Genomic DNA, 57671 nt, shown 5'->3' with positions numbered 1-57671 from the left:
TAAACCGCTAAGCGAATTATCCCATGTTAAAACTGAACACGCCAGAAGAGCATTCTTCTCACCCATTAATTAAAAATATTCCATGGTCTATTTTCTCCAGCCCCGATTTTTTTAATTGCCAAATTAGTAAGGAAGAATTGTTTCGCTTGAAAAAACCCCTGGAAGAATCATCCCAAAGGCTACTACTACGAGAGCGGCAATACTGTTCTATTCTATGCGTTCTCTTTGGACACTGGAAGGAAACAGATCAGGTTTTGCTCGATGCAATAAAAAACAATATGAAAGTACTTGATATTATTGCGCTCCACGCCATTGTGATCTCGGGCCGAACCAGCTTGCTTAAATGCTTTATAGAAAATATGTCTTTGGATAATAGGGAAAAACTACGTATTGACACTTATATATTAAATATTCTGTCAGGCAGAATACTAAGTTCTGATGATGTTTGCGTCTTTGAGATTTTTGAGGAATTAATTCCTTCGCTGATCACAAAGCTGATGAACTCTGACACTCGTTTGAGCTTGTGGCGGGTAGCAACATCTCAAGGTTGTTTTGAGATACTGAAGTTATTTGCAAGGCACATGGAGCCTGAAACGATAAAAAAAACCATTTCAATGCAAGAATTCAAATTATATTCATTAGGGCTAATGAACCCCAACCAACTGCAAATTACACATTATTTCGAGTCATTTTTTGAGCAATACTCGCCTGAGGATATGATTTTAGCTGGTGATTTGGATGTTTTAGTCAGAGCACTATTTTCAGGACATCAGACTGTTATTAACTATTTTCTTGCATATCCTCGTATATTTTCTAAAGTCGATAAGATCCGACAAACAGATCTACAAATCAAAGTGGACCAATTCATCCAGTTTCAACTGGATAAGTGGCGCTATGCTGAGGAAATACCTGCCTCATCAAATACTGATGCGTGTTTTTCCTTACAGGAAATTAGTTTAGCCATGCTTTTTGCACGTCGTTTTATTCGGCAGGACACTTTTACAGCACATGAATATCTGCGAAAGCTTTTGCATATCCAATCTCTTGCAGAACACATGCATAGGGATTGGATTCCCGACGAAGGCGACAGTTGTTATAGACAGCCTAATGGCTTGTTACGGTTGGCTCTAAGTGAGAGAAAAATCAGCCTTGCAAAATGCCTGCTGTGCTTGCCTGCTGTGCGTGAACTGGCTAAAGCAGAGAACTATTATAAAGCAGAAATCCCCTCTTGTTTTGCGATAGAAACTTTTTCAAATAAATGTGATGAACAGCGTTGGAACGGTATTAATGATTTGGAGCGCAGCACGGATGAGGATTGTATTTTTCGTTTATATCTAATGACAAAGACTATGGTGCTGTCCAAGCCGGGGCATTTTGCATGCCCGGAGAGTGCTACAAACGATTTTTTTGACCATTATGCCCATTGTGCAAGAGAGGATGAACACTATCATGGCAGAGTCATTACATACTTATTTAGCTCTCATTATGGAGTGATGAAACTGTTTGTACTGTTAAACCAAGGATTATGTATTAGCTATGTCGGAAATAATCATCAAGAATGTCGTAATCAAATCCATGGTGTTGGCTATAGATTTAATCGTGGTATGGTGAGCCAGGAAGAACACCATAATTTTGAATGTTTTTCAAACCATCTTGATTTTCTTATCAATACCGACAGCAGAGTTGAGGTCCTTGACTATTTCCATGCGGCACTAATCAAACATTATATTAATACCTACATTTTTCCCGGTAGCAAGCCTTCATTTATAATGGCAAAGAAACCCAAGGAAGTCTGGTTTGATATGGTGGCTAATGGTAATTTTTTGGTTTTGGAATATCTGTATGTGCTCATGCGAATTGGTGGAGTTCCATTGTACAGTGAAAATTTCAAAAGATTTACTTTTTCTCGTTTTTTTGATCAATCGGTAACTCAGGCACGTAAAGAATGCGATTATCTTTTGGATATATACACGGACAAATTCGATGATATTTGCATCCAATCTTGTGCCTCTAAAATAGCTACCGGCATGGCTAAGGAATTATTGATAGAAGACTTTTCTCTCAATCTCAAAAAAATAAAAACATACCAAATAATACATAAATATGCTCAGAAAAGTTATGGGCGTTGGGACCGTGAACAACTTAATGCACTGTCTATGGCAAAATTTATCAAGCTAGCCGGTTTACTTGCTTTGCGATTTGAACACTATACATTTTTTGATGTTTTGTTGCAGCTGTCAAAAGATCTGGGACCAGTCTATCGTTACTATAATACCCAATATCTGAACCAAGGCCTGATGTCTATACCGGGTATATCCATTTCTCAAGGAGAACTGAGCTTTAGAATTGATAAACTCGGTGAGTTTCAGAATACTTGGACGGATATTGTTACTTTATTTCGCTCACCTGAAATAATGGAACCATTTTGGGTCTTTCTGGAAGGTAAAATTGAACCGAAAATAAAACATGTTCCCGATATACCTAATGAGCTTAAGCACAATAACATCCATTTTTTTGAGATAAGTTATCCGGGACAAACTACTATGGATTGGTATTTATCGCTAAGCACCGAACAAAGAAAACTCAATCAGGCATTGCATCTGACTCTATTGGAGCTGGAGCGGGAAAATGGATTTAACCTGGAGCGGGAATCTACAGGTGATGTTGTACCACGGTTTCATGGATTTGTGGATTCTGAGTATGCTAATAATTTGCTTTTATCCGGCTATCTTTTCAAGGAATGTTCAAAATATTTACCAGGTATTTTGCATGGAGAGAATGGTCATCGATTGCAGTGGGCTGCCATATCCTTTTTTATTCAACAAGGTACTATTCGGTTACCAGAGGGGAAAAACGTACATGATTTTCTGAGCTATGTTATTAAAAACAATCTATGGACTACGCTAGTAGATCATTACGAATGTAATTTTGGAGGCCCCCATTTTATTGCAAGCTGGCTAAGAAATACCAGTCAATACCCCAGTTTACAAAAAGCGATGGTTATTGGTTATTGCAACCGAATGAACAAGTTTCTGCAGAATTTACCCAATGAAAACAACGCATGGAACTATGAACGCTTGATTCTTCTGCAAAGCTGTTTTGAGGAACAATTTGCCACACAATTACCTCGTATCAAAATGGAGGAAATTAGACATCCAATGAAGAAATTTTTTGCTGACAGTAATGGAATATTATTATGGGGTGTTTATGATAAAGCTAAAAGGACGGATTATGGACTTCGAGTAAGTGATGACGAGACTCAACACCACTCTCCTGCGTCATCTTCACGCCTGTTTGTATGATATATTGGATGATTAGAACAATACAAATTTTTTTAAATCAATCAATTACCAATAAAGTCTTGGAAACCTCATCTCGAACAATTAGAGCGATCTCCACAATTCTATGGAGATCATTAACAGATTCAAGACGGAAAAAAATCCGCAGATATGCAGAACAATGACAACTGAATTTATTCGTGATCAGGATGTACAACAAAAATTCCAGGGGCATTACGGAGGTATTCATGATAATCCATACCGTACCCGAAGATATAATGATCTTCTACCTCGAGACCCACAAAATCAGCTTTTTGGAGACCATTAGGCACCCTTTTGCGATATTTATCGACCAGGACAGCACTATATACTTGTTTTGCTCCCATCGCTTTAATTTCATCAATAATAGCAGCTAACGTTACTCCGCCATCCAGTATGTCATCGACTATTAATACCGTTCGACCTTCCAAATTAACAGAAGGTTTGACCTTCCAATGAATTTCACCGCCAGTGATCTCTCCCCGGTAGCGGGTAGCATGCACATAATCCACTTCTAATGGAAAGTCCAGACGGTGCAGCAAGTTGCCTAAGGGGACTAAGCCACCAATCATGACACATAATATGACTGGATTTTGATCCTGTAGTTTTTCATGAATTTTAATAGCCATTCTATCCAGTGCGGCTTCTACTTCATTGGTAGTAAATAAACAGGTTGACTTTTCATAAACTGCCTTTATTTTACTAGGGATGGTCATTTAGTTTCCTTCGATATTGATACTGAATTGTTATAGAACATGACTGGTGTCACTTAAAAATAAATTAATCTTTTATTTTACCTGTTCCTGGAAATGGACTGACTTTATTGCCATAACCCAGATTGTCCTTGACTTTAGCGGTACCTTGTTTCGTTACTTCATCAATTCGAAAGATTGAATGCATGGGGATAAATGTACGCTTGACTCCATTAAATTCCATTTTTAGTTTTTCTTCGGAAGGATCTACGACCAAAGCAGTTTGTTCACCAAATACCAACTCTTCTACTTCAAGAAAGCCAAACATTTCGCTTTCTTTAATAGAACGGGCGTATATTTCATAAATTGCTTCTTGATTAGCGAAAGTGATTTTAAACAATGTTTTTTTCGTCATGAATGTAACCTTTACTTAAAGCAAATTGAAGTATACAGAAAGATGAGTGTATTGTTCAAATAATTATACATTAATAATTAATTCGTTGCCGGCTGTAATGGGGATTTATACTCTTTGACACTGATTTGTTCCAGCGGTTGAACTAATAATGAAGGGCTAATGTATTCATATTTTTGAGCTATATAGCAATAAAAGCCTGATGGGAACGGCCAAATCATCTTACCTACCTCATCAACAAAGGTCAATTTGTTGAGTATGGATTGATTATTAACTGGAGGCATATAGCCAAAATTGTTTAAAGAGCATTGTCTATAGCCTCTTTGTAAAAAAATTCGATTTAGATTAAAGGCAGTACGCATTTTTATTTTTCGGTTATCATAACAATGCAATAACCCCAATTTCATCGCAGCTCCCCATAAACTCCATGGGTTTATGCTAAAGAATACAATAAGGCCCATCGGTTTTAAAACACGATCGAGTTCATCTATCAGGGAGTAACTGTTATCAAAAGGTTCCAGGGCCAGAGGTACGATTACGCAATCCAGGCTGTTTCTATTTAACGGTATTTGGCTAAAGGAGCATTCAAGGCTGAATTTTTTCTGAAGATCGAATGGAGAAGCCAACCATTTGCTGTTAAAGCGTAACGAATCCATCCAGGGATTATCACCACAATTACCCAATTGTAAAAGGGTCTCTCCTGTTAAACAGTCATTGAGCGGAGTTAATTGATTGGCAAACTCATGCACAACAGACAAGCCCAGTGGCGTTTGAAACCACTTATTCAAGGCTTGATAATGGTGTAACTGCTGTGCGATTAACAAAATAGTACCTGTTTTGATAATAATTAATTGATTAATCTACAATACAACGAGATTCCTGATCAAACAATTCATTTTGAATGATTTAAATCGAACTCGATGCATTCTCAATTCAATTTTAAAAGTGAAATCCATTATAAGGTGAATCCATTTGTATTGAATCACTCATTGAATTCCCTCCCTCTCCACTTCACCATCCCAATTACAGCACGAGTTACCCAATAATGAATATAGCAAACACCTGAGCAACCGGTTTCTCTCAGCAATAGGGATGAGGTTGTTCTTTGTCCCGCATCACTTAACTATAGGATTAAAGGCAAATAATAGCTAAAATTCGTGAAATTAAATGAGTTTTTAACTATAGTTAAAAATAATATACACTTTGAATACAAAATATGGTTCTAGTGACTGACGAACAAAGATTGCAGGGAATAGGACAACTTCTTGTTCTCGAAAAGCTATTAGAAAAATCCAAGGCCATTGAGTATTATAAATCTGCTGCTTCTGAAAAAATTTCTCTAATACAATACTTAGTAAAAAATAATATATTGACTGCGGAGCAAATTGCTTTGACTGCAGCGCAAAATTTTGGCGTGCCAATGATCGATTTGAATTGTATTGATCTCGATGCCATACCTGCCAACCTGGTTAACGAAAAATTAATCCGTCGTCATTCAATGATCCCTTTATTTACCAGAGGTAGTAATTTATATCTGGCAACAGATGATCCTAGCAAACAATCCTCTCTAAAAGAAATTCAGTTTCATACAGGCTTAAATACTAATGCGATTGTAGTTGAAACAGACAAACTCTCTTTGTTAATTGAGCGATTATTAACCGCAAAAGAAAGCCAGGGATTATCCGATTATGTCGATGATTCCAATGAATTGGAAGGTCTGGAAATCAGTGCCGATGATGAAGATCACGAAGGTGAGGTATCCGCCTCAGTTACTGATGATGCCCCAATTGTTAAATTTGTTAATAAAATTTTACTGGATGCCATTAAACAAGGAGCTTCAGACATTCATTTTGAACCGTATGAGCGCGAATATCGCATCCGTTACAGACAGGACGGTATTTTACATGAAGTAGCCACACCTCCGGTCAGTCTGGCTTCCCGGATCACGGCACGAATAAAAGTAATGTCCTGTCTGGACATTTCAGAGCGACGAATTCCACAAGATGGTGGCTTTAAGATGAAAATCTCCAAAACCCGTTCGATTGATTTCAGGGTAAGCACCTGCCCTACTTCGGGTGGAGAAAAGGTTGTCATGAGGATATTAGATCCCGGATCAGCCAAGTTAGGAATTGAAGCTCTTGGATTTAGCCCTATTCAACGTTCACACTTTGTAAAAGCCATTGAACGTCCTCAGGGTATGATTCTGGTAACTGGACCTACTGGAAGTGGTAAAACAGTCACGTTATATACCGCTCTGAATATACTCAACACCAGCGAAGTCAATATATCAACGGCAGAAGATCCCGTTGAAATCAAAGTCCCTGGTATTAATCAGGTCAATATAAATCCCAAAGCAGGTTTAACCTTCTCTGGTGCTTTGCGCTCTTTTTTACGTCAGGATCCCGATATCATAATGGTTGGAGAAATTAGGGATTTAGAAACGGCTGAAATCGCAATTAAAGCGGCACAAACCGGACACTTGGTATTATCAACCCTTCATACGAATAGTGCTGCAGAAACCTTAAATCGTTTGGTTAATATGGGCATACCTACTTTTAATATTGCCAGTTCAGTAACTATTATTATCGCTCAACGTCTGGCCAGAAAATTATGCGATCATTGCAAAGTAATCAGAGATGATTTCACTAATCAGGGATTATTGGAATTAGGTTTTAAAGAAAGTGATTTACTGGATATCAAATTATATAAATCAGTGGGGTGTAACCAATGCACCAATGGATATCGTGGGCGTGTTGGACTCTTTGAAGTACTTCCCATGACTAAACCAATTGGCCAACTCATTATGTCCGGAGGAAACTCCCTGGAAATCTTAAAAATCGCCCAATCAGAGGGAATGCTAACCATTTTTGAGTCCGGTTTGGAAAAAGTGAAGGAAGGTATTACCACCATAGAGGAGGTCAATCGGGTAACCGTTGATTAATTTCATGGATAAAAAAGCAAATCCGGTTTTAACTTTTCATTATGAAGGGATAAACAAATCAGGTCAAAAAATGATTGGTGATATTGAAGCCAGAAGTATGGCTATAGCCAAAGCAGACCTTAGAAAACAAGGTATTGTCGCCAATAAAGTAGTAAAAAAGCGAAAACCACTATTCGATAGAAAAAACAAAAAAATAAAACCCGGCGATATTACCGTATTCAGTCGTCAGTTAGCTACCATGATAGAGTCTGGAATCCCTCTGGTACAATCCTTTGATATAGTGGCGAAAGGTCAATCAAACAAGCGGCTTAAAGATTTGATTGAAACGATAAAGCACGATGTTGAAACCGGCCTTACCTTATCTGAAGCTTTAGTGAAACACCCTGCTTTTTTTAACGAATTATTTTGTAACCTTGTTGATGCCGGTGAAAAATCAGGTTCCCTCGATGTCATGCTGGATAAGGTAGCCACTTATAAAGAAAAGATTGAAACCATCAAGAAGAAAATTAAAAAAGCACTGACTTATCCAATAGCCGTCATGGTTGTTGCTTTAATCGTTACCGCTGGTTTATTGATCTTTGTCGTTCCGCAATTTGAATCCTTATTTAAAGGGTTTGGGGCTGATTTACCGGCATTAACTGCAGCGGTCGTTTCCATGTCAAAATTTATGCAAGCCTATTGGTACTATATATTTGGAGCATTGGGCGCAGGTGTTTATGCATTGATTTATGTAAAAAATCATTCCGTCAATTTCGCAGAAAACATGGATAGATTAGTATTAAAATTACCCGTACTTGGACCCATTATTGAAAAGGCAGCCATAGCTCGCTTTTCCAGAACACTATCCATCACTTTTGCTGCAGGGTTGCCACTGGTTGAAGCATTAAAATCTGTTGCTGGAGCAACGGGAAACATCATTTTCGCCAATGCTACTGACAAGATTCGAGAAGAAGTAGCTACTGGGCAACAAATGAATGTTGCCATGGAAAATACTCATCTTTTTCCCAATATGGTCATTCAGATGGTTGCAATAGGTGAAGAGTCAGGAGCGTTGGAAAAGATGCTTGGCAAAGTGGCTGACTTCTATGAAGAAGATGTCGATAACGCAGTTGATGCTTTAAGTAGTTTATTAGAACCTATAATTATGTCAATATTAGGTGTTCTGGTTGGCGGTTTGGTGGTTGCTATGTATCTGCCTATCTTTAAACTGGGATCAGCAGTCTAATCACAAGAATAAATCAGAACCGGATAAGGACTTGAACCATTCATGATAAACGAATTATTAAACTATCATCCCGCCTTGATGTATGTGATCATCATGATGATTTCTCTTGCTGTTGGAAGCTTGCTTAACGTCATCATTTATCGCCTGCCAATCATGTTGCAGTCAGAATGGAGAGAGCAATGCTGTGAGTTGTTAGCTATTCCCGATAAAAAGGAACACCAGACTCTCAATTTATTTTTACCCCGCTCTTTTTGCCCTGAGTGCAAAACGCAGGTAAAAGCATGGCAAAACATCCCTATTCTCAGCTATTTATTATTAAAAGGCCGTTGTTCTGCATGCAATCATCGAATTTCTCTGCGTTATCCTTTTATAGAATTGTTAACGATGCTTCTTTCTTTATATGCAGCCTGGCATTTTGGATTTACCGCACAATTAATTTTTGCGCTCTTGGGGATATGGGCTTTAATTTCATTAATGTTTATTGACCTGGATCATCAATTGTTGCCTGACAGTCTGACCTTAGGGTTTCTCTGGATTGGTCTTATTGCCAACACACAAAACTTGTTTGCCAGCCTTCCAGTCGCTGTTTTGAGTTGTGCTGGAGCCTATATAGGGCTTTGGTTGTTTATCCAGTTATTCTATTTAGTTACAGGAAAAATCGGGATGGGGCATGGTGATTTTAAATTGTTCGCTGCCTTTGGCGCCTGGTTCGGCTGGGTCTATTTACCCTTAATTCTCCTGTTATCGTCAATCAGCGGAGCAATTATTGGCATAATCTATTTACGTGCAAGTAAACAATCAAGAGATACAACCATACCTTTTGGCCCTTTTCTCTGCATTGCTGGCCTCATTTCCATGTTTTGGGGGCAATCAATCATTGCCTGGTATTTGCATTTTTGGTTGTAAGTCTCTCGATCATGTTCAGTTTAATGTGCATCCTTTCTGCGCTGCATGATTGCAGAGAAAAATTCAGGTTTATTTAATCCCATAGAGGCAAAAATCTGTGGGATTTTATCCCAGCTTCCTTCTTGCTCAATGCTTTCAACAATCAGCTCAAAACCCTTATCCTTATCAACATCAAGACCCCAGCCATTAATCAGGCATAGCCCTCTTAATCTTTTAGCACCGATATGTCCTAATTTTTCAGCAGCCAGTAAGTGAGCATGTGCTTCTTCAAAAATTTGCTGGCTTCTTTTCTGGTTTGCAGGACTATTAAATACGCCCTCATCATGCAGATTTTGTCTGTATTTAGCTTCATCAACAAACATTTGGGCTAATTGGTAATGTGCGGCAGAGTCATCGAGCTCAGCAGCTTTTCGATAGCATTCAATTATCATTATTTCAGTATAAGGTGCATTTTTATTACCTTGCAGCTTTTTGAATAATCCGGCCAGCTCGTAATAACACAAAATTTCTCGTTTAATGACTTCATCTCCAGGTTGATTATTAACCCGGTTATTCTGCATGGCTTTAATTTTCTTGGTCAGTCGTTTGATTTTCCAGCGTTTGATATTAAACATGGATACTCCTGTCAGTATTATGCGGTGCTTTGAATAATAAATTGTAATAAAAATACCACAACTACAATTAATACCATCAATAAAATAATTTTAGCAGCTAATCCCAGCGACTCTTTAACTTCTTTCTCATGTTCTAATGTTTCTTCAGGGTCTGGTTTTTTTGCAAGACCCAAAATTTGATCATCAATGTAATTGGATATATAGTATGAAATATAGCCAGCAATCAAACTGGGCATAAAGAAAATCATCCAGGTAACAATTTTACTCACGGTTTCGCCGTAATCATACCTATTTTCAAAAAACATGATCATATCACTTACCAGATCGGGTACGTCATAATATAAATTCCAAATTAAATAAGGCAGGATGTACATGCTGAAGAAAAACAATCCCAAAGCCAGGATCAAACTAATAATTCCCAATATATACAATTTGTTATTTATGGAATATCTGTCTTGCTCCATGATATCCTTCCGTAGTGTTACAATCTAAATAGACCTTGTTTTAAGATAGCAGATGAGGGCAAATAAGTACACTTGCTGCTTATATTTCATAATTCGTTTAACATTCATTACTTTATTTATATTTTAAGGATTTTTTATGAAACGCCAGGTTTTTATGCTTTCTGATGGAACAGGTATTACCGCGGAAACTCTAGGAAACAGTCTCATTACTCAATTTGAAAATATTGAGTTTGAAAAACAAACCATACCCTACATCGATTCACTACACAAAGCGGAGCATGTCATTGCGCGTGTTAATAAATCCTTTGAAGAACAAGGCATTAAACCACTGGTATTTATGACATTAGTCAATCCAGAAATTCGCCAATTGTTTAAGAATGCCAATGCCTGCGTCTTTGATTTGTTCAGTACTTTTATTGATCCCCTGGAAGCCGAATTAAATGAAAAATCATCTTATACCGTTGGTCGAACGCATGGTGTAGCTAACGATAAATCCTACACGCATAGAATTGAAGCTGTTGATTTTGCATTGTCGCATGACGACGGAATTAAAACTCGGGGATATGATAAGGCGGATATCATTTTGATCGGAGTTTCTCGATGCGGAAAGACTCCAAGTTGTTTATATATGGCTTTACAATATGGAATATTAGCAGCGAATTATCCATTTACAGAAGATGATTTGATAGGCTTTCATTTGCCTGAAGTTTTGAGGCCTTATAAACATAAGTTATTCGGACTGACTATTGATTCACACCGATTACAGCAGATTCGTTCAGAACGCAGACCCAATAGCAAATATGCTTCATCAGAGCAATGCCGACTCGAAGTTACTGAAGTAGAGGCGATGTATAAAAAAGAAGGGATTCCGTACATTAATTCTACCAAGTATTCTATTGAAGAAATCGCCACCAAAGTATTGGCGTCAGCTGGTTTGCACAGGAAAATATAAGGTTCATGCTAAAGACTTTTGGGGTGTTGTGCACTATATTGTTATTGAAGATTTAAATTTTAGCATAATAAGAAGGATACTTATTTTGAAAAGTGATGATATTAAAAAAGATTATGAATCAGGCGTTGATCTAGTCAAAAAGCGTTATCTTCCTAAAGGCTTGGATTTGCTGAAGCAAATTGAGGATTTTTCCCCTGAATTAGCCGATGTAATTGTTCGTCAGGGAATACATGAGATATGGCAAAACAAAACTCCATCACTGAGTATGCGTGAAAAAGAATTAATGGTTTTGGCGTCTATCATTACTGACAATACCGTGCAATTTGAAGTTGCTTTACATACTGAAAATTGTTTGTTGCTAGGTGTTACTAAAGCAGAAATCCTGGAAATGCTGGTACTTTTAACGCTATACGTTGGTCAACCCAAAGTACTCAATTGTCTCGATGCAGTGAAGCTGGCTTTTGCCAATTTTGATGAGCATCAAAAAAAATAATACTTCTTTGAGGAAAAATGGGACATGTCAACATTGCTGGTAACTGAGTATGATGCTGATATGGATTGCAATGTGATTCATATTCCCTTTATTATCCATGTTATAAAGGAAGTGGACGCTTTATTTTTCCTGAACACTCAAAGATAACTTCATTCACTCTATTGCCCAGCTAGTAGCACAAGTGGCGCAATTCATCCCCAAACAGACCTCTTTTGTGTTACTATGCGTTTTTTTTAATCCGGGCGATTGAAATTATGATTACCTTAACCGAAGCTAATTTTCCTTTAAAAGCACAAGAAGTAATTGAAAAATATTATTTAAAACCCATGAACGGCAGTAAAAAAAGCAACTTAAAGGATGGTCATATTGAGCGAATAATACATGGTGGCATGCACGCCAGTCGTGCTACTTTATGGTCTTTGGTCATGAATCAGCTTCTGAAAAAATTAGCTCCAGTCTATGTACATTCAGCCCTTGATAAAATAGCTAGCCATCTTAAAACAGATACACAAACAGCATTATTACTTATTTTAATAACAACAACATGCCACGACTCAGCTAGAAAAGGTGAAGGTGCAGATATTTGGGAAGCTGAAAGCGCAGCCAATACATTAGAAATTTTAAAATCTTTAGGGTTGGAGGATGCTCAAGCTCAATTATTTGCAAATGCAGTACACTGGAAAGACCAACCTACAGTGTACAAAAAAGAATTATGCAAATTAGGTATCGACGAACAGGATTGCAATGCCTTTGATTATATTCGTAAACTGGTTAATTTAGGCGATAATCTAGATCTTATGCGTTGTATAGGCTCTTTTGATTCAAGCTATATCTTTAACACTCTAAATACTATCGAGAGGTTTGATCAAGAAGTACATCACAATGAAGTTATCGCACTGATTAAATCAATGCATCAAATGATTTATGATCAACACGATATGTTCTTTGATAGTACTGTATTGGATCTGGATAATAAGCCCATTTTTAGCCATCCAAGTAGTCATACTCCAGCCAAAAAACTACAATTCGAGCACGCGGGCAATGTATTCATAGCTGTTGTCCAAGATGTTATAAAGTATCCTGAAATTCAAGCCTTGGTGCCCGATGAATTTAAAAATTTAAAAAACACTAAAGATACAATACCTGCTGCCCCATTTGATCCTTTTATACATGGTACAACGTCTGCAACACTGGCCTTAATATCAAAAACAAATTTTCAACTTATGCCTGTACTAAAGATGATAGATGACTTTCAAACAGCGCCAATGGTTGGTGAGTTAACTAAAGGCGGTTACAGTGTATTAGGTTTTAAAAGTGTGCAAGAGGAGGACATTGGGGCAACTTCTTATGGAAATGTGTTAACAGGAAATTACAATTTAAAAAAAATCACTGCGAATTATACACTGTTTAAACCGCTAGCTAGCAGTACTGCGTTGCAGGATTTTAAACATTCAATTAAATACGGTTTAGCTAGTGGGTTTTCAAATTTTAATTTATTTCTGATTTATTTTACTCGTGCACGGCAAATGCATCAATCACTTGATCAAGTAATCACTAAAACGGAGATTGATACATTAAATCAACAATTACAAGGAACAGTCCAATTTTATTATTTTATTCAATTGCTGGGTACTTATATTCATCCTGATTTTGAGGCAATAAAAGAGGCCTTGGCTCAATCCAGTTCATTGACAAAAAGAGATATTACAGATGCAGCATATAGCCTTTTGAACATGGAACAAATAGTCAAAAAAATCATGCTGCATAATATCGATATGAAAGATATTGTTTTAAACCCAACAGAGGAAAATCTTGGAAAAGTCCTTAAAGTTCTCAAGTTTCCTAAGAAGGCAGTCATTAAATCTGGGTTTGCAGCTGTAGATAAAGAAATTGAATTACCAATCTCACAGTTTTTTAGTTTAAAAAAACCAACACTACCCAAATATGAAATAAGTGAACAATATGATGAACATCATTTTGGATATTTTTCTCGTAATGTTAATGGGTATTGTATCAATGAGTGTATAGAAAAATTTCTTTCACAAAGAGTGGGAGCAGATTATTTTGTAGGTTTAAGTAAGGAGGCTAAAAAATATGTGTTTGCTCTGGAGGATCGTATTCGTGTTTTTAATAAGCTAGTTCACACACCTCAAGAGCAATTTAATCTTACCATGGATCAGCAAGCCCTTTTAAAGGCAACTTATCCAATTATATTTGTATCTCAGTCTAGTAATATCAGACCTTATGGAGGGGAATACCGCAACAGTGTTCCTTCGAGATTAGGTGATGATATTAGATTGATTGCTACAGATACTATTAGTCATCAGGATCATCTTAAAAAATACCTCCGCCAGCACCAAGTTAACCCAGTTCAAGTGGTATTATTTAGTGACTTAGAGACTGCAAGCAAGGACAAATCCTCCCTACCTTTATCTATCAACTCACAACAACTCAGAAACATGTTAACCAAGACTAAAGCTCATAAACATGGCAGACTTTTTTACGAGTTATACGAAATGTTGGATGATTTGAATGATAAACGAAATAAATATCGCTATAACAATCCCCAAGTATATAAGGCTCTAGACAGACTCCTAGGTGAAATCAATAATGAGATGAGTACAGCTTTTCCTTTAGACAAACCCATCAGTGGGAGTGCCATACGTGCTTTTTGTATGAGAAACACCACCCTAATTGAAGAGCAAAAATGTATATTTGAACAGCACAGAGGTGTATTGGGTATACTAGATACAATTTTAACTGTACTTGCAAGTTTAATTGTACTATATCCTGTAGTCTACCTGTATCAAAAAGCTCACAATATACAGCATACCTTTTTTAATACAGATTCAGCGATAAAAGCTCAAAATACAATGGCTACACTTTCTAAAATAAATGCATTTGCTGATGATTTTCCAGAAGACGAGGTAGTTATATCGTGTTCTGCTTAGATTTGGCTGGATACGCGGTAAAACCCAGATAAAAGCAACCTCCCCACTTCGAATTTCTGCGGCATCGACCGCGGAATCCAGAGAATGGATCTGAACTTGTTTTTCAAGGAATTATTGGAGATTCATGTTATGAGCACAACCTTAATTTCGCCATCCCGCAGCATTAAGAGTGAGAGGCTTAATGATGGTTTTATTTCATAAAGCCCTTAATTAATTCTGAATAACACTACATTAATACAGGACAAATCAAGGGCTAGAAAGTAAGCTTATTTAACAACCCACAGCGCCATAAAATCACTGACCTTCATAGCAGCCAGCATATTAGTATCACTCATTGCATGCATGATTTGTTCCACTCGTTCTGCAGGTAATCGAGTACTCAGGTTATTCTTGAACTTGGAAATTAACACAGGAATACCCTCTTCACGTCTACGTTTATGACCAATTGGATATTCCACAGTAATTAAATCGCTTTCTGTCCCGTCTTTGAATACCAGTTTGATGCTGTTTGCAATGGATCGTTTTTCAGGATCATGATATTCACGAGAAAAACGCTCATTTTCAGTCACATGCATTTTAGCTCTTAAAGCATCAATTCGTGGATCTGCTGCAGCGGCATTTTCATAATGCTCTGCCTTTAAATCACCGAACAGCAACCCAATGGCCACCATATACTGTAAGCAATGATCTCTGTCTGCAGGATTATGCAAAGCTCCTTGTTTGCTTATTATTCGGATAGCCGATTCATGTGTGACCAGCTCAATGCGTGCTATGTCATCATAGCGTTGTTCGACTAATGGATGTAAAGCGACCGCACATTCAACAGCAGTTTGCGCATGAAATTCTGCAGGATAAGACAGTTTAAATAAAACGTTTTCCATGACATAACTGCCATAAGATCGTTGAAATTTAAATGGCTTTTTATCAAATAATACGTCATAAAAACCCCAGGTAGGCGCACTTAAAGCGCTGGGATATCCCATCTCACCTGCTTTAGCAATTAAGGCCAGGCGCACTGCTCGAGATGTAGCATCCCCTGCCGCCCAGGATTTTCTGGAGCCCGCATTAGGAGCGTGTCGGTATGTTCTTAAACTTTGCCCATCCACAAAAACCTGAGATAAAGTTCGTAACATCATGTCGCGACCAGCACCAAAAAGTTGCGCGGCTACCGCGGCACTGGCAATCTTAACCAGAAAAACATGATCTAATCCTACACGATTAAAACTGTTTTCTAGTGCAATACATCCTTGAATCTCATGAGCTTTAATCATTGCCGTTAATACATCATGCATCAAAATGGGAGCATTTCCTTCACCACACCGTTGTCTGCATAAATAATCTGCAACAGCTAATATAGCCCCTAAATTATCGGATGGATGTCCCCACTCAGCGGCAAGCCAGGTATCATTAAAATCCAGCCAACGTATCATGGTTCCAATATTAAAGGCAGCCTGAACAGGATCGAGTTCATAATCAGTTCCTGGAACTCGAGCTCCACCGGAGAGGGTAGCTCCCGGAACTACTGGGCCCATCAGCTTGGTACATTCGGAAAAATTCAGCGCTAACAGACCACAGCCTAAAGTATCCATTAAACAGAGACGTGCAGTTTCATAGGCCAGTACACTATCAATTTTAGTGTTTAAAACATAATCGACTATATCCACGATCACCTGATCGTAATCAGGTTTCACATTATCTTCTACATAACTGCTCATATTAACCTCTATCCTTAATTTCAGTGAATGCTCTTCGTTCAGGACCAATATATTCAGAAGTTGGGCGGATCAGTTTATTATTGGCTCTTTGTTCAAATACATGGGCAGACCAGCCTGTAATTCGAGACATGACAAAAATAGGAGTAAACAGTTGAGTAGGTATTCCACAATAGTGATACGCCGAAGCACTATAGAAATCAAGATTGGGAAATAGTTTCTTTTCGCTCCACATCACCTCTTCTATCCGCTCGGAGATGTGATACAGCGTCAAGTCTCCTTTCGCTTCGCCAAGTCTGAAAGACCATTTTTTAATAATATCAGAACGCGGATCACTTGTAGTGTAAACCCTATGGCCAAAGCCCATGATCAATGCTTTGTTTGCCAGCATGTGCTTTAATCCGGATTCAGCTTCATCGGGTGTTTTAAACTTCTCAATCAGTTCCATGGCCGCTTCGTTAGCGCCTCCGTGTAAAGGACCACGAAGAGTGCCAATAGCACTGGTAATTGCAGAATAGAAATCAGACAGTGTCGCAGCTGTAACTCGTGCAGCAAAGGTTGATGCATTAAACTCATGTTCTGCATAGAGAATGAGCGATACATTCATCATATCAGATTCTATTTTCTCAGGTTTTCTATGGTGCAACAGTTCCAGGAAATGGCCGCCAGTGGTTTGTTCATCACTGTATCCGGAAATTTCCCTGTTTTCATAATGATAGGCATACCAATAGCACATAATTCCAGGAAAGAGCGCCAAAAGCCTGTCAGCAATTTCATATTGTTGCGAAAAATTATTCTCAGGCTCAATATTCCCCAAAAAAGAACAGGCAGTTCTTAATACATCCATTGGGTGTGTGTTTTTGGGAATCAATTTCAGTACGGTTTTTAATTGTTCGGGTAGACCTCTCAAACTTATTAGTTTTTTCGTATACTGATCCAATTCGCTTTGTGTTGGAAGATGACCATAATTTAATAAATAGGCAACCTCTTCGAAACTTGCATATTCGGCTAAATCATCAATAGAATAACCTCTGTAATTTAAACCTTTCCCTGCCAGGCCAACAGTAGCAATTGCTGATTGTCCAGCAACAACACCGGCTAAACCTCCACTCTTACTACTCATTTTCTTCCTCCATCAGTTGGTCCAGCTTTTCCTCGTATTTATGGTATCCAAGAACAGCATACAGCTCTTCTCGGGTTTGCATTGCATCAAGAACTGTTTTTTGTGAGCCTTGCTGGACTATAGTCTCATAAGTTGTTAATGCAGCTTTTGACATTGCTCTGAATGCACTCAAAGGATAAAGAATTAATGATACTCCTGCATCATTGAGTTCATCTCGAGTAAATAATGGTGTTTTACCAAATTCGGTTATATTGGCCAGTACCGGTACTTTGATACTTTGTGTAAATATTCGATATTCATCCAAAGTAGTCATTGCTTCAGGAAATATCATATCAGCGCCCAACTCGACACAAAGTTGAGCCCGTTCAATAGCGGCACTCATACCTTCTACTGCATAGGCATCAGTTCTTGCCATAATAACAAAATCAGGATCTACACGCGCATCGACCGCTGCTTTAATTCGATCCCCCATTTCCTTTTCGGAAACAATCGCTTTATTGGGTCTATGACCACATCGTTTGGCTAACACTTGATCTTCGATGTGAATCGCTGCTACACCTGTTTTCTCCATAAGTTTGATGGTACGGCCAATATTAAAGGCATGTCCCCATCCTGTATCCACGTCAACTAAAAGAGGTAATGAAGATATATCGGTTATTCGGCGGGCATCTTCAAGAACTTGTGATAAATTGGTCATCCCAAGGTCAGGTATGCCATAAGATGCATTAGCTACACCAGCGCCTGAAAGATAGATAGCTTTACAACCTGCAGATTCTGCTAACATTGCGGTATATGCATTAATGGTACCCAATACCTGCAGTGGTTTATTGTCCTGTACAGCGCGTCTGAATGCTTTTCCCATTGATTTGGTCATTCCGTCTTACTCCTTTGACCTAAAGGTTTATTATTATGCTCTAATGAGAAGTCCTTCTCAATCCATTTTGCTAAATTACTAAGTGTCCTTTGAGATACCATCGGCAATAGCCAGATATAAACACGCGGAGGTCCATCAATTCGCAAAACAACTCCCCTTTCCTGTGCAGCCCCTGAATAGCTCGTAAACTGGATTTATTCAATTTATCGGCCCAGTATGGTGTTAATACACAGTGAGCTGATCCGGTAACAGGATCTTCTGAAATACTGTGCTTGGGGTAAAAGCACCGAGAATAGAAATCGGCCTCTGAACTTAAAGAAGTAACTATCAAGCCACGTTTAGGTAGCTTCATCAATTTTTTTAAGTCAACTTGAGCCTCTTGAACCTGCGCCTCATTTTCGAGAACAACCAAATAATCGAGTTCACTGTCGTATGCTTCAATTACAGGTTGATCTATCAAGCTCACGATAGTCTCTGAGGAAATGGAATGAGCGTACTGAAATCTGGGAAAGTCAAGGGTAAGTCTATCTTTTCTTCGCAGTACAGAGAGCTGGCCGCTTAAACTATGAAAAGTTATGCAGTCAGAAAGACATTTCCCTAATTCAAAAAGCACAAAACTGGCAGCAAGCGTAGCATGCCCGCACAAGGAAATTTCTCCATTCGGTGTGAACCAACGGATGTGAAATCCATTCGGAGCTTCAATAATGAAAGCAGTTTCTGATAAATTATTTTCTGCCGCTATTGCAAGAAGCAATTCATCGTTTAGCCAATCATCGAGCAAACAGACAGCCGCTGAATTTCCATGAAATACCTTGTCTGTAAACGCATCAATTTGAAAAAAGTCGATACTATGCACAATCTGCTCACATGATGAAATTGTTGATTATAGCTGATAAAGTGACGATTTTTAATAAAAAAAGCTATCCATTTAATTACTTATCCTGGAAATCGTGAACACAGCGATGGTGTTAATTACAGATGAGCTCTATTTGCCACGAGTTATGTTTTTTCGTATAAATCGGCTGGGAGCTATGGCATGAATAAGACTTCTTGGCAAGCAGCCAATTTCATTATTAACAAGAGAAGCCAACCATTCAGAACATAAAGGGATGGTCGTTAATCCTCGTGATCCAAATCCAGCGCAAACAAATAGCCCAGGAATATAAGGGCCAGGTTGTGGAATCCATCTTTTAGAGTTTGTCTCTAACCCTGAATATAGCGCACGAAAATCTTGTTCCAAAGCAACTGGACCTACAACAGGAAGATAATCCGGAGTGGATGCTCTTACCGCGGCCCAGTGATGAATAATTTCCCTGGACCATATATCCGGTGCTGAAATATTTAAGAGTTTGTTTAAATTGCTTAAATCATCCTCTGCAGAGGGTTGTTCTGAAGTATCACCAAGGTTATAGCTGGCACCAAAATAATGCTTGCCGTCTAAAGAGGGCAAAACATGTCCCTCCGCACACAGGGGTATTTTAAGTTTGGAGCTTTTTGGTGTTGAGCAAATTGAAGACATTTGTCCGCGAATCTGTTTAATCGGTATGCCTTTAGTTTCAGTAAAGGAGTTTATCTTGTTTCCCGCACATAAAATTAATACATCTGCTGCTTTATTAGTAATAATCCAGCTTGAACCATCATAGTGTAATGAATCAACCTGTGTATTCTCAATCAAAGTGATTTCTTTTCTGTCGATTAAACGCTGGCAAAGAAGCGGTGAGTTAATCCACCCGGACAAAGGAATATACAGTCCTGATTCATTGAGGCTCACACCGGACAATTCAGAGCCTTTGTCTCGTTCGACCAACTCACCAAGCTCGGGATAGTGCTGCAGCCAAGATTTAATGCTTTGATGGGCTTGTTGTTCTTTAAGGTTGTATGCCAGCAAAAGAGAGCCGCCTAAATGACCAAGCTCTGGATGTTGCTTTAACAAATCCTTGTATACTCTGTTCGCATATAGAAACGATGAAAGCATTAGTTGCGTTAGTGGTGATTTATAGGCAGACAATTTGGGGAATATTACCGCTTGATGATTGGCGGAAGCTGCCGAGCCAACCATTGTTTTTTCCTCAAAAAGTGTCACTCTCCAGCCTCTTTTGGCGAGACAATGAGCAATGAAGCACCCAGCAAGCCCCCCTCCTACAACATGTACTGATTTATTTCCTGATTTTAAGGGAACTCCAGTATGCCAGGGTGTTTCTCGCTTTTTTATTTTATAGGGTGGTATCCCATGAAAGATCCCTGTAAGCATATGGCGTTTAGGGCCAAATCCCTTTTTCTTCTCAAGAATAAAACCTGCTTTTGATAACGCGGCTTTAACTGTGCCTGCGGCAGTATACGTTGCACAAGTAGACTCTTTTTTTGATAGCATGGCTACTATTGATAAAAGTGAATCGGTCCACATATCTGCATTTTTTGCAGGAGAAAATCCATCCAGATACCATGAATCGATAAAACCTGGACGCAGTTGGGATTCAAGTTGGGAATCACCACAAACTAACAATTGCTCAAAACACTCCAGAGCATCTCCGAGCATGAGGGTAAGTTTAACTCGTCCCTTACAAAAGGATAAATAATGATAGCCCTGAGTTAGGACCGGATATTGTTCCAATAGTTGCGCGCTTTGAACTGATAATTCTGGCCATAGTGTTAAACACTGTTTTAAGTCGTTGAATTTCAGTGGATGTTTTTCACAGGAAAAATAATGGAGATGCGCTGATTCAGGTGCATATTCTTCCCATAACTTGAGAGTCAGGAGAAAATTTAAACCCATACCAAACCCTGTTTCTCCAAGATTAAACAAGGAATAGGTATTTTTAGGAAGCTCTAACCATCTATTGATGAGATTGTTCCCGTCAATAAATACGTAACGACTTTGTCTGATTCCACTTTCAGCGGAATGATATACATCATTATAATTTTTAGAATATGGCAAATCATCGAACCAATCAAGATCTGCCGTTTCAATAGGTACAAATGGACTACTCAAATACCGCTTCTCTCTCTGCTACATTAATATTATTACCCTGTACAACATCATGCTTTTTTTCCTGAATTAATTTCCTTAATTTAGGAACTAACATCAGAAGTATAAATGAAGAACCTATAGCAAATAAACCCAATCCCAAAAACACATGACTGTATCCCGTATTAGTCTCAAGGGGCGAGGTACTGCTCTGACCTACAATCATCAAGTTTGAACTATAACTTGATAGTGTCGCCCCTACACCAGTAATCAGCATCCACATCCCCATCATGACACCCTGAAGAGATGTTGGAGCCAGGTAGCCTATCATGGCATAACCAATTGGCGATATTAAAAGTTCCCCAATGCTCTGCAAAATAAAACAAATGACTATCCAGCCGGGGTTCACCATTCCATAAGTACTTGCATAGAGAATACCTACCGGGAGTATTGCGAATGCTAATCCAATACATAATAAAGCAAGCGCAAATTGTGTTGGAATATTGATTTGAACTCCCTTTGCACGCATTCTGGCAAACATTGTGCCGAATAAAGGCCCACCAATAACTATAGTAACTGTGTTTATATTTTGAAACCATTGTGGCGGAATAATCCATCCACCATATTCTCTCTGTACGTTATGATCGATGAATACTGTCAATCCCATTGGACCTATTTGATAAAGCATCCAAAAAATAGCACCTACTATCATCAAAATGGCAAAGGCTAAAATTTTATCCCTGGCTTCTTTCGTTGGTTGTTGGTATGCAATGTAAAACGTCAAAGCCAGCATGGTTATACCTGTTGCAATAACCAGTTTATTAGCCCAGTCCGCATATTGCAGCATTTGACTTAGCACTAAGGGAAGTAAAATAATGAACAGTAACCCCATTGTTGTGGCGTTCTTCTGGGACTGTTTATCTTTTTTCGAAAAGCTTGTTCCCTTGTCGGCTAATTGGTGCCAATAATAAAGACAGATGAGCAAAGCAATTAAATTTCCAAGGCTGCTAAGCAGGAAGAGCCTTGGGTAGTTTTGGGATATTTGAAATACACCACTCAAGCTGAATCCCACGAAAAAACCAATATTCATGCCTGCGTAATTCCATAAAAAGGCAGTCTCACGTCGAGTGTCTTCAGGTGAGAATCTTTGCGTAAGCATACAATTAACACAGGTTACATTTAAACCTGAACCCGTTAAAAAAGCGGCAAGACCATAGTACAGAAAGGTAACTCCACCAATGGATAAAAGCACACAGCCAACAACCTGTGCAATCATACCAATGCAGAACAGGGTTCTGTTCGATAATAATCGCCCACCCCAAAACCCTCCAAGTAAGTGCAGGGCAAAATTAAATGCAATAAAAACTCCCATAATGCTATTTGCTGTGGCAACCTGCAACCCCAGTTTACCTTTCATGTATAAAACCAGGGTCGAGTAAAGAACACTGAAACTAAGTGTTGAAACGACTTGTATAAAAAAAAGTGCGATAGTTCCTTCTGGTATCTCACTCCATGGGGCTCTTTTTTTACCCAATATCGACATACTATGCTTTCCTTTGCCAACTGATTTACTACCAAGAATGACACGGAGAAAAAATACTGTCCAGTGTTTTAAAATGAAAACAATCAATGAAAAACTGAATTGAAATCAATCATCTTGAAAGTACTGTTTTAACCTTTTAATTGCTTCAACACTCGCTCTGCAGCACTTTGAGTCTTTTGTATTTCTTGTTCACCATGGGCACTGGAAACAAAGCCAGCCTCATACATGGATGGTGCCAAATATACTCCATTCTCCAGCATACCATGAAAGAATTTTTTGAATAATTGCTCATCCGAGGAAGCAACATCTGCATAATCCCAGATCTGCTCTTTATCAGTAAAACAGAATCCGAACATTCCTCCTAATGACGCCGTAAATAAAGGTACATGCAGCGTATTAGCTACCTCTGACAAAGCTGAAATCAAGTTATTGGTTGTATGATTCAGTTGGTTAAAAAATCCAGGTTGTTCTATTTCATTCAAAGTAGCTAATCCAGCTGCCATGGCAAGAGGATTACCTGAAAGTGTCCCTGCCTGATAAACAGGTCCTTCGGGAGCAAGAAAGGACATAATCTCTGAACTACCTCCCAATGCACCAACAGGCATTCCGCCACCAATAACTTTGCCAAAAGTAGTAATATCCGGTTTAATTCCAAATAAGTCTTGAGCTCCATGTAAACCTACCCGGAATCCTGTCATCACTTCATCAAAAATTAATACCGCGTTGTAGTGATCGCACAACTCGCGCAGTCCCTGTAAAAAACCGGGTTTTGGAAGAATGAATCCCATGTTGCCAGCAACTGGTTCCAAAATAATTGTCGCAATCTCATTTGGGTATTTTTCGAATAATTGCTCGACCTGTTCAAGGTTATTAAAATCAGCTGTTAACGTATGCTCGGTAATGCTTGCAGGAATTCCTGGTGTTGATGGGATACCCAAAGTGAGCAAACCGGAACCGGCTTTTACGAGCAATCCGTCACTATGACCATGATAACAGCCATTGAATTTGATTAATTTGTTTTTATTGGTAAATCCACGAGCCAGTCGTATCGCAGTCATCGTCGCTTCGGTACCTGAATTGACCATTCGTACTTTTTCAACAGATGGCACAAGAGATATAATTTTTTTAGCTAAAAGTATTTCAAGCTCTGTTGGCGCTCCGAAACTCATTCCGCTATGTAAAACTTGATTTACTGCTTCGATAATTTTTGGATGGCAATGTCCGAGAATAAGAGGCCCCCAAGAGCCTACATAATCGATGTAGTGATTATTATCTTCATCAATAAGATATGCGCCTTTACCTTGTTTAAAAAAAAGAGGGTCGCCACCTACTCCTTTGAATGCTCGAACGGGAGAATTAACACCACCTGGAATAACAGATTGAGCCTGAACAAATAAATCGGAAGATCGGGACATAGAAACACTCACATGAAAAATTAGAAATAAAAAAAAATTAAAAGCAAAAATAGGTTGAGATGCTTAAGGAGACATAGGCAATCCTCATCACATCAGCATTCGTCATCAATTGACCTTGAGTTTTGTCAACAAATACCACCCAATGTTACTTATGTAAGCAAAACTTAGTACTTTGATGGTACAATTATTTAGATAGATTATCAAAAAAATCTGCATTGATTCGAGGTTTAACTTTACTTAATGAACAACAATAGATAAATTACCTCATTTTTTTAAGAGTATTCACTATGCAAGAGTATAAAAAGTACATATGCGTTATCTGCGGTTTTATTTATGATGAAGCTGAAGGATGGCCGGAAGATGGTATTGAACCAGGCACTTTGTGGGCTGATGTTCCTGAAAACTGGTTTTGCCCTGACTGTGGAGCCGGTAAAGAAGATTTTGATATGGTAGAAATCGATTAGGTTCTGTTAGCAATTAACTCTTGTTTAATTGCTTTATAACCACTGAAAGTTAAAATGAATCAAGTACTGTCCCTGTTTATGATTTAAACACATAAACAGGGAAATACTAGAAGCTCAAAATGCATCAAAAAGGTTTAACCACAACCAAAATCACAATAAAAATGAGCAAAAGAGTCGGCAACTCATTAAATATCCGATAAAACCGGGATGACTTTGTATTTTTGTCTCGCGCAAACAGTTTAAGATAATGGCCACAGGTTAAATGGTAAATCCATAATAGAAGAACCAGAAATAATTTGCCGTGCATCCAGCCTGCCTTTAGATAATAACCCATGTTAAAATAAATCAACCACAAGCCAAGCACCGTAGTCAGAATCGCTGCTGGCCAGGTTATTCCATAATATAACCTTCGCTCCATTATTTTAAATCGATCAAGGCTAATGCTATCTTGTGTTGTTGAGTGATATACAAACAACCGGGGTAAATAAAACAATCCGGCAAACCAGGCTACAAGTGCAATAATGTGAAACGCTTTGATGAATAACATATTACTTCCTCGTCATTTTTTTTCGTTTTTTTCTTGTACGCTTCAGTAAGTTCAAGGATTCGACTCCTAACGAAAATCCCATCGCAAAATATAAATACCCTCTTGGTATATGAAACGAAAAGCCATCGGCAACCAGAACAGTACCAATCAATATCAAGTAACTTAGAGCCAGCATTTTTATAGTAGGATGTTTCGAAATAAATTCACTAACAGGCTCACTGGCATAAATCATAATAATAATGGCACAGGTAATGGCAAGCGCCATAACCCAAAAACGTGTAGTTAAACCAACAGCAGTTAATACACTATCCAGAGAAAATATAACATCCAGTAATGCTACCTGAATAATGACTCCTCTGAACGTTGCAGAGGCTGTAGTATTCTTGGGAACGGCTTGTGTTCTTGATTCATTGGTCACGTCCTGATGAATTTCATCCGTTGATTTCCATATCAGGAAAGCGCCGCCAAGACAAAGAAATATATCTCGTGCAGAAAATGAAATTCCGCCTATTGAAACTAAAGGTTTTACCAATTTAACCATGTATACCGCGGAGGCCAGCAATAATAACCGGGTCATCCAGGCAAAAGTAAGCCCCCATCTTCGAGCTTTTTTTCTTTTTTCCTGGGGCAACTTTTCAGTCAGTATTGATAAGATAACCAGGTTATCTATACCTAAAACAACCTCCAGAATAATCAATGCAATTAAACTTAAGGCGACATCAAAAAATTCCATATGCTATCTCTGTAAAATTTTAGAAGAACCATTCTCTCTAAAATATTTGTAAAGGTAAATGATTCACTTTATTCATTTGCTTCGTTATAATTATTTTGGGTTTATTAATCATGTGAGAATCAGCAATCATCAAATTTATCAAAAAGCTGTTAAAGAAAAACAGAGGTCATAAGCCTCCGATTAACTCAGCGTACATTATTCCACGAACCAAGCATTCTATATCTAAAACAGATATAAGTAATAATGCTATAAAAGTGCTCAATCGCCTGATCAGCAGCGGATTTCAGGCTTATCTTGTTGGGGGCAGTGTTCGTGATTTATTACTTCATAAAGCACCCAAAGATTTTGATGTTGCTACTAATGCCACGCCCAATGAAATTAAAAACCTGTTTCGCAATGGACGTATCATTGGTCGACGCTTCAAATTGGTTCATATATTATTCCACAGAGAAATTATTGAAGTAGCAACATTTAGAGGACATGATGCTGTTGACTCCAGTCAACAGACCAATGAACGAGGCATGCTTGTTCGCGACAATGTATATGGAACACTTGATGAAGATGCCTGGCGAAGAGATTTCACCATCAACTCCTTATACTATAACATTGATGACTCAACCATTATCGATTTTACCGGTGGGGTTAACGACGTACAGCAAAAGTTAATTCGAATGATTGGTGATCCGGTAACACGTTATAAAGAAGATCCGGTTCGAATGCTGAGAGCTATTCGATTTAGTGCTAAACTGCACTTTAAACTAGCTCCGGAAACCGAAGCACCATTCCCCGATATCAGTCATTTGATCACTCATGTTTCCAACTCCCGCTTATTCGATGAAATGACCAAACTGTACCAGTGTGGTGAAGCCGAAACGGTGCAAAAATTATTAATCCAATATGGATTATTTGAACACTTATGCCCTCAGACTTTTAAATTGTTTCAAAGTGACTATCCAGTTCATGCTTTGCTGGGCATTGCATTGGAAAATACAGATACTCGTATTCGGGACAACAAACCAGTAACACCAGCATTTCTGTTTGCTGTATTGTTATGGTTTCCCATGATTGAAACATCGAAAAAACTACAAAGTGAGGGAATGGATCCCTTGCCAGCAATAGAGAAAGCAATGTCCCTGACTATTGCTGAACAAAATAAAATTATATCCATTCCCAAACGTTACAGTCAGGTAATCAGAGAAATATGGCTTTTGCAATATCGATTTTCCAAGCGATTGGGTGGTCGAGCATTTAATTTGCTTCAACATCCCCGCTTCAGAGCAGCATTTGATTTTATGGCTTTAAGAGCATTGGCCGGAGATGAATCAATTGAATTAGCTCAATGGTGGACGAATTTTCAGGAAGTTGATGAAGAGGAACAGGCTAAAATGGTGACACTTCTGACCCCTCCCTCATCTTCAAAACCAAGGCGAAGACGCAAACCCAAAGCAGCCAAATGAATAGTTGTTATTTGAGTCTGGGATCGAATCAAAAAGCACCTGAACGTCACATAAGAATGGCCATTAAGGATCTTCAGACCATCCCAGTAACTTCAGTATTATCCTGTTCCAGCTTGTACTGGACAAAAGCCTGGGGCCTGACAACTCAACAAGATTTTTGTAATGTAGTAGTTAAAATAGCTACATTTCTAAAACCCGAACTGTTATTAAAATGGTGCCAGAAAATAGAAAAGCAGCATCAACGAGTCAGAAAAAAACGATGGGGCCCCCGAACTCTTGATATCGATATTATATTATACGGAAATAGAACTCTTCATACGAAGAACCTGATAATTCCTCATCCTCACTACTTGGCAAGGGACTTTGTGATTAAACCATTATTAGAAATTAACCCAACAATGAACAGGTAGCTCAAAGGTGCAAGGTCATTGATCGACTACAATTAATTTAACGCAGTTACTACAAATGAGGTTACTATGTATAAAAATATTTTATTTGCTTCAGATTTGCTAAATGAGCACTATCACCTTGCAGAAAAAGCAGCCAATATTGCCAAACAATTCAATGCAAAATTATATCTGTTACATGTGATCGAATTACCTGCCAGTGTACAATTGGCTCAAGGACTAGGCTTTACTGAATTAGCAAATCCGGCAAAGGACGATGCTCAAACCGTTTTATCTTTGATTGGTGAAAATCTTAATATTCCAACAGATCAACAGTTTGTAGAAATTGGTTCTGTCAAAGAAAATATATTTGAGAAAGTTAAAGAATTAAATTGCCAGTTAATAATCATCGGCAATCATTCGTCCAAAGGAATTCAAACTTTTCTTGGAAGCACTGCTCATGCTACTGTAAATCATGCACCATGCGATGTATTAACATTAAAAATTTAAGCAAGAGCATAGTTTTTGGCAAAGGAATAAATTATTTACTTAAACTCTTAAAATCAACGGAATGATTGTGTTAATATCATTCAATCACTCCGTTGAATGACTCGATACAGGCATGAAATCACTTTCTACAGCATGGCAATCCTATAGCAAATGCCGCAGCAAACTCTGGTGGCCACTCAGTTTTTTACTATTAACTCCTTTAGCTGCCTTGATTGCATTTGGGGTAATTATTCCCTTGGGCCTCGAAAGTCTCGGTTTTATTACATTTAAACATCCTATTTTGAATTTTATCTATCTTACCTTAGCTGGAGTCCTTGTCTTTTTTTCATTGTTTCCATTGCTTGACGGATTATATAAAGCTATATTTTCTTACCTTGATGGTGAAGAAATCGATGAGAATTCGGGGTTTAAGGATTTATATAATTCAGCAAATACCGGTATCGGCTTATTTGTGATGATTATTTTAATTGCTCTTGTAAACATAATTGGAGCTTTTATTCCATTTCTAAAATTACCCATCATATTAATTACTTACCCTTGTATTATTTTTACTCCTTTATTAACCGTCACAAACAACGCCGCTCCCTATTTTGCCTGGCGAGAGTCAATTAAATTAGCCATTGGAAATTGGCGCTTAACCTTAAAAATATATTTCGTGCGTCTCTTAACACTTGCCTCTTTAATAGCCCCGATAGTTCTAATGATGTGGTCAGCGCATCTCCCTAGAGCCCTGTTTCTACTTGTTCTATTTTTAGCGCCGATTGTTTTGGTATACAACCTGATTAAAGTATTTCCTTTTTATTTCTTCTATCCAGCATATGAATACAAACAAACCCTTAATTGACACGCGCATTGATGATGTCCACAAAATTTAGCAAATTTGCGGATACAAAAGGAACATTGAAATCACAGGGTATGGTGATATATATTCAAAACGACTTGGTAAGGTTTTTTGGACGGTAGTCAATACCGGATAAATCAGATGCTAAATGGGTGGAGAATTAATTCAGCAGCGAAAAGCAAAACGTTGATCTGAGTTGATTCGTTGCATCAGTTCCTCACCTTTTCGTCCTCCGTCTGTATTCATAACAGTATTCAATAACCCTGTCCACCCCGGAACTTTGTCAATATCTCCTGCGGCAATAAGATCCTTTGATATTTGTTGATGTTTTAGACTTATTTTTTCAAAATCGTCTGGCTTCCCTATAAACAAGTGCACTTTAATCCCTTTAGCTTGAGCTGATTCAATAAATTGGAGTATTTCATCTTCAGGAGTATCCTCTGGAAAACAGGTTATCATTTTAGGCTCATAATCTTTATGAGCGCCAACTGGATGAGCTATTGTTTCCAGGATAATATCGGTCATACAAGCCATATCGTCCTTTCTTACTTGTTCCGGGATCTTTAATATCCAGCTATCAGGAAAAAATTTCTGCTCAATGATGAAAATGGAACCTGAATTTTTGGATTTAAATTCATAATGTAGCGGAGAGTCAGAACTGCTTTTTTGCAGGTGCTTAAATAGTGAGGGGTTAGGAGCAAGCTCAAATTGCATAGCTGCATTTCGTGCATTCATTGCCTCAACAGCATTCAAAAACTCTTCATATCGTGCTTTAGCAGCTGCTTTTTCATCCTGTATTACATCGGGCATATACTACCTCATATATAGGAATCCCTAGTTTTAGTATATACCAACATCCTTAATGAAAAATTATCCAGGTTGCGCAGGTAATCGTTATATATTTATAAACCAGGTAACGTCCATGAAATTTTTGCAGACACTATATAATCTTGTTTAAATGAACTCCAGGGACGTATCCTTAATTTGCATAGCTGTCCCATTAAAAATATGACGTCTTTCCGAGAGTAGCGAGGAATCTCCTGCAAGGTTGCACGATCCCATTAAAATGCGGCCATTAAAATCATATTAAGAGTTGAGTCTCCCCAGCCAGTCTTTTTCTACAGGCGCCTAATGCTCATATCCTTAAATTTCTTTTTGGTATTTTGTAACATGTTCAAAATAATATGCCGAACCATCGCCCTATTTTAAGGAGCATGATCTTTGCGTACACGAGAATCCTCTTCACGTGTCGAAATGATATAAAAATCCAGGTACATCTTCTGATGACATCATTAAATTTCTTGTTAAAAACAAAAAGAGCTTAAAAGGTAATGATAATTAATGCATTAATTCAGATTATGCCAATTTGCAGGAGAATCCTCGCTAGGCTCGGAAAGACGTCACATTTTTAATGGGAAAGCCGTGCCTTAATTTGAAGAGGTTTATTTGGTAAGATTTGGTATTGTTGTTTTGAGAATTAACGAAGTGAAATCAACAGGAACGAGTGTCATGAATAATTCAATCCATATTGTTTGCCCTTATTGCCAGACAACAAATCGTTTAAATTCAGAACGACTGGCCGAACATCCCAAGTGTGGGAAGTGTAAAAAATCTCTTTTTTATGGAATGCCAATTGCTTTAGATACAGCACAGTTTGATCTTCATCTCAAAAAGAATGATATTCCATTGCTCATTGATTTTTGGGCCGAATGGTGTGGTCCATGTAAAATGATGGGGTCTTACTTTGAAGCGGCTGCAAAACTTATTGAGCCCGACGTTAGATTTATTAAAATCAACACAGAGTCTGAAAAGACATTAGCCGCTCGCTATCATATTCAAAGTATTCCGACTTTAATACTTGTTTCCAATGGAGAAGAGAAGGCTAGACGTTCAGGAGTAATGAGTACTCAAGATATAGTTCGCTGGATTAGGAGCTGTTGACATTTCATTATGTTCAAGCCTACTTTCCGCGACTTGTTCGCGGAATCGATAGATCTTGCGCAAAACAAGAATATATTGCGCCTATAAAGAGTGAATTGGATCCCGCGAACAAGTCGCGAGACGTCGAAACTTGAATTATCAATAGACCCTAAACAATATTTTTAAGATTTAGTATCAATTCGCATTAATTCAGGTCGACCTGGAGAACATAAAAGCATTTTTAAAGAGCTATTTTTTCTGGGAGAAAGGTGTTATGTTCATTTGATTCCTATTTAAAATCCGCCTGGAACCCTTGCTGCATACAAGCAACAATTTTTAATATAAACTAACCCGTGAGTAAACTGACAATTCACTCGTCCGTGTACCGTGTTTTAAACGCACTAATTCTGAATTATAAAATCAAACAACAGCCCTGGCTATGCACTGCAGTCACTAATGACAGTGGCAATGTTTTAAACCTATCCCATTCTTTGGTTTCTTCGTTTAGTATATCTATGTGAACCCCAACTACGCTATTCCTTAACGTATTTAATATTTTTTCTACCTTTTTGGGGTTGTTGAGATGTTTGCCTTTATATTCTGTTGTTCTATCATCCGTTAATTCTTTTAAAGCCTGTAAAGACAATCTAAATTCGGCGGAATATCTGTAAGTAAAGTGGCGTTCACTTATAGCATCCATACCTTTCGGAGCTTTTTCGCTATCGAGATTAACAGTCAGCACTTCATGAAAATCAAAACGTTCCGGCTGAGTCGACAAAATGGATAATATATAATCGCTTTTTTTTATATTTGCAACATCGATAAACGATTCATCACGCGAATCTAAAGTGTCTTTGAGTACAACAAAACTAACTCCATTGACCACCTTCCCTTTTCCGTCTATACGCTCAAACATGCCTATCTCCATTTTTAACGTAGTTACTTCAAATAGTTCCACTGATCTACAGCCCTTTATGTTTTATCAGATGTTTCTAACCATACCCCCAATTGATATTACTGATTGATGACACCCATTACATGCATCTCTATTTTTTGCTTTTAACCCGCTTCATCAATCTTCTTTTTTTATTGACCTGGCGTTGAGATAATTTATTTTTCTTCTCTGCAAATGGATTTGCTCCTCCCCTGAACTCAATTTTTAAGGGAGTTCCAACCAAGCCAAGATGTTTAATGAACTCATTGTTCAAATAACGCTTATAACTATCCGGTAATGCGTCAAGCTGATTGCCATGAATTACTATGACTGGTGGATTATGCCCACCAATATGTGCATAACGTAATTTGATTCTTCGTCCACTCACACAGGGCGGTGTGTGCTTAGTACTAATGTCCTGTAATAAGCGGGTTAATCGGGGGGTTGAGAAGGATTGCGTGGCTGACTCATAGGCTTCATTGATGTCTTTAAACAACCCGCCTACTCCACTACCATGCAATGCTGAAATAAATCGGACTTTAGCAAAATTTGCGAAATGCAGGCGACGAGCTAATTCGTCTTTAACTCGTTCTTTATGCTCCTCATCCAGACCATCCCATTTATTGAAGGCTATGACCAAAGCTTTACCCGATTCAATAATAAAACCAAGTAAATTCATATCCTGATCGGTAATCCCTTCTTTTGCATCCAATAATTGTAAGCAAACGTTAGATTCTTTAATGGCCTGCAGTGTCTTAATTACAGAGAATTTTTCAATTTTTTCATCCACACGCGATTTTCTGCGAACACCTGCAGTATCGATAAGGACATACTTCCGCTCATCACGTTCAAAAGGAATAGAGATACTGTCTCGGGTCGTACCGGGCATATCGAACACAACTACTCGTTCTTCACCTAATATTCTGTTAATTAATGTAGACTTTCCAACATTGGGTCTTCCGGCAAAAGCTATTTTAATAGTATTGTCTTGAACCGTATCACTTGCTTCAGGAATCGCATATGGAAGAAGAATGGTCTCTAATAGTGAGCTAATACCACTTCCATGAGCAGCTGAAATCGAGTGAACATCGCTAATGCCTAACGATTGAAAATCAGAGCAGGCAATATCATCATCCAAACCTTCTGTTTTATTAACGACCAAATGAACTTTTTTGTTCAGTTTTCGCAAATTAATCGCAATTTGCTTATCAATCCCCGTTAAACCAGACCGACCATCTACCAAAAAAAGAACAGCGTCAGCTTCATTTAATGCAATGGCGGATTGTTTGGACATCAAACTGTCAACAGCGATATCATCTACCCCGATCCCGCCAGTATCGACAACGATATACGGCTTATTATTATACAAGGCCTGTCCGTATTGCCTGTCACGGGTAAGGCCAGGAAAATCAGCAACAAGAGCATCCTGCGTTTTAGTTAATCGATTAAATAACGTCGATTTGCCAACATTAGGACGCCCAACAAGAGCAATTACTGGAATCATTATTTTAACTCACAGACAGTTGATTAAGCAGTCCATTGTCTGTTAATACATACAGATTCCTTCCAGCCACAGTTGGCGAAATACTAACTCCCGCAGATAATTGAGAGCGCGCCATTAACTCGCCTGTTTGCGAATCCAGGAAGTGAAGGTAGCCTGTTTTATCACCAACAACAATATCTTCACCTACAATAACTGGCTCCGTTAGCCCTCTGGCTTTTAGTGCAGTTTGTTTCCAATTAACATGCCCTGTAGACCTGTCCAGGGACCAGACCACATCATGGCTGTCAGTCAAATATAAGGTATTGGCACTTAAGACCATATTTTTAAATACAGATCCTGGCTTTCTCCAGATAAACTGGCCATCAGTCAAAGATAAAGCACCAATATACCCTTGATAGCTACCTAAATAGGCTACTTTATCTTTTATAATAGGATCAGAATCGATGTCAATTAATCGCTCAACATCGCTAGCTCCTGTAGCATAAGCAATGCTTCTTTGCCATACAAGACGACCAGTATCCAGTTCCAAAGCATCCAGTTTGCCATCTGAGAAACCTATCAACACCAAATTATCCATAATTATTGGAGATGAGCTTGCTTTTAAGACAAGGCTTGGCGAACCATGTTCTGCAGACCATAATTGCTTACCATTAATAGCATCAAAAGCAAATACTTTACCATCAATAGTTTTTGCTACAATTTTTTGATGAGATAAGGCAACCGGAGATAAAATTTCCCCTGATACTTTTGTCTGCCACACTTCTTTCCCATCAGCCTGATTTAACAAAGCTAAAGTAGACGCATTTGTGCTGACAACTACAAAACCATCAGCAACAGTTGGACCACTCAGGATCCCATGATTCAACTGAGTAGACCATTTGACCTGCCCGTCTTTTTTATTTACCGCTTGCACTATCCCGCTAGTATCAGCAGTATAAACAAGATCCCCACGAATGACGGGTTTGAGCTTCAGATACTCACTGTACTTACGTGCTTTTCCTACTGGGGCAGTCCAGTTTTGGGACACTTTAATCTTGGGTTGAATTTCCTCTAGCTCTTTAGGTTTGGGAGTATTATCCTTACCCAGCATATAATCATCAACTTGAGAACATCCCTGCATTATTCCACAGAGTAACAACATTAATATTCTAATTTTCATAAACCTTTAATCCTATGTTCAAAAGCATTAAGCCGATTGGACTTTTTTCTCATTACCATTCATGGATTGATTTTTAATTGCCAATTCATTCGTTTTCATTTCCAAAAACAAATTACCCATTCCATTTGTTTTAACCTCATCTATTGCCAAGCGATAAGCATGCATGGCTTCTTGATATTGTCCTGTTGCACCGTAAATATCACCTTTTAATTCATTAATAACCGGTAAATAGGTTTCATCAACAATGGAACTGAGTTCATTTAATGCGTTTGTGTATGATTTTTCCGCAGCCATTAAACGTGCAATTCGAATTTTGGCGATCTGCTTTAAGGCATTCATTTCACTGCCAGCAGCTACCTTTTGTAATTCGCTTCGCGCTTTATCCAGTTTATTTTTACTGACGTAAATTTTTGCCAGGGTCATATGTGCAACATCTGCATAGACCGTATTGTCGTAATCTTTTATTAACTCGTTTGCGAAAGAGCGAACGGATTTAATATTCTGATTTGAGAAGGCAACCATCATATTCTCATAAGTTATAGATGCTTGCTGTTTTAATTTATCCTGATGCCAATGCATGTATCTATACCCAGCTACACAAAGAAGAATGACGGACAAAAATACAGTGACCAAATTACCGTATCGTTTCCACCATTTTTTAATTACTTCTAACTGTTCATCTTCAGTCATATACACTGACATTTTGTTCTCCCGCACTCATCCAAGATAGTTATTCAAGTATTCAATAATAGCATTTTGACTAATTGTTATTTGCTCTGTTTCAACACGCAGATCTTTGAGACCAACTCGGTTATTTGCTATTTCATCATCGCCTAAAATCAATGCCAGACGAGCGCCGCTCTTGTCTGCTTTTTTAAACTGGCTTTTAAACGAACCACTTGTTGTGTTCGTAATTATTTCAACATTTGAATAAACATCTCTAATTGCTTCCGCTATCGCAAGACCTTTTACAGATGCCTCATGATTCGTTGTAATGATATATAAAGATTGTTTTGGATCATGCCGATCCAACAGATTCAATGTTTCCATTAGCAATACGATTCGCTCAATACCGAGTGCAAATCCAGCAGCTGGCGTTGAAGAACCGCCCAGTTGTTCTACCAGTAAATCGTATCTTCCTCCAGCACAAATTGTAGCTTGGCTGCCCAGTTTATCAGTTACCCATTCAAATACTGTATGCCCATAATAATCAAGGCCTCTCACTAAAAAGGGATTTATGGTAAAGGGTATATCCAGAGTCTGCAAACCCTCACAAAATGAATTGAAGTGATCCTTGCTTTGCTCTCCAAGTACATCGATCAATTTTGGTGCATTTGTGATCACATTACGTAGTTCAGGGTTCTTGCTGTCCAAAATCCGTAATGGATTTCTATCAAGTCTTTTTTTGCTATCCTCATCCAATTGATCAAAGTGATCACGTAAATATGCAACCAGTACATTTTTATAAGCCTGGCGCTCTGCCAATTCACCTAATGTATTGATTTGCAATTCAACTTGTTGAGCAAACCCAAGTTCTTTCCAAATGCGATGAGACAAGGCAATCAGTTCAACCTCAATGAGAGAACAGGACATCCCAAAAGCTTCCACACCAAATTGGGTAAATTGTCTGTAACGCCCTTTTTGAGGACGTTCATGACGAAACATCGGTCCCATGTACCAGAGTTTTTGCTGTTGATTGTGTAATAATCCATTTTCCAGACATGCACGAACGCATCCAGCAGTACCTTCAGGTCTTAAAGTCAGGCTATCACCATTGAGATCATTGAAGGTGTACATTTCCTTTTCAACGATATCCGTAACCTCACCAATGGTTCTTTTAAATAATTGTGTACTTTCGATTATGGGAAAGCGAATTTCCTGATAACCATAGCGAGAAAGACAACGAACAAATACCTGCTCAATGTAACGCCAAATATTGGTTACATCAGGAAGTACATCATTCATACCACGAATTGCTTGTATTTTTTCAGCCACCTTCTTTCTCCAGAGGAGTCATTTGCATGCTGGGGTTCAACAATGACTGCATTTTGGATAAATCAGTTAATTTAAGCTCTGAATTATTATCGTTTAATGACAAATTTGTAGGACTTTGTTTACTGGAAAATACTGGTTGAGCATCTCGATTTTTCTGCCACCAGACGCCTACCGCAACCATCACTCCAACTGCGAATAGAATAGTAACCAATCTGATTATATGTTCCGCTTTATGAGATTCTCTTTTGCTTTGCCATAATGCACGCTCTGGTTTCTTTTCATAGGTATATTGATTATTAAATACTGCTAAAAAAGGCTCAGGTGATACTCCTAATAATTTTGAGTACGCACGCAAATAGCCCTTAACAAAAACTGGCTCGGGTAATAATTGAAAATCACCTGTTTCAATTAACTCAATGATCCGAACTCTTAAATGCAATTTACTGGCAACATACTCTATTGTGTACCCTTTTTGTTGACGAAGAGTTGCAAGTTGCTTTCCTGGGTTGTCAATCTCATTTTGAGTTGTATCATCCATTGTGGCTGTTGTATTCATCATTTGCTCCACTATTATCAGTAGTTGATTCCATTTTCCTGAAATTATTTTCATATTCTGCAGCTACAGCATAATGACCAGTTTTAATGGCTATATCTTTAGCTAAAACTAAAAAATATCGATCGTTTAATACTAAATCGGGATGCTTTTGTAAGAGAGAATAGGCATCTGCCTCATGTCCCATTTTGCCTTCCAATTTTACAAGTTCATATAAAGATACCTTTCTGGAGGGATCCTGATCCAATGCATTCGTAAAATATAATTTTGCTTTATCATTATCAGGAATAGCCAGAGCACATAGCCCTGCATTTTCGTAGGCAGCTGAGGTATTAATGTATTGAACATCCTTAACCGCTTTTATGAAATATTGTTCCGCTTTTTTATAATCACCCTGCCGGCATAAAAATGTTCCATAATTATTTAATTGAGCACCGCCTCCAGAGGATAATGATATGGCTTTTAAATAATATTTTTTAGCTTCATCGAGTTCATTCGTCTGCTCAAAATAATAAGCCATAGCGGCATTTACGTCAGCAGAATTGGGTTCTTGTTCCATAGCCATAAGCAATTTTTTTTTAGCACGAGGTCTGTCCCCCTGCTTCAAGTAGCCTAGACCGAGTTGTGTATTATAGCTGGCAGCTTTGCTCAGGTCAGTTTTTTTAGTTTCTGGCACAGCTGGTTCGTCCGAAGGTTTACACGCCTGGAGAAATACGAACATACTGATTAATAAGCACCGTAATACTATCTGCACAACAACCACTTAACGTTAGAAATGATGTGGCATTATAACCACTTACTGGAAAATTAAAAATGTTTTGTCATCTCATTTCAAATTAATTAATTCGCCGAATGTTTAATCTCATCTGTTTTGGTGCTCTTGGGAATAAAATGCAGTTTTTGCCATCGTTGAGATCGACTGGTTCTGTCTTTTACTTCACCAGCAAGCTGGCCACAGGCTGCATCAATATCATCGCCACGTGTTTTACGAGTAATCGTATTAATACCGTTTTTAATTAACCGGTCTCTGAATGCATCTATAGTGGCCTGTGAGGAACGTTGATATTGGGTCATCGGAAATGGATTAAATGGAATCAGATTGACTTTAGCAGGCACATCACGTAGTAATTTGATCAGTTGATTAGCATGTTCGGGCTGATCATTAACATCTTTTAACATCACGTATTCAAAAGTAACTTTTCTTCTTGGTTCGTCTTTAAAATATCGTTTACATAAAGCCATGAGCTGAGCCAAAGGATATTTTTTGTTGATGGGTACCAATTCATTTCGCAGGGCATCGTTGGGAGCGTGCAATGAAACAGCCAACGCAACTGGACTTACTTCTCTTAGTCGTTCTAACTCAGGAAGAACTCCAGAAGTGCTTAGTGTAACTCGTCGTTTAGATAAACCATAGGCAAAATCATCCATCATGATATTCATGGCAGACACAACGTTATCAAAGTTCAGTAAAGGCTCTCCCATACCCATCATGACAACATTAGTAATGCTTTGATCATGAGCTCCTTGTGCCTTTGATAATTCTCTGGCAGCCAACCAAACCTGTCCTATTATTTCAGCAGTGCTCAAATTGCGATTGAATCCCTGTTTGGCTGTTGAGCAAAAAGAGCAATTTAGTGCACATCCCACTTGAGATGAAACACAAAGAGTACCTCTATTAGCCTCAGGAATGTAGACCGTTTCGATACAATTGCCACAATCCAGCTTTAACAACCACTTATGGGTACCATCGCTTGATTTTTGACAAGCAACAATTTCAGGTACTTTAATATAGGAAAGCCGTGAAAGTTTCTCCATCAAGGCTTTCCCTATATTGGTCATTTGAGTGAAGTCAGTCAGGCCGGCCTGATGAATCCATTGAATTAATTGCTGCGCTCTGAATGGTTTTTCACCCCATTGAGTCAGTAACTCTCGTAACTGCTGATAATTATAATCCAATAAATTAACTTTTTGATCGGCCATAGTGACTCCTAAACAACCTTATCTATCACACAGTTCATGAGGTTCAAAGAAAAATGCTATTTCACGAGCAGCATTTTCAGCACTGTCAGAACCATGAACTGCATTTGCATCAATGCTATCAGCAAAATCAGCGCGGATAGTACCTGGTGCAGCTTCTTTAGGATTCGTAGCGCCCATAAGATCACGGTTTGTAATAACAGCGTTTTCACCTTTAAGTGCCTGGATCATCACCGGACCAGAAATCATAAATTCAACAAGAGCATTAAAAAAAGGACGGTCTTTGTGGATTTCATAAAATGCTTCGGCCTGAGAACGGGATAATTGCATCATTTTTGCTGCAACAATCTTTAAGCCAGCATTTTCAAAACGACTGTAGATTTGACCGATTACCGATTTAGCTACAGCGTCTGGTTTAATAATAGACAGTGTTTGTTCTATCGCCATCATGCACTCCAAGAGGTTAGTTTTTAAAGTGCATTATTATACATGAAGATGGGGTGTTCTGGCTAATATAAATTCACTCTGCAATCCAGGATCGTTTTATTTTGGTTAGTTTTCACCAATTGATTTGTCAAAGTATAATGATTCTTTGTTAATCGCATCCTGATCCGGATCAATTTTGTATTCAGGTAATAATTTGATTAACTCAGTAACCCGAAGAATGGTGTCGTAAAATTGAGAACGATAAGATTTTGCCTGCTCTCCCAATATCTTGTTCTCCTGATTGTATTCGCTCATTTGCGAATCAAAATGAGATAATATCTCCAGTATATCCGACATATTGTTTAAAATTTTATTTTTTAAATCATCACTTAATGTTAGCTGGATGCCTTTGGTAAACTCCTCAATAATCAGAAGTTTATTGCCAAGAGAGGCCGCCTTTACATAATCACAGTGAATAATTGCATAATTAATCGCTGTACGTATCGCGCTTTTTTTGACTTCAAATCCGCCAGTTTTTAACGTGTTGTTTATAAGAGATAATACTGATTCGAATTTTTTTCTCCAGTCGTCAGCAATGCGGATCAATTGTGCCTGCGCCGTAGCAATTAATTTGTTTTGTTCCAATTCCAGTTGATGAAACTCTTCTCCCAGAGTTACTAATTTTTGTCGCTCTGCTTCTAACGATTCACGTGTTAATGCACCAGGGGATGTCTCACTTTTACCACTTTCTCCAGATAATAAATAATCAATAAACAATTTCTGAGCATAAACATGATAATCACCTGCTTGTTGGAGTACGATTCCATTCAGAACATTTTTTAATGGAATTTGTAATAACTTGTGGTAGAAACTAAAGGGGCTTTTAATTGCGGTGACTAACTCATTTTGTGGCAAGGAAATGTGGTAGGATCCGAGTAATCGCTCGGCAGTGATTAGACCATAAGTTGAAAACCATTTGCTCAATTGTTCGTCTTGTATTATCTCGTCCATAATTCATCCAATTTAAATTATCTAGCGTCTGTGATATAAGGCTTATTAACTGAAATTATAGTGTATTTCAATGATGTTAAAACGATTAGATGCTGATTTACAAATTTTATGCGAATTTCTCAGAGTTTCGACCCCCGACTCATGGCTACAATATGCATCACAGCATATTCCCTTATTATTAATTGATCATGCTCATTGCGAGCGAAAAGCAGCCGCCACTGCAATTAATTTCATCAGTAAATATCCTGAAAAAGTAGAATTAGTCGCCATTATGTCGCCCCTGGCCAGAGAAGAATTGCTGCACTTTGAAAAAGTAATGCATATTATGAAGCAAAAGGATATTTCTTTTGGTCCGCTCCAGCCTTCAAATTACGCAACAAACCTCCATAAGCTGATCACCAGGCGTGATGGAAATGAACGCTTATGTGATCAGCTTATTATTGGAGCGATTATAGAGGCTCGCTCATGTGAACGGTTCAATGCCATCATTCCTTTTTTAGATGATCCGGATCTTGCAAAATTTTACAAGACTTTGATTAAATCAGAAGCGCGTCATTTTCAGGATTATTTATACCTTGCCAAACTTTATGGGGGTGACATTGATGAACGTCTGGAACGATTTTTAAACATTGAGAATAAATTTATTATGGATAAAGATACCGTCTTTCGGTTTCACAGTGGCACTCCTGAGTACGAGAAAAGCGATTTAACTGAACCTCAGGCTGTTCAGTAGGAATTGTATACGGTAAATAGCGGAAGTTGCCAGAAACGGCTATATATCCTTTCGATAGAGAAGCCAGTTAAGCTGATTTGGGAATCGTCATGCAATGATGATAAAGCACAGTCTAAACAGCCTGTATTAGACAAAGTCTTGATACAGGCACATTTCAGTGGTGTGAAGTGATTCGCTCCAGCTTGCTAAACAAGGATACAGCCCATATGTCAAAACTCTCTAAGGACCACGAGGCCTTAATTCAAGCTCTGTGTGACCTTCCAGGAAACTGCCTAATCCCACATCAGGATCATTTTTTAAATTATCGAACGTCTCTTTATCTAAAACCTTACCATCTTCATTAACGAACGTTGATTTATCACCAGCTACTGGCTTATAGCCCTGCTCCTCAAGCCACATCCGTACTCCCTTAGCGAAAAAATCATCGAGCTTTGAACTGGTTTGGTTGTGATTATCAGAACGGGTAAGCGGTTCGATTTTTAAATGGCCATCTTTTGTAAAGCTGACTGCGTGCTGAAGTGCGGGCAGCTCAACATCCGGATTTTTTCTAAACATTTCAGTAACAAAATCAGAGGCCATTAATAACTTATCAGTAACAAAATTACCGACTGGAGCAGCTACCGTTTCTTTAACGGATTGATGCAGCGCTCTCGCCAAATAACCATTAATGTTCCATAATTTCATCATTGCAGAACGCCAGTCATTGTACGCGTTTACGTCTGCGTTCAATGCTCTTTCTGCTTCTTTCAAGGCTACGTCCCAAAGAGTTGACTCCCGACCAGTTTGAGGATCGGTAGTTTTGCTGCCTTGGTGTAATTTGTCCATTGCTGCAGCACGCGCATCGGCTCTTTTTCTTTCACGCTCTTCTAGTTCCCGAATCAAATTCTTCTGCTCTTCTTCTCTACGTATTCTGGCGAGTTCCTCGCGCATTTTATCTTCTGATTTAGACATTACTGTACTCCTCGTGCAAAAGGGTTTGGGTAAAATAGAATCCTTTTGTATTATCATAACACAATAGTTGTGGCGTGTCATCCCAATCACTAAGAACAAATCGCCGCATTTCAAGCAACTGATTCTGATATTGGGTAAGTCCTGGCTTATGAGTATGACCATGAATTAAAATACGTACTTGATGCTGTTTCATATGCTTCAGAACAGCTTCGGTGACTACATCCATTTCATCCATTGGTTTATATTGTTTCCTGGAACTGATGGTCCGAACTTTAGAAACAATACGCTCACGAAATTTTAAAGAAAGGCTTAAAAATAACAAAGAAAAAAACCGATTACGAGTTAGACGTCGCAACCTTTGATGTCCTACATCATTGGTACAATATCGATCCCCATGGGATAATAATATCCTCTCACCACCCAATTCAATGACAGTTGGCTCGTGTAGAATAGTCCAGCCAGTCAATTTAGCAAATTGTTTACCCAGCAAAAAATCACGATTTCCGCACATATAATCTATGGATATCCCCTGCTGGGTTAACTCGAAGAGCTGGCTCGCAATCCCCTTGCTCCATTCATTCACTGAATCATCTCCAGCCCAAGCATGGAAAAAATCACCAAGAATGTATATTTTTTTTACTGATGTTCGAGCCCAGTCTAGAAAATGATTAAAGCGCTCTTGAATAGCAACGTCTTGTGGATGTAAATGAAGATCTGAAATAAAAACTGCCTCTAGCATAAAGACTCAATAACAATATGTTGATTCGATAAATAGATCTGACACGGTCCGTTAATAGGTTCTATAGCATCACTTAATCGATAAAAACCGGCAATTGAAACTAATTCTGCTTCAAGCGATTGGCAAAATATTCTTGCATCAACATCACCGGAAATACCTGCTAAAGCCCTTCCTCGCAAAGCGCCATACACATGAATATTACCGTCGGATAATAATTCAGCGCCATGACTTACTGAGGAGGCAATAATTAAATCAGCACCTTTGGCAACAACCTGTTGCCCAGAGCGAACGGGTGTAGTCAATAATTTGGTTCTAATCGTTTCAGCGACAGTATGCTCCATTGGTTGTTCAATTAATGGTTTATCCTGTGAAGTTGATGCGTTTAAAACAGCTAATCCATTACATTGAGCAAGAGTTTCTTGCAAGGCATTGCCTCCCTGGATTGCAACAGGAATCATCCCATGATCTCGAGCAATTTGAAGTAATGCATTCAAATCAAATTCCGACTGATTTACTGATGACAGATCAAATACAACCGGTGTCTTTTCAAATAATTTAGGGGCTTTAACAACTGTTTCTGCAAATTGTTGTGAAAAAAAATCAAGATTCGTATTTAAAACTTGTAAAACTGTAAAGGTATAAAGTCTGCCTTTTAATTTAAATGCTTGAGTTTTAGTTATATTTTCACCCATCTCTATGATATCCATAACTGATATTTTTGTTTATACTATCATGTGGGAACCAATAACAGAAGGATATCAAAGTGGATAAACGATGGTTTGAACAATATCAAAATGGCGTGCCACATGAAATTGACCCCAGTCAATATTTATCCCTAGTATCTTTATTTAAAGAATCATGTAGCCTTTATGCCAAGCGTATAGCTTATACAAATCTGGGCAGTAGCATTACTTATTCCCAGTTAGATCATTTAACCAGGGATTTTGCAGCCTATCTGCAACAGCTCGGTTTACAAAAAGGAGCCCGAGTCGCCATCATGATGCCGAACGTGCTTCAATACCCTGTAGCGTTATTTGGTATAATGCGAGCGGGTTTTGTCGTTGTAAATACCAATCCGCTTTATACAACGGATGAAGTAATTCACCAGATGAATGATTCTGGAGCCGAAGCAATTATTGTCCTTGCCAATTTTGCCAACACTATAGAAAAATCCTTACCGTCATTGAAGACAGTAAAGCACGTGATTGTGACTCAGATTGGTGATCTGTTCCCGACTTTTAAGCGTTTAATCGTTAATTTTGTAGTCAAACACATAAAAAAAATGGTTCCTGCTTACACTATCCCTCATGCAGTTGCGTTTAACTATGCCCTGCTCGAAGGCAAGCAATCAACATTACACCATGTTGATTTAAATCATGAAAGTATTGCCTTCCTGCAATATACAGGAGGTACAACAGGTGTTGCAAAAGGGGCGATGCTGACACACGGAAACATGGTCTCCAACGTATTACAAGCATACTCATGGATTGCACCACTAGGAATTTCGGAGGATGACATCATTGTTACAGCCCTCCCTCTGTATCATATATTTTCATTAACAGCGAACTGTCTGACCTTTATGAAAGTTGGTGCTAAAAATATTCTGATTACCAACCCCAGAGACATTAGTCATTTTATTGATGAAATTAAAAATTCCGGTTTTACCGCTTTTACAGGAGTGAACACTTTATATAATGCCCTCCTGAATCACCCCAAATTTAAAGAAATCGATTTTTCAAAACTGAAACTGGCATTGTCTGGCGGAATGGCGCTGCAAAAAAGTGTATCGCTTCGATGGTCTGAAATGACGAAGTCCCGTGTTTTAGAAGCTTATGGCTTAACGGAAACCAGCCCTGCTGCAACAATGAATCCGATGTATCTGGAAGGATACAATGGCAGCATAGGATTGCCATTGCCTTCTACTGATGTTTCAATCCGCGATGATAATGACAACGAAGTACCTATAGGAACAAGTGGCGAATTGTGCATTAAAGGGCCACAGGTTATGTCGGGATATTGGAAACGCCCGGATGAAACAGCGCTGGTTTTCACCAAAGATGGCTTTTTAAAAACAGGTGATATAGCTCGAATGGATGAAGAGGGTTTTATTTATCTGGTTGACAGAAAAAAAGATATGATCGTTGTGTCCGGCTTTAATGTATACCCTAATGAAGTAGAACAAGTTATTGGAATGCATCCTGGAGTATTGGAAGTAGGTGTTGTTGGTGTTATTGATGAGGAATCTGGAGAGCGGGTAAAAGCCTGTATTGTCAAAAAGGATCCGAATTTAACAGCAGAACAAATAATCGCTCACTGCAGAGAGCATCTAACGGCTTATAAAGTACCCAAAATCGTTGAGTTTTTTAATGAACTTCCTAAAACAAACGTAGGCAAAATATTGCGACGTTCATTAAAAGAAGGGGCAACTGGAGCTGATGCATCACAGAGTAAAACACCTAAAGTAACCGCTTAAACCTTAACGGTGTTAATTGAGCTAATCAATCGGGGGCTAGTCAAGCCTCGATTGAGCAAATCGCTTTATCTCCATTCAAAATACTTTGAGTAAAGATGAATAAAGGTACCATCATCCTCCATTTGCAAGATGATCTGATTAATACGATTAATCAGTTCAGCATTTTCTAAATGAGTCATAACAGCATAACCTTCTCCTATAGGAATTTTATTACCTATAAGTTTGTAAATTCCTGGATTAGTAGCAATCCAGTATTTAGCAGATTCATAGTCCAATACAAAGGCATCAATTTCTTTATTCTGTAGCCCTACAAACATGTCATTTATCAACGGATACACTACAATAGTATTGTTTCTAAAGTCAGCACGCACCTGATTCCCATAGGGAGTTCCCTTTCTTACCCCAATTTTTTTTCCATAAAGATCATCTGGAGTGTTTATTGAGGCATTATCAGCAGAGGTAATATATTGCGAGTAACTTTCCAAATAAGGAATGCTGAACAAGAACTGTTTTTGTCTTGTTTTTGTGATAATTACGGATGAAATGACAAGGTCAACTTCGTTACTTTTGGTTGCCTCAAAGAGATCATTAAAAGTGTAGGCTTTAAATTTACAAGCAACATTTAATCTTTTGCAAATTTCCATCATCAAATCAATATCATAACCATAATAGGTTGACTCTTGACTGGCCCATGTCTCAAAAGGTGGATTAAATTTGGAAGAGCCAATAGTTAAGTTTTTGGAATAACAGAACACTGACGAGATGCACAAGATAAATAATACAAATGATTTCATAAGTTCTACCCTGAATAATCTGCATTAATAACACCATAAGCATGGTCTATATTTTTATTTTTGTACAATCCTGAAGAAATGAATTTCGTCATTGATAAACTGATGAATCTATAATCAATTGTTTCATAATACGCCAGCATCCTCCCATGTAAATTCATTTTTTGTAATAAATTCACATGATCTTATTTGTATCCCATAACATGAAACACGTGATATCACGATAATTTCGTGCAGTATGGACTAAGGGCATTGGAATGGTAGCTTGCAACAAAATACCCTACTCTCTAAACATAAAAATATCTGAGGAACCGTGTAATCCTCCCTGATTTTTACCCATTTTTACTAACTGGCGTAGCCTGGGAGCAGGCCCAAAGGGCCGTATCCCAGGGTTTCTTTTAAGTTGAAAATGGATTATTGCCGTAAAATTAGTGAAAGAGATTGGTCTAAGTGAGTTTGGAGAGTCAATGAGTAGTGAACTTAAGCTGGCATAACAATAAAACCTGGGATACGGCCCTTGGGGCCTACTCCCAGGCTACGCCAGCTAATCAATCTATAATCAATTGTTTCATAATACGCACAGCACCCTCCCATGTAAATTCATTTTTTGTAATAAATTCACATGTTCTTATTTGTATCCTATAACGTGAAACAGTGATATCACGATAATTTCGTGCAGTATGGACTAAGGGCATTGGAATAGTAGCTTGCAACAAAATACCCTACTCTCTAAACATAAAAATATCTGAGGAACGGCGTAATCCTCCCTGATTTTTACCCATTTTTACTAACTGGCGTAGCCTGGGAGCAGGCCCAAAGGGCCGTATCCCAGGGTTTCTTTTAAGTTGAAAATGGATTATTGCCATAAAATTAGTGAAAGAGATTGGTCTAAGTGAGTTTGGAGAGTCAATGAGTAGTGAACTTAAGCTGGCATAACAATGAAAACCTGGGATACGGCCCTTGGGGCCTACTCCCAGGCTACGCCAGCTAATCAATCTAGAATCAATTGTTTCATAATACGCACAGCAGCCTCCCATATAAATTCATTTTTTATAATAAATTCACATGTTCTTATTTGTATCCCATAACATGAAACAGTGATATCACGATAATTTCGTGCAGTTGGCGTAGCCTGGGAGCAGGCCCAAAGGGCCGTATCCCAAGGTTTCTTTTAAGTTGAAAATGGATTATTGCCATAAAATTAGTGAAAGAGATTGGCCTAAGTGAGTTTGGAGAGTCAATGAGTAGTGAACTTAAGCTGGCATAACAATGAAAACCTGGGATACGGCCCTTGGGGCCTACTCCCAGGCTACGCCTAACCTGTCTGCAACATTCATGATAGCCTGCACTGATCATATGGATGATGCTCCACCCCTGGAGCACTCCGCTCCCCTTGCAGATTGCTGCCAAAAAACAGCATAAGCTTATTGATATCTAAAATTTGGCTTTGCTGCGATGTACCTGACGGTCTGGGTTGACTATCAGTAACAGCTTTTTCATCCTGGCGCTGACTCTCGGCAAACTGTTCCCTCAAACCAGCCGCATAGTGAGGATATTGAGCAATAATGACATTCAAATCATCAGAACTTTTTATCAAACGTCTGAACTCCTCCGGTTGCTTCAACACACATTCAAGCAATAAATCCGCAGACTGGGGAATTTTACTGGCGATACGCACCAGCGAGGAGGCGTATGAAACCATTCTCCTGCAGAAGGCAGGCTGATTTCTGAAGATCGATTCAAACAGAATGCCCGCATACTCTGGTAATTGTTCGATTAGCTTTATCCAATCCCGTTCACAGGTCACGACTCGAGCAAAATCAATCGGATTATTTAAAACCCGCTCTATCAATTCATACGCATGATGAGGTAATGTTTTAATGGCGTAAATCCAGCTATCCAGGGTAGCTGCTATCAGTTTACTGAAATCAGCCGGATCATCTAAAACCCGTTCAAAGCTCTCTCTGCTATAGTCTGGAAATTCACGAACTATCTTGAAAATTTCAAAATAGAATAAACCAGCTAGAAATCCCTCATCACTGTTCCAACACCGGTCAAACAAGGCCTGGGCATGATTTGGGAATTTTTTGACAAATCGAATAAAATTAGAAGCGCTACTAGAAACAAGTTTTATGAACTGTGCATTATTGCGCCACACTCGCTCGAACAGTTTCTCGGCGTGCTCCGGGAAGTAATGGGTTGTCAGAAGAAAATTGTCGAGATTGTTCAATATCAATCGCTCGCAGTCTTTTGGGCTGTCCCAGACCCGCTCGAAGATCTCCTGTGCGCGCAGCGGAAAGCGTTGGGCCGCAGTACCCCAGTGATGGGTGTTGTTTGTAATCAGCACTTGATAATATTCCTGTCTGTTCCATATCCGCTCAAACAATTCATCAGCGTAATGCGGAAATTTATCGACTGTTTGCCAGAAGACATGACAGTTCCAGGCTATCACGCGGCCGAAGATTTCTTCATCATTCAAAACACGTTCAATCAGCATGTCCGCATACATTGGAAATATTTCAGCCGTGTGAATCAATAAATTGCTGGGGCTGTAACCATAATCATTTCCGCTGATAATCAAATGCGAAAAATAAATGGGATTGTTCCAAAACGCCCAGAACAGACTGTCCGAATGCTCTGGAATCATTATAGATAAACTCTTCCAGCTCCCGGCGTTTTCCATAACCAGCCGTTCGAATTGATATGGGTTTGTCTGAACACGTTGATACAAGGCAAGCCTGTAGTCTGGGAAGCGCTCCAGTATCTTAATAAAATCTGTAGAACTGGATACCAGTTCTGTGAACTCCTTCTCATTGCTCTTTAAAACCTGCTCCATTATCCCCTTCACCAGTGGAAGAGGTTGTGCCGCTGCCTTGAGCAAGTCCTCCGTGTTGCGTACCAGCCGATTGAATTCGTTTCGATTATTCAATACCCTGTCTATGAGTCGCTCTGAAAAATCAGGGAACTCGGTAATTGCTCTAAACCACGCCTCAATATTGCGTATCAGCCGATGAAAATCCTCATCGTTATTCAAAAGCCGCTCAAGTAACCTGCTCCTATGCTCTGGGAATTTTTTCACGGCAGTCAGCAAGGTATCATTGTTATTCAGGATGCGAGTGAAAAGGGCCTGATTACTCCAGACCAGTTCGAACAGTTGCTCCCTTTTCTCAGGAGCAACAGTGGTCATACGCATCCAGCCATATATGTTTTTCAACACCAATTGATTGAAATCATCCTGATTACTCCATAACCGCTCAATCAGCTTGTCCTTATGCATTGGGAAAGCATTGACTGTATCTGACCATGTTTTTAAATTATACGTGACCAGCCGTTTGAACTCAGTCGGATTATTCCAGACCGGTTCAAACAATTTCTTCTGGTGCTGTGGAAAAGCTTTGGCTGTGTTGAGCCAGTTAAAATTACTTTCAAACACGAGACGCCGTGTGAGATCCGGAACACTCCAGACTTGATTAAACAGACGTTCAGCATGGTCGGGAAAATATGCAGCCATAAGTACCCAATCGTTGTTATAGCAAAACAACAGGCGCTGGGCTTCATCATGCCTGCTCAGAACCCATTCCAGCAGTCGGTCTGCGTGCTCAGGACGCAATCGGGCTAATTGATGTAAGCAAGAAGAATACCTTACCTGGGTCTTAAAATAATCCGGCCTACACAAAACCCAATTCAAAAGACTGTCAGCATATTTGGGGTAATGTTCGATCAGATCATTCAGCTGAAACCCGCGGTCAAAGAGAAGCTTTATGCCATGCGGGGAACTTAATGCCATTTTAATCAATGTTTTCTTGTATTGCGGCAGATGCTGTATTGCAATCCGGAAGGTGTCGGCATCGTGCATCACCATACGGTTGAAATCCTCCGGATTTTCCATAACCCGTTTAACGAGTAATTCAAGCTGTTCAGGTAATTGACGGATGGTATTGAGCCAGGTGTGTTTGTTTTCTAATACCAATCGCCTGAACGATTCCGGCTCATCGAAAACACCGCTCACCAAGAAATCAGTCTGTTCGGGGAATTGCCGAATGGTGCTAAGCCAGGTGTGATTGCTCTGCTGTACCAGACGCCTGAAATCATCCGGGTTGTTGAAAATACACTCCGGCATTAACTCCACCTGCCGAGGCAATTGCCGAACAGTGTTGAGCCAGGCTCTGTTGTCACAGGTTATCAACCGCCTTACATCATCAGGCCTGCTTAAAATGAAACAAATCAGTGTGGCGGCAAAATGGGGCAATGATTTGATAGCCTCAATTAACTGGTAATTGTCTGCGATCAGTTGTTTGAACCGTTCAGGGCAATTTAGACCATAATCAAACAACCTGTCCGCTGATTTCGGTAATTGTGTGATGGCTCTGATCCATTGATAGCCTGCACCCTGCAAACGATTCCAGGCATCCTGATTACTCAAAAGCCTGTCAATCAACCTGGCTTCATGAGCAGGAAACGCCCTGGCCATATTGATCAAGGAATCGAGGCTGCCATGCACTGTCCGTTCATAAGCTTCTGGACTGTTCCAGACTCGTTCAAACAGTTGCTCGCGTTGTTCAGAATAGTGTCTGATTGTTTTAAGCAGGGCATTCCCATCTGGCGACATGAGACGATTGAAATCGTCAGGGTTACTCCAGACCTGCTCAAACAGCCATTGTGAATGTTCCGGAAACTGTTGGGCAGCGCTCAGAAAGGTATTTTTGTCGCGCATTACCACACGCTTAAATTCTTCCGGGCTATTGCAAAGAGACGCAAACATCTCATTCGTCAGGTCTGGAACATGGTCTGCTATGCTGCGCAAGGTATGAATGTCCTGAATGACCAATCGTGCGAACTCCCGCTCGCTGTTTAATATATATCGCATCACGCAATGCTTATAATTGCGAGCCTGCCTGACTATCTGGATCAAGATATAATGACTGCTCACCAGACGCCTGAAATTGTCCGGATCATCCAGCAGGCGTTGAACCAGTAGTTCTTCATGCTGTGGAAACTGGTTGACAGTACCAAGCCAGGTATTGGCATCCTGCATCACCAGGTGCCGGAAATCTTCCTCGCTTTTCAGGACATACTCGATCAATCGATTCGATTGCGATGGCAGTTTTCTGGCGGTAGTGACCAATAGATAATGCGTATCCACCAGTCGTCTGAATGTGTCCGGCTGTTGCAACAGATGATCCACCAGATCATCAGCAAATTCTGGCAATTGAATGGCCGTATTGAGCCAGGTTTCATGACTGTGCATCACCAGGCGTTGAAAATCTCTAGGGTTCTGTTCAACCTCTCTGAACAGTGGTTCCGCATGCTCCTTAAAGTACCGAATTGTCTTGAGCCAGGTGCTGTTTCGAGATTTTAACAAGTTATTAAAAACGGGAAGGTTGCCTCGAAGTCCTTTATACAGTTTATCCGCCTGCTCCGGAAACGTCTCGACAGTCCTGAAAAAGGCACAGCTGCTGTTGGCTATCAGTCGGTAAAAATCGTCCGTATTGGTCCAAACTTGTTCAAGCATCTGTGCGGCATATTGCGGAAACAGACCGACGATGTCGAGCCAGATGTGATTATCTCTCAACACCAGCCGCCTGAAATCAGCGTAGTTATCACAAAGTGAGGTGTATATATTTTCTTTGTGAAGCGGAAATGCCTTAACCAGTCGGATCAGATGCTCAGAGGATTTAATCATTCGTGTCAAATTCATATTATCAGCACATAAGCATTCAATAAGATGATTTATACACACTTGTTCAAATACAGCAGACTCGTCAAATGCGTCAGTCTTAATCCTGATTGCACCTGAGAAAACCTGGTTATGATAAATGCTGTCCTCCAGAGCCTGTTTATCAAAAAGCGTCAATAACTGGCGTTTATCGGAGGCAATCAGCCAGGATAGAAACAGCTTACGAAACGATTCATCATGCCATGGGAGTTTGCCTGCCAGCTCTAATTGCAGAGAAAGATCGTGCGACAGAAACAATAAAAACGCTACCCGAACGTCCAGGGCGAGCGTTTCTAAACCGTTTTGAGATAAATGGGCGATTTGGACAAGAAAACGATGTGTCAGGTTACCATTGATCAGGATCCTAATTTCTTCCTGCGGTATATCATTTTTTTGCAGAATGGATTGAATACTGTTTTTAATGGCAGCGTTTAATGCTTTCCGCTCTGATTGAATACGCCTTATCCTCGATAACTCAAGGCGTTCCGTTTGGTCGTCCTGCTGTATCAGCCAGAAGAGCAAATGATAACAGAGTGCCCGGGCATTGCTGGCATCAAAACCGCCTTCATTTTTTATCCACTGCTGGTATTTGGCCGCCTCTTTCGCTTCTTGAAAGACGTTGTTGATCACCTCGGCCAAAACATCAGTGAAAGACGGTTGAGCGCCATTGGTTATGATATCAATGAGGCTTGCCTGTTGTTCATGCGACAAGTCTTCTGATATTTCTTTCTGGAAGACTGGCAATATGCGTCTATGCATGGCAGGAGGCAGTTGCCTTCCCTCGACCAGATTAAATACGACTCTCCAGCCAGAGGAAGACATATTGTGACGCTTATCAGCTATCTTCAGAATCAGACTGAGCATCTGTCTGTCACTGCCGTCATAGCCATTCAACAATTCACTAAACGACAAACTGGATTGATAGGCCTTTTTTAAATAATCTGACACCGGTGTCAGAAAATCACCGCCGTTAGATGACGCACTTAGTATATGGTTCTGGCGATACTGTTCAATACGGTCCAACAGGGTTTGAATGCGTTGCTGATTTTTGGCTCCTGCCGATTCTAATGCCTGGATTCGATTGGCTTCCTGATAATACAAGGTATAAAGGCATTTAGCCTTCTGGCGGATGCTGAGATGAGACAAATCATTCACCTCTGCCAGATGAGTCAACAGGTCAAACACATGCACACCGCATGACCAGTTATCGCTTTGATGTGGAAACGGGAATGCAACAGACTGGAAGCTGTCACGGGTTTCCAGACACAACATCTCCTGCAGTCGCTGCTTTGCTTCCGCGGTTATTGAGGCATCACCATTCGAGTCATAAAGAGCAACCGCATGAGCGGCCTCGCCTAAGGTAATCCATACGGCAATCTGATGATGGCTGGATGACTGAAATGAAAAAGCAACATGAAGGTAACCATCCTCTCGCAATGAGTCTAATGAGAATACAGCCTTTTCGCCTGACATCATCTCGATACCGGGAACATAAACCGATTGTTTCGATTCAAGTGCTGCCTGCAAGGCCAATTGCACCTGGTGTTGGGTGAAGCCACCCTCGGCATTCTGGCAGATTTCCTGCAATTCCAGTTCAAAGCGAAGATCATTGATCACTGCCTGCAATCCTCCCAATTGCCGCATGTGTGCATTCCAGAGTCTTTCTTCATGATGCTGCAAATCAGCAAGGGCATCCATCAGATCAGACCTGGATGCCGCCTCAATAACGAGCCTGACGCCTGCCGGGTCACGCGAGACAAGAATACCTGGTATCCCGTCAAACAAACAAAACAACCTCTCTGCGCTTTCGACTGGCAGTCGTTCCCTGCTATACAACAAACAGTTGCTATGAGGAATGACATCAAGATGCACTTCAAGACGACCGCCCTCTTTGTTGACAATTCTGGTAGTAGATTCCCTATGCTCTGGAATAAACTTTACGATAGGTAAATCAATGCCCTGCAGGGTTTTTACGACTGAAATAACACGTTGTTTATCGATTTGTTGATGCTCGTCTATATAAGCATGAATCAGTTGATCCAGCATCAGTAATTGCTCTTTCCTGTATTCAACATACCAGTGTGGATTAACCGACATCGCAATTTGTTTCAATTTTTCAGGCAGATTATCACGCACGTGATACTCCACACGGTTGCTATCCTCGGCCGCTTGACAGTTATCCGGACTGGCATAATCTGTAAACAAATGCGACCCCTGTTCGGCACAATAGCTCAGAAAAAAATAACTGTATTGAGCACATCCCTGGTTGTGGCTCCGAGTCTGCAACTCATCCGTTGACAGAATAATTCTGGCGTCAGGAAAAAAGGCCCTGAGACAGGCTAGGGCCGGAGGTACCGGGGAATACCTCATACCTAAACCCTGGGGATCAAACATATACACATGGACCTGGTTATTCACCACCCGCATATAGATAGCAATGCAGTGAACGAGTGGCCTGAATAAAATCAATGCCTCGGCGCCCTCATCCTTCAGATGAAGTTTTGGCAACAAAGCAGCCAAATCCTCTGATCCAGCAAGCATAAACGATTGCGTATTATGAATGCGTAAGTCATGCAACACGAGCAACGCAAGTGCCTCATGATTTAATTGATCATTATTATTGAACTGGTTTTCAGATAAATTGAGCAAGTCGATATGATTTGGCATGTTGTTCCTCAATAATTTTTTTGTGAGCTCAGGTGCTAAACCTGCGAACAAAAAATGTCTTTATTTAAAGCTAATGGATTATATATTGATCAAAACAAGGATGGTAACCGTAGAAAATACGGTACTACATAACATCTATTTTGAAGTAGTCTTCTTTAATCGTATTCATAATCCGGATAAATGCATGCGAGGTGCAATCAATTTCGCAGTGACAGAGCTCGGGGTTATATGTTTTAAAACGGCTCTCTCATGCTGGTTTTATGCGATAAGCGTTTAACCTGCATCGTTTATAAGGAATATAATGCCTACCGAACAACTCAAAAAACTTATTATGGACACCTCTCGAGATAACCAGCTTCCAGCGGAAGAACGGGCGAAGGAATTAATGGATGAAGGTGCCAATGCCAACGAATGTTTATTGATCGCAGCCTCCTATCATCGTATCGAATTTATAAGATGGCTGATTGTATACGGAAAAGCTGATGTTAATTTCACAGGTGAATACAATCGAACCCCTTTAATTAAAGCAACATCGGAAGCATGGCATTATCAATATGACCCAGGTTGTATACGGCTGTTGCTCGACCATGGCGCAAACCCGGATTTGTATACTGAGGATGGTCAATCACCCTTGTTAGTAACAGATAATCTTGAACTGATAAAACTGCTGCTGGAATATCGTGCCGATCCTGATCATCAGGATTCCGAGAAGATGACCTGTTTAATGAAGAATGTTGGTAATCCCCTGATTGTCGAATGTCTGTTACAGCACGGGGCAAAACCGGATTTACAGAACAGCGAAGGTCAGACTGCATTGATGCTGGCTATTGAGATTGAACAACTTGACACGATTTCCTTGTTGCTTACTCATAACAGTTCAATCGATATCTGCGATAAGGATAATCAAACTGCGCCTCACTATGCGCTGCGACGTTGTCGGGGAAATATTTTTACCATGCTTTGTAATTACGCTCCAGGCATTGAAGGGCGCTATGAGATGGAAATGCTTCCCTTGCTATATCATGAACGTTTCAATAAACCTCTGCCGAAAGATATTAATGAAATTAAAAACCACAGGTCCCCGCTTATAAAAGCCGTCGAAGCTGATGACTGCCCACTTGTTGAAAAACTTATTCGTGCTGGGGCAGATGTGAATCTGAGAACAAACTGTAGAACAGCTGCCATAGATTATGTCAAAAGTGCGGAAATACTGCGGCTGTTGTTTCAACACAATGCACAGATTACCATCCCTTCCGCATCTTCTTCCTCCGTGAATTACAGAAATCCGATAATTACAATCATTGGCCGGAAAAATCGTTCCTTGTTAGAAGAATACTTGAAAAACGATCAAGCCAAGGCAATTATAAACAAAAGCTCTTATTCCATGCATACCTCTGGATCTACCCCCTTAGCGACGGCTCTTGAGCTGGCCAGTACTTATCCTGATAACCAGGACTACGTAGAGTTTGTTCGCCTGCTCCTTGAGGCAGGAGCAGATCCTCTTCAAAAAACGGATGGACGCTCGATTTTTTTAACCCCCTGCTCTCCAGAGCTGAAGGAGTTGATGACTCAGGCTCTGGAGTCACGTTTGAACAAAACCATCGAGGATCATAATCTGGATAAGTTCAGGATGATGCTTGTAAATACTGATTATTTAGAAAAAAGTTTCATACTGTTGGATACATATAAAGATTCGCTCATACCTTATGACGGGACATCGCAAAATCAACAGGCCTATCAAGTCTGGATGAACTCGCAGATCTTCATTTATCAGGCATTTTATTGTATTCACGAACATGCTGTATCCAAAGGATGGGCATGTAATTTGATCATCTACAATGAATATCAGTCAAAGGCATGCCATTTTTTTAGAAGCCATATTATTCAGAGCCTATCAAATCTAATTCCAGTACCATTGACCGATGAGTGGGTTCTGGCATCAGGGATAATCCTAAAGATGATACAGAACAGACAAATAACTGTAATACCTGAAGCTCGGATTCGTGAACAGAAGCTAAGCGCCGAGCGTGAACAGCTGCTGTTACATATTATAAAAACATTGAACCAGAGTCTTAATGAACTGTCACAACTTAAAATTACGGGATACCAAACGCAGGATGCCTGGAATATCGTTAAAGAATACATTGAACATATTCTCCCCGAACCAGAGCATGACAGCCCGGGCATGTCCATGAGCTGAAGTAAACGCATGTCGGGCACTTAGCTCGACATGTTCTAGCATCCGCCCGATACAGCATCACCTGATCTCGCATCAAACAATCTCAGCTGGCGTAGCCTGGGAGCAGGCCCCAAGGGCCGTATCCCAGGGTTTCCTTTAAGTTGAAAATGGATTATTGCCATAAAATTAGTGAAAGAGATTGGTCTAAGTGAGTTTAGAGAGTAAATGAGTGGTGAACTTAAGCTGGCATAACAATAAAACCTGGGATACGGCCCTTGGGGCCTGCTCCCAGGCTTGTATCTTTAAATTGTAAGCAAGAAAGCTTAATCTCAAGGGCACTTGGGATGGGAGAAGAGATCTTGAATCCAGGCAAGGCATAAAGCCTGTGGCGTAGAATAGGACCTTC

Annotated in this window: 46 protein-coding genes; 16 read left to right on the top strand and 30 right to left on the bottom strand. The window is 39.4% G+C overall.

The features are described from left to right. The first annotated feature begins 23 nt into the window (after window positions 1-23). Entirely contained in the window at window positions 24-3302 is a 3279-nt protein-coding gene (locus tag ELY21_RS13160) for a hypothetical protein (RefSeq protein WP_127110170.1), read from the top strand. 170 nt (window positions 3303-3472) lie between these two features. On the opposite strand, the gene ELY21_RS13155 is transcribed toward ELY21_RS13160, so the two are convergent. The 3 genes from ELY21_RS13155 to ELY21_RS13145 form a co-directional block, all read right to left on the bottom strand. After that, window positions 3473-4033 carry a hypoxanthine-guanine phosphoribosyltransferase gene (locus ELY21_RS13155; RefSeq protein ID WP_127110168.1) on the bottom strand — a complete coding sequence of 187 codons (561 nt, stop codon included), beginning with the start codon at window positions 4031-4033 and terminating at the stop codon, window positions 3473-3475. A gap of 64 nt (window positions 4034-4097) precedes the next feature. Further along, complete coding sequence (locus ELY21_RS13150) at window positions 4098-4424, bottom strand: DUF1820 family protein (RefSeq protein ID WP_028384641.1); 327 nt, start codon at window positions 4422-4424, stop codon at window positions 4098-4100. A 77-nt stretch (window positions 4425-4501) separates the two neighbouring features. Next, entirely contained in the window at window positions 4502-5245 is a 744-nt protein-coding gene (locus tag ELY21_RS13145; protein ID WP_127110166.1) for a methyltransferase domain-containing protein, read from the bottom strand. A 392-nt stretch (window positions 5246-5637) separates the two neighbouring features. Between ELY21_RS13145 and pilB the strand changes: the two genes are divergently transcribed. The 3 genes from pilB to ELY21_RS13130 are packed head-to-tail and all read left to right on the top strand — an operon-like array spanning window position 5638 to window position 9493. Then, the gene (pilB, locus tag ELY21_RS13140; protein WP_127110164.1) at window positions 5638-7362 is read left to right on the top strand and encodes a type IV-A pilus assembly ATPase PilB; all 1725 of its coding nucleotides are present in this window, start codon (window positions 5638-5640) and stop codon (window positions 7360-7362) included. 4 nt (window positions 7363-7366) lie between these two features. Further along, window positions 7367-8587, top strand: a complete 1221-nt coding sequence (locus tag ELY21_RS13135) for a type II secretion system F family protein (protein ID WP_127110162.1) — start codon at window positions 7367-7369, stop codon at window positions 8585-8587. A 42-nt stretch (window positions 8588-8629) separates the two neighbouring features. Next, window positions 8630-9493 carry an A24 family peptidase gene (locus ELY21_RS13130; protein ID WP_127110160.1) on the top strand — a complete coding sequence of 288 codons (864 nt, stop codon included), beginning with the start codon at window positions 8630-8632 and terminating at the stop codon, window positions 9491-9493. Window positions 9494-9513: 20 nt separating this feature from the next. Here the strand turns inward: ELY21_RS13130 and ELY21_RS13125 are convergent, their stop codons facing one another. Together ELY21_RS13125 and ELY21_RS13120 are read right to left on the bottom strand one after the other, a co-directional pair. Then, window positions 9514-10107 (bottom strand): hypothetical protein, encoded by a 594-nt coding sequence (locus ELY21_RS13125; protein ID WP_127110158.1) that lies wholly within the window; start codon window positions 10105-10107, stop codon window positions 9514-9516. 17 nt (window positions 10108-10124) lie between these two features. Next, on the bottom strand, window positions 10125-10571 hold the full coding sequence (locus tag ELY21_RS13120) for a hypothetical protein (RefSeq protein WP_127110156.1): 447 nt from the start codon (window positions 10569-10571) through the stop codon (window positions 10125-10127). A 136-nt stretch (window positions 10572-10707) separates the two neighbouring features. On the opposite strand from ELY21_RS13120, the gene ELY21_RS13115 reads away from it, so the two are divergent. The 3 genes from ELY21_RS13115 (at window position 10708) to ELY21_RS13105 (ending at window position 14967) form a co-directional block, all read left to right on the top strand. After that, window positions 10708-11523, top strand: a complete 816-nt coding sequence (locus ELY21_RS13115; RefSeq protein ID WP_028384648.1) for a pyruvate, water dikinase regulatory protein — start codon at window positions 10708-10710, stop codon at window positions 11521-11523. An 85-nt stretch (window positions 11524-11608) separates the two neighbouring features. Next, on the top strand, window positions 11609-12016 hold the full coding sequence (locus tag ELY21_RS13110) for a carboxymuconolactone decarboxylase family protein (protein ID WP_127110154.1): 408 nt from the start codon (window positions 11609-11611) through the stop codon (window positions 12014-12016). Window positions 12017-12270: 254 nt separating this feature from the next. Continuing rightward, on the top strand, window positions 12271-14967 hold the full coding sequence (locus ELY21_RS13105; protein ID WP_127110152.1) for a SidE phosphodiesterase domain-containing protein: 2697 nt from the start codon (window positions 12271-12273) through the stop codon (window positions 14965-14967). A gap of 266 nt (window positions 14968-15233) precedes the next feature. Here the strand turns inward: ELY21_RS13105 and ELY21_RS13100 are convergent, their stop codons facing one another. The 7 genes from ELY21_RS13100 to hemL form a co-directional block, all read right to left on the bottom strand. Continuing rightward, the gene (locus ELY21_RS13100; RefSeq protein WP_199741716.1) at window positions 15234-16682 is read right to left on the bottom strand and encodes a bifunctional 2-methylcitrate dehydratase/aconitate hydratase; all 1449 of its coding nucleotides are present in this window, start codon (window positions 16680-16682) and stop codon (window positions 15234-15236) included. A gap of 1 nt (window position 16683) precedes the next feature. Further along, on the bottom strand, window positions 16684-17802 hold the full coding sequence (gene prpC / locus ELY21_RS13095; protein WP_127110150.1) for a 2-methylcitrate synthase: 1119 nt from the start codon (window positions 17800-17802) through the stop codon (window positions 16684-16686). After that, the gene (gene prpB / locus ELY21_RS13090) at window positions 17795-18676 is read right to left on the bottom strand and encodes a methylisocitrate lyase (RefSeq protein ID WP_127110148.1); all 882 of its coding nucleotides are present in this window, start codon (window positions 18674-18676) and stop codon (window positions 17795-17797) included. The genes prpC and prpB overlap by 8 nt, the downstream gene beginning before the upstream one ends. Before the next feature lie 70 nt (window positions 18677-18746). Next, a complete protein-coding gene (locus tag ELY21_RS13085) occupies window positions 18747-19532 on the bottom strand; it encodes a PhzF family phenazine biosynthesis protein (RefSeq protein ID WP_127110146.1) in 786 nt (261 codons plus the stop codon). Window positions 19533-19661: 129 nt separating this feature from the next. Beyond that, window positions 19662-21665, bottom strand: coding sequence for a bifunctional tRNA (5-methylaminomethyl-2-thiouridine)(34)-methyltransferase MnmD/FAD-dependent 5-carboxymethylaminomethyl-2-thiouridine(34) oxidoreductase MnmC (gene mnmC, locus ELY21_RS13080; protein ID WP_127110144.1), 2004 nt, complete (start codon window positions 21663-21665; stop codon window positions 19662-19664). Next, window positions 21658-23184: a peptide MFS transporter gene (locus ELY21_RS13075; protein ID WP_127110142.1), complete on the bottom strand. Its 1527-nt coding sequence runs from the start codon at window positions 23182-23184 to the stop codon at window positions 21658-21660. The genes mnmC and ELY21_RS13075 overlap by 8 nt, the downstream gene beginning before the upstream one ends. Before the next feature lie 128 nt (window positions 23185-23312). Next, window positions 23313-24599 (bottom strand): glutamate-1-semialdehyde 2,1-aminomutase, encoded by a 1287-nt coding sequence (gene hemL / locus ELY21_RS13070; protein WP_199741715.1) that lies wholly within the window; start codon window positions 24597-24599, stop codon window positions 23313-23315. Window positions 24600-24886: 287 nt separating this feature from the next. Between hemL and ELY21_RS13065 the strand changes: the two genes are divergently transcribed. After that, window positions 24887-25063, top strand: a complete 177-nt coding sequence (locus ELY21_RS13065) for a rubredoxin (RefSeq protein WP_028384658.1) — start codon at window positions 24887-24889, stop codon at window positions 25061-25063. A 124-nt stretch (window positions 25064-25187) separates the two neighbouring features. On the opposite strand, the gene hemJ is transcribed toward ELY21_RS13065, so the two are convergent. Together hemJ and ELY21_RS13055 are read right to left on the bottom strand one after the other, a co-directional pair. Then, the gene (gene hemJ / locus ELY21_RS13060) at window positions 25188-25610 is read right to left on the bottom strand and encodes a protoporphyrinogen oxidase HemJ (protein ID WP_127110138.1); all 423 of its coding nucleotides are present in this window, start codon (window positions 25608-25610) and stop codon (window positions 25188-25190) included. A 1-nt stretch (window position 25611) separates the two neighbouring features. Then, window positions 25612-26343, bottom strand: a complete 732-nt coding sequence (locus ELY21_RS13055) for a TerC family protein (protein ID WP_127110136.1) — start codon at window positions 26341-26343, stop codon at window positions 25612-25614. 146 nt (window positions 26344-26489) lie between these two features. Between ELY21_RS13055 and pcnB the strand changes: the two genes are divergently transcribed. From pcnB to ELY21_RS13035, 4 genes are all read left to right on the top strand, one after another. Further along, window positions 26490-27800: a polynucleotide adenylyltransferase PcnB gene (pcnB, locus tag ELY21_RS13050; RefSeq protein ID WP_127110134.1), complete on the top strand. Its 1311-nt coding sequence runs from the start codon at window positions 26490-26492 to the stop codon at window positions 27798-27800. Further along, a complete protein-coding gene (gene folK, locus ELY21_RS13045) occupies window positions 27797-28210 on the top strand; it encodes a 2-amino-4-hydroxy-6-hydroxymethyldihydropteridine diphosphokinase (RefSeq protein ID WP_028384662.1) in 414 nt (137 codons plus the stop codon). Before pcnB ends, folK begins: the two co-directional genes overlap by 4 nt. A gap of 66 nt (window positions 28211-28276) precedes the next feature. After that, window positions 28277-28696 (top strand): universal stress protein, encoded by a 420-nt coding sequence (locus tag ELY21_RS13040; protein WP_127110132.1) that lies wholly within the window; start codon window positions 28277-28279, stop codon window positions 28694-28696. Window positions 28697-28808: 112 nt separating this feature from the next. Then, window positions 28809-29540, top strand: a complete 732-nt coding sequence (locus ELY21_RS13035; protein ID WP_127110130.1) for a hypothetical protein — start codon at window positions 28809-28811, stop codon at window positions 29538-29540. A gap of 162 nt (window positions 29541-29702) precedes the next feature. Here ELY21_RS13035 and ELY21_RS13030 read toward each other — a convergent pair whose 3' ends face one another. Further along, window positions 29703-30347 (bottom strand): hypothetical protein, encoded by a 645-nt coding sequence (locus ELY21_RS13030; protein WP_127110128.1) that lies wholly within the window; start codon window positions 30345-30347, stop codon window positions 29703-29705. Window positions 30348-31046: 699 nt separating this feature from the next. Between ELY21_RS13030 and trxC the strand changes: the two genes are divergently transcribed. Then, window positions 31047-31478, top strand: coding sequence for a thioredoxin TrxC (gene trxC, locus ELY21_RS13025; protein ID WP_127110126.1), 432 nt, complete (start codon window positions 31047-31049; stop codon window positions 31476-31478). 391 nt (window positions 31479-31869) lie between these two features. Here the strand turns inward: trxC and ELY21_RS13020 are convergent, their stop codons facing one another. From ELY21_RS13020 to ELY21_RS12975, 10 genes are all read right to left on the bottom strand, one after another. Continuing rightward, window positions 31870-32373 (bottom strand): hypothetical protein, encoded by a 504-nt coding sequence (locus tag ELY21_RS13020; RefSeq protein WP_127110124.1) that lies wholly within the window; start codon window positions 32371-32373, stop codon window positions 31870-31872. 130 nt (window positions 32374-32503) lie between these two features. Then, window positions 32504-33895, bottom strand: a complete 1392-nt coding sequence (gene der, locus ELY21_RS13015) for a ribosome biogenesis GTPase Der (protein ID WP_127110122.1) — start codon at window positions 33893-33895, stop codon at window positions 32504-32506. Window positions 33896-33899: 4 nt separating this feature from the next. Beyond that, window positions 33900-35054: an outer membrane protein assembly factor BamB gene (bamB, locus tag ELY21_RS13010; RefSeq protein ID WP_127110120.1), complete on the bottom strand. Its 1155-nt coding sequence runs from the start codon at window positions 35052-35054 to the stop codon at window positions 33900-33902. A gap of 27 nt (window positions 35055-35081) precedes the next feature. Next, the gene (locus ELY21_RS13005) at window positions 35082-35756 is read right to left on the bottom strand and encodes a tetratricopeptide repeat protein (RefSeq protein ID WP_127110118.1); all 675 of its coding nucleotides are present in this window, start codon (window positions 35754-35756) and stop codon (window positions 35082-35084) included. Window positions 35757-35771: 15 nt separating this feature from the next. After that, window positions 35772-37049, bottom strand: coding sequence for a histidine--tRNA ligase (gene hisS, locus ELY21_RS13000; protein WP_127110116.1), 1278 nt, complete (start codon window positions 37047-37049; stop codon window positions 35772-35774). After that, window positions 37042-37605, bottom strand: coding sequence for a RodZ family helix-turn-helix domain-containing protein (locus ELY21_RS12995; protein WP_127110176.1), 564 nt, complete (start codon window positions 37603-37605; stop codon window positions 37042-37044). Before ELY21_RS12995 ends, hisS begins: the two co-directional genes overlap by 8 nt. Further along, window positions 37580-38323: a type IV pilus biogenesis/stability protein PilW gene (gene pilW, locus ELY21_RS12990; protein ID WP_127110114.1), complete on the bottom strand. Its 744-nt coding sequence runs from the start codon at window positions 38321-38323 to the stop codon at window positions 37580-37582. The genes ELY21_RS12995 and pilW overlap by 26 nt, the downstream gene beginning before the upstream one ends. 119 nt (window positions 38324-38442) lie before the next feature. Continuing rightward, window positions 38443-39582: a 23S rRNA (adenine(2503)-C(2))-methyltransferase RlmN gene (gene rlmN, locus ELY21_RS12985; RefSeq protein WP_127110112.1), complete on the bottom strand. Its 1140-nt coding sequence runs from the start codon at window positions 39580-39582 to the stop codon at window positions 38443-38445. 18 nt (window positions 39583-39600) lie between these two features. After that, window positions 39601-40026, bottom strand: a complete 426-nt coding sequence (gene ndk, locus ELY21_RS12980; protein WP_127110174.1) for a nucleoside-diphosphate kinase — start codon at window positions 40024-40026, stop codon at window positions 39601-39603. A gap of 105 nt (window positions 40027-40131) precedes the next feature. Continuing rightward, window positions 40132-41016: a hypothetical protein gene (locus tag ELY21_RS12975; RefSeq protein ID WP_127110110.1), complete on the bottom strand. Its 885-nt coding sequence runs from the start codon at window positions 41014-41016 to the stop codon at window positions 40132-40134. 73 nt (window positions 41017-41089) lie between these two features. On the opposite strand from ELY21_RS12975, the gene ELY21_RS12970 reads away from it, so the two are divergent. After that, window positions 41090-41749, top strand: a complete 660-nt coding sequence (locus ELY21_RS12970) for a tRNA-(ms[2]io[6]A)-hydroxylase (protein WP_127110172.1) — start codon at window positions 41090-41092, stop codon at window positions 41747-41749. Window positions 41750-41968: 219 nt separating this feature from the next. On the opposite strand, the gene ELY21_RS12965 is transcribed toward ELY21_RS12970, so the two are convergent. Genes ELY21_RS12965 through minC form a run of 3 tightly spaced genes read right to left on the bottom strand, consistent with a single transcriptional unit; the run spans window position 41969 to window position 44131 of the window. Next, entirely contained in the window at window positions 41969-42700 is a 732-nt protein-coding gene (locus tag ELY21_RS12965; protein WP_028384681.1) for a hypothetical protein, read from the bottom strand. Next, entirely contained in the window at window positions 42693-43439 is a 747-nt protein-coding gene (locus tag ELY21_RS12960) for a UDP-2,3-diacylglucosamine diphosphatase (RefSeq protein ID WP_127110108.1), read from the bottom strand. The genes ELY21_RS12965 and ELY21_RS12960 overlap by 8 nt, the downstream gene beginning before the upstream one ends. Further along, window positions 43433-44131, bottom strand: a complete 699-nt coding sequence (minC, locus tag ELY21_RS12955; protein WP_035922114.1) for a septum site-determining protein MinC — start codon at window positions 44129-44131, stop codon at window positions 43433-43435. The genes ELY21_RS12960 and minC overlap by 7 nt, the downstream gene beginning before the upstream one ends. 71 nt (window positions 44132-44202) lie before the next feature. Between minC and ELY21_RS12950 the strand changes: the two genes are divergently transcribed. Further along, window positions 44203-45912 (top strand): AMP-binding protein, encoded by a 1710-nt coding sequence (locus ELY21_RS12950; RefSeq protein ID WP_028384684.1) that lies wholly within the window; start codon window positions 44203-44205, stop codon window positions 45910-45912. 65 nt (window positions 45913-45977) lie between these two features. On the opposite strand, the gene ELY21_RS12945 is transcribed toward ELY21_RS12950, so the two are convergent. Together ELY21_RS12945 and ELY21_RS12940 are read right to left on the bottom strand one after the other, a co-directional pair. Further along, the gene (locus tag ELY21_RS12945) at window positions 45978-46706 is read right to left on the bottom strand and encodes a transporter substrate-binding domain-containing protein (protein ID WP_127110106.1); all 729 of its coding nucleotides are present in this window, start codon (window positions 46704-46706) and stop codon (window positions 45978-45980) included. A gap of 1330 nt (window positions 46707-48036) precedes the next feature. Next, the gene (locus ELY21_RS12940; protein WP_127110104.1) at window positions 48037-55086 is read right to left on the bottom strand and encodes a hypothetical protein; all 7050 of its coding nucleotides are present in this window, start codon (window positions 55084-55086) and stop codon (window positions 48037-48039) included. Window positions 55087-55387: 301 nt separating this feature from the next. On the opposite strand from ELY21_RS12940, the gene ELY21_RS12935 reads away from it, so the two are divergent. Beyond that, on the top strand, window positions 55388-57286 hold the full coding sequence (locus ELY21_RS12935) for an ankyrin repeat domain-containing protein (RefSeq protein ID WP_127110103.1): 1899 nt from the start codon (window positions 55388-55390) through the stop codon (window positions 57284-57286). The last annotated feature ends 385 nt before the right edge of the window (window positions 57287-57671 follow it).

Origin of the sequence: Legionella sp. km535, assembly GCF_003990085.1 — a bacterium.
GTDB classification, from domain to species: Bacteria; Pseudomonadota; Gammaproteobacteria; order Legionellales; family Legionellaceae; genus Legionella; species Legionella moravica.
This window is presented reverse-complemented; position numbering and strand designations above follow the sequence as displayed.

Coding starts and splice junctions, on each gene's coding strand:
- pilW (WP_127110114.1), bottom strand. CDS start 38,323: ATGTTCGTATTTCTCCAGGCGTGTAAACCTTCGGACGAACCAGCTGTG.
- ELY21_RS12945 (WP_127110106.1), bottom strand. CDS start 46,706: ATGAAATCATTTGTATTATTTATCTTGTGCATCTCGTCAGTGTTCTGT.
- ELY21_RS13055 (WP_127110136.1), bottom strand. CDS start 26,343: ATGGAATTTTTTGATGTCGCCTTAAGTTTAATTGCATTGATTATTCTG.
- trxC (WP_127110126.1), top strand. CDS start 31,047: ATGAATAATTCAATCCATATTGTTTGCCCTTATTGCCAGACAACAAAT.
- ELY21_RS13130 (WP_127110160.1), top strand. CDS start 8,630: ATGATAAACGAATTATTAAACTATCATCCCGCCTTGATGTATGTGATC.
- ELY21_RS13030 (WP_127110128.1), bottom strand. CDS start 30,347: ATGCCCGATGTAATACAGGATGAAAAAGCAGCTGCTAAAGCACGATAT.
- ELY21_RS12970 (WP_127110172.1), top strand. CDS start 41,090: ATGTTAAAACGATTAGATGCTGATTTACAAATTTTATGCGAATTTCTC.
- ELY21_RS13105 (WP_127110152.1), top strand. CDS start 12,271: ATGATTACCTTAACCGAAGCTAATTTTCCTTTAAAAGCACAAGAAGTA.
- ELY21_RS13020 (WP_127110124.1), bottom strand. CDS start 32,373: ATGTTTGAGCGTATAGACGGAAAAGGGAAGGTGGTCAATGGAGTTAGT.
- ELY21_RS13115 (WP_028384648.1), top strand. CDS start 10,708: ATGAAACGCCAGGTTTTTATGCTTTCTGATGGAACAGGTATTACCGCG.
- hemJ (WP_127110138.1), bottom strand. CDS start 25,610: ATGTTATTCATCAAAGCGTTTCACATTATTGCACTTGTAGCCTGGTTT.
- ELY21_RS13135 (WP_127110162.1), top strand. CDS start 7,367: ATGGATAAAAAAGCAAATCCGGTTTTAACTTTTCATTATGAAGGGATA.
- folK (WP_028384662.1), top strand. CDS start 27,797: ATGAATAGTTGTTATTTGAGTCTGGGATCGAATCAAAAAGCACCTGAA.
- ELY21_RS13150 (WP_028384641.1), bottom strand. CDS start 4,424: ATGACGAAAAAAACATTGTTTAAAATCACTTTCGCTAATCAAGAAGCA.
- ELY21_RS13155 (WP_127110168.1), bottom strand. CDS start 4,033: ATGACCATCCCTAGTAAAATAAAGGCAGTTTATGAAAAGTCAACCTGT.
- rlmN (WP_127110112.1), bottom strand. CDS start 39,582: ATGGCCGATCAAAAAGTTAATTTATTGGATTATAATTATCAGCAGTTA.
- ELY21_RS13065 (WP_028384658.1), top strand. CDS start 24,887: ATGCAAGAGTATAAAAAGTACATATGCGTTATCTGCGGTTTTATTTAT.
- ELY21_RS13075 (WP_127110142.1), bottom strand. CDS start 23,184: ATGTCGATATTGGGTAAAAAAAGAGCCCCATGGAGTGAGATACCAGAA.
- ELY21_RS12975 (WP_127110110.1), bottom strand. CDS start 41,016: ATGGACGAGATAATACAAGACGAACAATTGAGCAAATGGTTTTCAACT.
- ELY21_RS12940 (WP_127110104.1), bottom strand. CDS start 55,086: ATGCCAAATCATATCGACTTGCTCAATTTATCTGAAAACCAGTTCAAT.
- ELY21_RS12960 (WP_127110108.1), bottom strand. CDS start 43,439: ATGCTAGAGGCAGTTTTTATTTCAGATCTTCATTTACATCCACAAGAC.
- bamB (WP_127110120.1), bottom strand. CDS start 35,054: ATGAAAATTAGAATATTAATGTTGTTACTCTGTGGAATAATGCAGGGA.
- prpC (WP_127110150.1), bottom strand. CDS start 17,802: ATGAGTAGTAAGAGTGGAGGTTTAGCCGGTGTTGTTGCTGGACAATCA.
- ELY21_RS13125 (WP_127110158.1), bottom strand. CDS start 10,107: ATGTTTAATATCAAACGCTGGAAAATCAAACGACTGACCAAGAAAATT.
- ELY21_RS12935 (WP_127110103.1), top strand. CDS start 55,388: ATGCCTACCGAACAACTCAAAAAACTTATTATGGACACCTCTCGAGAT.
- hemL (WP_199741715.1), bottom strand. CDS start 24,599: ATGTCCCGATCTTCCGATTTATTTGTTCAGGCTCAATCTGTTATTCCA.
- ELY21_RS13160 (WP_127110170.1), top strand. CDS start 24: ATGTTAAAACTGAACACGCCAGAAGAGCATTCTTCTCACCCATTAATT.
- ndk (WP_127110174.1), bottom strand. CDS start 40,026: ATGGCGATAGAACAAACACTGTCTATTATTAAACCAGACGCTGTAGCT.
- ELY21_RS13005 (WP_127110118.1), bottom strand. CDS start 35,756: ATGTCAGTGTATATGACTGAAGATGAACAGTTAGAAGTAATTAAAAAA.
- der (WP_127110122.1), bottom strand. CDS start 33,895: ATGATTCCAGTAATTGCTCTTGTTGGGCGTCCTAATGTTGGCAAATCG.
- ELY21_RS13100 (WP_199741716.1), bottom strand. CDS start 16,682: ATGAGCAGTTATGTAGAAGATAATGTGAAACCTGATTACGATCAGGTG.
- minC (WP_035922114.1), bottom strand. CDS start 44,131: ATGGGTGAAAATATAACTAAAACTCAAGCATTTAAATTAAAAGGCAGA.
- ELY21_RS13120 (WP_127110156.1), bottom strand. CDS start 10,571: ATGGAGCAAGACAGATATTCCATAAATAACAAATTGTATATATTGGGA.
- ELY21_RS12995 (WP_127110176.1), bottom strand. CDS start 37,605: ATGAATACAACAGCCACAATGGATGATACAACTCAAAATGAGATTGAC.
- ELY21_RS12965 (WP_028384681.1), bottom strand. CDS start 42,700: ATGTCTAAATCAGAAGATAAAATGCGCGAGGAACTCGCCAGAATACGT.
- pilB (WP_127110164.1), top strand. CDS start 5,638: ATGGTTCTAGTGACTGACGAACAAAGATTGCAGGGAATAGGACAACTT.
- ELY21_RS13040 (WP_127110132.1), top strand. CDS start 28,277: ATGTATAAAAATATTTTATTTGCTTCAGATTTGCTAAATGAGCACTAT.
- ELY21_RS13035 (WP_127110130.1), top strand. CDS start 28,809: ATGAAATCACTTTCTACAGCATGGCAATCCTATAGCAAATGCCGCAGC.
- prpB (WP_127110148.1), bottom strand. CDS start 18,676: ATGACCAAATCAATGGGAAAAGCATTCAGACGCGCTGTACAGGACAAT.